General features: G+C 59.6%; 51 protein-coding genes and 1 other RNA gene (2 of these 52 running past the window's edge). 31 read left to right on the forward strand and 21 right to left on the reverse strand.

The annotated features are described in order from the left end of the window. The 6 genes from H5T64_03950 to H5T64_03975 all read left to right on the forward strand — a co-directional run. Positions 1–761: the 3' portion of a sugar ABC transporter ATP-binding protein gene (locus H5T64_03950; protein ID MBC7263495.1), read on the forward strand. The gene continues 742 nt to the left of window position 1, outside the view; only the last 761 of its 1,503 coding nucleotides appear in the window; the start codon falls outside the window, past its left edge; the stop codon is at positions 759–761. A gap of 70 nt (positions 762–831) precedes the next feature. Beyond that, positions 832–2,076 carry an SIS domain-containing protein gene (locus tag H5T64_03955; GenBank protein MBC7263496.1) on the forward strand — a complete coding sequence of 415 codons (1,245 nt, stop codon included), beginning with the start codon at positions 832–834 and terminating at the stop codon, positions 2,074–2,076. Positions 2,077–2,126: 50 nt separating this feature from the next. Beyond that, positions 2,127–3,098, forward strand: coding sequence for a sugar kinase (locus H5T64_03960; protein MBC7263497.1), 972 nt, complete (start codon positions 2,127–2,129; stop codon positions 3,096–3,098). A gap of 135 nt (positions 3,099–3,233) precedes the next feature. Beyond that, positions 3,234–5,810, forward strand: a complete 2,577-nt coding sequence (gene mutS / locus H5T64_03965) for a DNA mismatch repair protein MutS (GenBank protein ID MBC7263498.1) — start codon at positions 3,234–3,236, stop codon at positions 5,808–5,810. Between the two features lie 77 nt (positions 5,811–5,887). Further along, positions 5,888–6,397: a molybdopterin-guanine dinucleotide biosynthesis protein B gene (mobB, locus tag H5T64_03970; protein ID MBC7263499.1), complete on the forward strand. Its 510-nt coding sequence runs from the start codon at positions 5,888–5,890 to the stop codon at positions 6,395–6,397. 30 nt (positions 6,398–6,427) lie between these two features. Next, positions 6,428–6,649 (forward strand): hypothetical protein, encoded by a 222-nt coding sequence (locus H5T64_03975; protein ID MBC7263500.1) that lies wholly within the window; start codon positions 6,428–6,430, stop codon positions 6,647–6,649. A gap of 216 nt (positions 6,650–6,865) precedes the next feature. Here H5T64_03975 and mtnP read toward each other — a convergent pair whose 3' ends face one another. The 5 genes from mtnP to H5T64_04000 form a co-directional block, all read right to left on the reverse strand. Further along, entirely contained in the window at positions 6,866–7,729 is an 864-nt protein-coding gene (mtnP, locus tag H5T64_03980; protein MBC7263501.1) for an S-methyl-5'-thioadenosine phosphorylase, read from the reverse strand. Positions 7,730–7,846: 117 nt separating this feature from the next. After that, positions 7,847–8,263, reverse strand: a transfer-messenger RNA (tmRNA) gene (gene ssrA / locus H5T64_03985). 240 nt (positions 8,264–8,503) lie between these two features. Next, positions 8,504–8,974, reverse strand: coding sequence for an SsrA-binding protein SmpB (gene smpB, locus H5T64_03990; GenBank protein ID MBC7263502.1), 471 nt, complete (start codon positions 8,972–8,974; stop codon positions 8,504–8,506). A 2-nt stretch (positions 8,975–8,976) separates the two neighbouring features. Continuing rightward, complete coding sequence (locus tag H5T64_03995; GenBank protein ID MBC7263503.1) at positions 8,977–10,176, reverse strand: S41 family peptidase; 1,200 nt, start codon at positions 10,174–10,176, stop codon at positions 8,977–8,979. After that, positions 10,169–11,455: a S41 family peptidase gene (locus H5T64_04000; protein ID MBC7263504.1), complete on the reverse strand. Its 1,287-nt coding sequence runs from the start codon at positions 11,453–11,455 to the stop codon at positions 10,169–10,171. The genes H5T64_03995 and H5T64_04000 overlap by 8 nt, the downstream gene beginning before the upstream one ends. A gap of 420 nt (positions 11,456–11,875) precedes the next feature. Here H5T64_04000 and H5T64_04005 point away from each other — a divergent pair, with 420 nt between their 5' ends. The 13 genes from H5T64_04005 (at position 11,876) to H5T64_04065 (ending at position 27,636) form a co-directional block, all read left to right on the forward strand. Next, on the forward strand, positions 11,876–15,880 hold the full coding sequence (locus H5T64_04005; protein ID MBC7263505.1) for a 5'-nucleotidase C-terminal domain-containing protein: 4,005 nt from the start codon (positions 11,876–11,878) through the stop codon (positions 15,878–15,880). 142 nt (positions 15,881–16,022) lie between these two features. After that, a complete protein-coding gene (gene gnd / locus H5T64_04010) occupies positions 16,023–16,919 on the forward strand; it encodes a decarboxylating 6-phosphogluconate dehydrogenase (GenBank protein MBC7263506.1) in 897 nt (298 codons plus the stop codon). Positions 16,920–16,935: 16 nt separating this feature from the next. Then, positions 16,936–17,919 carry a glucokinase gene (gene glk / locus H5T64_04015; GenBank protein ID MBC7263507.1) on the forward strand — a complete coding sequence of 328 codons (984 nt, stop codon included), beginning with the start codon at positions 16,936–16,938 and terminating at the stop codon, positions 17,917–17,919. Positions 17,920–17,928: 9 nt separating this feature from the next. Beyond that, on the forward strand, positions 17,929–19,950 hold the full coding sequence (gene tkt / locus H5T64_04020) for a transketolase (protein ID MBC7263508.1): 2,022 nt from the start codon (positions 17,929–17,931) through the stop codon (positions 19,948–19,950). A gap of 380 nt (positions 19,951–20,330) precedes the next feature. Then, positions 20,331–21,719: a PTS sugar transporter subunit IIC gene (locus H5T64_04025; GenBank protein MBC7263509.1), complete on the forward strand. Its 1,389-nt coding sequence runs from the start codon at positions 20,331–20,333 to the stop codon at positions 21,717–21,719. Positions 21,720–21,905: 186 nt separating this feature from the next. Then, a complete protein-coding gene (locus H5T64_04030; GenBank protein MBC7263510.1) occupies positions 21,906–22,340 on the forward strand; it encodes a hypothetical protein in 435 nt (144 codons plus the stop codon). Further along, entirely contained in the window at positions 22,321–22,806 is a 486-nt protein-coding gene (locus tag H5T64_04035) for a PTS sugar transporter subunit IIA (GenBank protein MBC7263511.1), read from the forward strand. Before H5T64_04030 ends, H5T64_04035 begins: the two co-directional genes overlap by 20 nt. 16 nt (positions 22,807–22,822) lie before the next feature. Beyond that, complete coding sequence (locus tag H5T64_04040) at positions 22,823–23,122, forward strand: PTS sugar transporter subunit IIB (protein ID MBC7263512.1); 300 nt, start codon at positions 22,823–22,825, stop codon at positions 23,120–23,122. An 84-nt stretch (positions 23,123–23,206) separates the two neighbouring features. Continuing rightward, positions 23,207–24,169, forward strand: coding sequence for a sugar-binding transcriptional regulator (locus H5T64_04045; protein ID MBC7263513.1), 963 nt, complete (start codon positions 23,207–23,209; stop codon positions 24,167–24,169). A 14-nt stretch (positions 24,170–24,183) separates the two neighbouring features. Next, entirely contained in the window at positions 24,184–25,149 is a 966-nt protein-coding gene (gene pdhA, locus H5T64_04050; GenBank protein MBC7263514.1) for a pyruvate dehydrogenase (acetyl-transferring) E1 component subunit alpha, read from the forward strand. Next, a complete protein-coding gene (locus tag H5T64_04055) occupies positions 25,146–26,129 on the forward strand; it encodes an alpha-ketoacid dehydrogenase subunit beta (GenBank protein ID MBC7263515.1) in 984 nt (327 codons plus the stop codon). Before pdhA ends, H5T64_04055 begins: the two co-directional genes overlap by 4 nt. 11 nt (positions 26,130–26,140) lie before the next feature. Next, positions 26,141–27,298, forward strand: a complete 1,158-nt coding sequence (locus H5T64_04060; protein MBC7263516.1) for a 2-oxo acid dehydrogenase subunit E2 — start codon at positions 26,141–26,143, stop codon at positions 27,296–27,298. Between the two features lie 68 nt (positions 27,299–27,366). Continuing rightward, positions 27,367–27,636, forward strand: coding sequence for an HPr family phosphocarrier protein (locus H5T64_04065; protein MBC7263517.1), 270 nt, complete (start codon positions 27,367–27,369; stop codon positions 27,634–27,636). A 20-nt stretch (positions 27,637–27,656) separates the two neighbouring features. On the opposite strand, the gene H5T64_04070 is transcribed toward H5T64_04065, so the two are convergent. Further along, the gene (locus H5T64_04070) at positions 27,657–30,047 is read right to left on the reverse strand and encodes a tetratricopeptide repeat protein (protein MBC7263518.1); all 2,391 of its coding nucleotides are present in this window, start codon (positions 30,045–30,047) and stop codon (positions 27,657–27,659) included. A 329-nt stretch (positions 30,048–30,376) separates the two neighbouring features. On the opposite strand from H5T64_04070, the gene truD reads away from it, so the two are divergent. Beyond that, entirely contained in the window at positions 30,377–31,591 is a 1,215-nt protein-coding gene (gene truD / locus H5T64_04075) for a tRNA pseudouridine(13) synthase TruD (GenBank protein ID MBC7263519.1), read from the forward strand. Positions 31,592–31,627: 36 nt separating this feature from the next. Next, a complete protein-coding gene (locus tag H5T64_04080) occupies positions 31,628–32,857 on the forward strand; it encodes a metallophosphoesterase family protein (GenBank protein ID MBC7263520.1) in 1,230 nt (409 codons plus the stop codon). 42 nt (positions 32,858–32,899) lie between these two features. Here the strand turns inward: H5T64_04080 and H5T64_04085 are convergent, their stop codons facing one another. Next, the gene (locus H5T64_04085; protein MBC7263521.1) at positions 32,900–33,610 is read right to left on the reverse strand and encodes a CoA pyrophosphatase; all 711 of its coding nucleotides are present in this window, start codon (positions 33,608–33,610) and stop codon (positions 32,900–32,902) included. 348 nt (positions 33,611–33,958) lie between these two features. Between H5T64_04085 and H5T64_04090 the strand changes: the two genes are divergently transcribed. Together H5T64_04090 and H5T64_04095 are read left to right on the forward strand one after the other, a co-directional pair. Then, positions 33,959–34,363 carry a hypothetical protein gene (locus H5T64_04090; GenBank protein ID MBC7263522.1) on the forward strand — a complete coding sequence of 135 codons (405 nt, stop codon included), beginning with the start codon at positions 33,959–33,961 and terminating at the stop codon, positions 34,361–34,363. 8 nt (positions 34,364–34,371) lie between these two features. Then, positions 34,372–34,812, forward strand: a complete 441-nt coding sequence (locus tag H5T64_04095; GenBank protein ID MBC7263523.1) for a hypothetical protein — start codon at positions 34,372–34,374, stop codon at positions 34,810–34,812. 50 nt (positions 34,813–34,862) lie between these two features. Here H5T64_04095 and H5T64_04100 read toward each other — a convergent pair whose 3' ends face one another. The 7 genes from H5T64_04100 to H5T64_04130 form a co-directional block, all read right to left on the reverse strand. Next, complete coding sequence (locus tag H5T64_04100; protein ID MBC7263524.1) at positions 34,863–35,198, reverse strand: TraR/DksA C4-type zinc finger protein; 336 nt, start codon at positions 35,196–35,198, stop codon at positions 34,863–34,865. A gap of 114 nt (positions 35,199–35,312) precedes the next feature. Beyond that, positions 35,313–36,836, reverse strand: coding sequence for a S1 RNA-binding domain-containing protein (locus H5T64_04105; GenBank protein MBC7263525.1), 1,524 nt, complete (start codon positions 36,834–36,836; stop codon positions 35,313–35,315). Between the two features lie 371 nt (positions 36,837–37,207). Further along, positions 37,208–38,251, reverse strand: a complete 1,044-nt coding sequence (locus H5T64_04110) for a substrate-binding domain-containing protein (protein ID MBC7263526.1) — start codon at positions 38,249–38,251, stop codon at positions 37,208–37,210. A 51-nt stretch (positions 38,252–38,302) separates the two neighbouring features. Next, entirely contained in the window at positions 38,303–39,685 is a 1,383-nt protein-coding gene (locus H5T64_04115; GenBank protein MBC7263527.1) for a glycoside hydrolase family 13 protein, read from the reverse strand. 80 nt (positions 39,686–39,765) lie between these two features. Continuing rightward, on the reverse strand, positions 39,766–40,608 hold the full coding sequence (locus H5T64_04120; protein ID MBC7263528.1) for a carbohydrate ABC transporter permease: 843 nt from the start codon (positions 40,606–40,608) through the stop codon (positions 39,766–39,768). Between the two features lie 2 nt (positions 40,609–40,610). After that, entirely contained in the window at positions 40,611–41,513 is a 903-nt protein-coding gene (locus tag H5T64_04125; GenBank protein MBC7263529.1) for a sugar ABC transporter permease, read from the reverse strand. A 216-nt stretch (positions 41,514–41,729) separates the two neighbouring features. After that, the gene (locus tag H5T64_04130) at positions 41,730–43,022 is read right to left on the reverse strand and encodes an extracellular solute-binding protein (protein ID MBC7263530.1); all 1,293 of its coding nucleotides are present in this window, start codon (positions 43,020–43,022) and stop codon (positions 41,730–41,732) included. A gap of 495 nt (positions 43,023–43,517) precedes the next feature. Here H5T64_04130 and H5T64_04135 point away from each other — a divergent pair, with 495 nt between their 5' ends. After that, a complete protein-coding gene (locus tag H5T64_04135; protein MBC7263531.1) occupies positions 43,518–44,327 on the forward strand; it encodes an N-acyl homoserine lactonase family protein in 810 nt (269 codons plus the stop codon). On the opposite strand, the gene H5T64_04140 is transcribed toward H5T64_04135, so the two are convergent. Both H5T64_04140 and H5T64_04145 read right to left on the reverse strand, forming a co-directional pair. Then, entirely contained in the window at positions 44,324–44,902 is a 579-nt protein-coding gene (locus tag H5T64_04140; GenBank protein MBC7263532.1) for a hypothetical protein, read from the reverse strand. The genes H5T64_04135 and H5T64_04140 overlap by 4 nt on opposite strands. Positions 44,903–44,910: 8 nt before the next feature. After that, the gene (locus H5T64_04145) at positions 44,911–45,735 is read right to left on the reverse strand and encodes a DUF559 domain-containing protein (GenBank protein ID MBC7263533.1); all 825 of its coding nucleotides are present in this window, start codon (positions 45,733–45,735) and stop codon (positions 44,911–44,913) included. A 162-nt stretch (positions 45,736–45,897) separates the two neighbouring features. Between H5T64_04145 and H5T64_04150 the strand changes: the two genes are divergently transcribed. The 4 genes from H5T64_04150 to cysK all read left to right on the forward strand — a co-directional run bounded on the left by H5T64_04150 (position 45,898) and on the right by cysK (position 48,709). After that, complete coding sequence (locus H5T64_04150; GenBank protein ID MBC7263534.1) at positions 45,898–46,896, forward strand: restriction endonuclease; 999 nt, start codon at positions 45,898–45,900, stop codon at positions 46,894–46,896. A gap of 73 nt (positions 46,897–46,969) precedes the next feature. Further along, entirely contained in the window at positions 46,970–47,113 is a 144-nt protein-coding gene (locus H5T64_04155; GenBank protein MBC7263535.1) for a hypothetical protein, read from the forward strand. After that, positions 47,110–47,712 (forward strand): hypothetical protein, encoded by a 603-nt coding sequence (locus H5T64_04160; GenBank protein ID MBC7263536.1) that lies wholly within the window; start codon positions 47,110–47,112, stop codon positions 47,710–47,712. Before H5T64_04155 ends, H5T64_04160 begins: the two co-directional genes overlap by 4 nt. Before the next feature lie 70 nt (positions 47,713–47,782). Continuing rightward, entirely contained in the window at positions 47,783–48,709 is a 927-nt protein-coding gene (cysK, locus tag H5T64_04165; protein ID MBC7263537.1) for a cysteine synthase A, read from the forward strand. A 77-nt stretch (positions 48,710–48,786) separates the two neighbouring features. Here cysK and H5T64_04170 read toward each other — a convergent pair whose 3' ends face one another. The 5 genes from H5T64_04170 to ygfK form a co-directional block, all read right to left on the reverse strand. Beyond that, positions 48,787–49,344: an HD domain-containing protein gene (locus H5T64_04170; protein ID MBC7263538.1), complete on the reverse strand. Its 558-nt coding sequence runs from the start codon at positions 49,342–49,344 to the stop codon at positions 48,787–48,789. A gap of 74 nt (positions 49,345–49,418) precedes the next feature. Continuing rightward, complete coding sequence (locus tag H5T64_04175; protein MBC7263539.1) at positions 49,419–50,108, reverse strand: TIGR01906 family membrane protein; 690 nt, start codon at positions 50,106–50,108, stop codon at positions 49,419–49,421. A gap of 1 nt (position 50,109) precedes the next feature. After that, positions 50,110–50,895, reverse strand: coding sequence for a PIG-L family deacetylase (locus tag H5T64_04180; GenBank protein ID MBC7263540.1), 786 nt, complete (start codon positions 50,893–50,895; stop codon positions 50,110–50,112). Between the two features lie 17 nt (positions 50,896–50,912). Then, positions 50,913–52,256, reverse strand: coding sequence for a putative aminohydrolase SsnA (gene ssnA, locus H5T64_04185; GenBank protein ID MBC7263541.1), 1,344 nt, complete (start codon positions 52,254–52,256; stop codon positions 50,913–50,915). A gap of 20 nt (positions 52,257–52,276) precedes the next feature. After that, positions 52,277–55,543 carry a putative selenate reductase subunit YgfK gene (gene ygfK / locus H5T64_04190; GenBank protein ID MBC7263542.1) on the reverse strand — a complete coding sequence of 1,089 codons (3,267 nt, stop codon included), beginning with the start codon at positions 55,541–55,543 and terminating at the stop codon, positions 52,277–52,279. A gap of 179 nt (positions 55,544–55,722) precedes the next feature. Between ygfK and H5T64_04195 the strand changes: the two genes are divergently transcribed. The 3 genes in view from H5T64_04195 to H5T64_04205 are tightly spaced (at most 32 nt apart) and all read left to right on the forward strand, a layout consistent with a single transcriptional unit that may run on beyond the window. Further along, positions 55,723–55,977 carry a hypothetical protein gene (locus H5T64_04195; GenBank protein MBC7263543.1) on the forward strand — a complete coding sequence of 85 codons (255 nt, stop codon included), beginning with the start codon at positions 55,723–55,725 and terminating at the stop codon, positions 55,975–55,977. Between the two features lie 32 nt (positions 55,978–56,009). After that, positions 56,010–57,371, forward strand: coding sequence for a putative selenium-dependent hydroxylase accessory protein YqeC (gene yqeC, locus H5T64_04200; protein MBC7263544.1), 1,362 nt, complete (start codon positions 56,010–56,012; stop codon positions 57,369–57,371). Continuing rightward, positions 57,368–57,671, forward strand: partial view of an HAD family hydrolase gene (locus H5T64_04205; GenBank protein ID MBC7263545.1) — the 5' end (the start) only. Its footprint extends 500 nt past the window's final position; the window shows 304 of its 804 coding nt (coding positions 1–304); the start codon lies at positions 57,368–57,370; its stop codon lies beyond the right edge, outside the window. The genes yqeC and H5T64_04205 overlap by 4 nt, the downstream gene beginning before the upstream one ends.

Below are 57,671 nucleotides of genomic sequence, written 5' to 3' on the forward strand. Positions count from 1 at the left end.
CACCTCGCAATGCCGATCTGGGCCCGGTTCTGATGGAGGTGCGCCGGCTGAGCGCCAAGAGCATCTTCCGCAACGTCTCCTTCACGCTGCGAGCTGGTGAGGTGTTGGGTATCACTGGGTTGGCTGGGTCCGGGAAGGAGGAACTGGGGCGCGCGCTCTTCGGGGCCTATCCAGTGGATGCGGGTGAAATCCTGGTAAAAGGGGAGGTGTTCAGCCCTTCGCCAGCAGAGGCCGTTCGTCATGGCGTTGCTTATATCCCGGACGACCGCAAGGTGGAGGGTATTATCTTGCCGCTCTCGGTCAGCCGGAACATTTCCTTGCCCGTCTTGGAGCGACTGTCCACGTGGACGGGACACATCCGTCAGCGGCAGGAGGTAGAGTTAGCCCAGACCTGGGTGGATCGGCTGGAGATCAAGACCCCCAGCCTGCAGCAGATCTGCCAAAACTTGAGCGGTGGCAATCAGCAAAAGGTGGCTCTCGCGAAATGGCTGGCTTCCGAAGCCCGGGTCCTGATCTTCGCTGAGCCAACCCAAGGCATTGATGTGGGGGTCAAATTCGAGTTATACCGGCTCGTCGCGGAACTATCCAGGCAGGGCGCGGGGATCATCTTGATCTCATCCGAATTGCCGGAAATCCTGGGTCTGAGCCGCACAGTTTTGGTGATGCGGGATGGTGAGGTTGTCGCTTGTCTCGCAGGAGAGAAAACTGATGGCGAGACCATCCTGCGCTATGCCCTGGGGCAGGAAGTCCAGACAGCATAGGCCAAACGGAGGTGCGACTTTTGGCTGCCCGTGCCGATTGAATCCATTACCCATAAGGAGGGAGAGAACGATGAAAGAAAAGCGCGAAAAGGAAACGATGGAACCTCGCAAGGAGTGGGATTGGCTGGACGAGCGCGGTGAGCGAGCCATTGAGGGCACTGGCGAACTCCCTGTGATGTACATCGCCCTGGGCTCTGAGCCCAAAACATCCCATCCTTTCAACCTATACCATGACATTATGAGCATTCCCAAGGCGTTGCGGGACACCCTCAACGCCATTCCGGACTCGGTAGCCACTGTGGCCGACGAGATCTTGCGGCGCAAACTGACCCGGGTTATTGGCGTTGGCATGGGGACCTCGCAATTCGTGGCTTTGGGCGGGGCGGCGGCTCTTTGGAATTTCGCGGGCTGGGACGCCGACCAAGCAGATTCCGGAGAATTCTTGACCAGCCTTCGCAACTGGGATTTGCCCCATGCCGCCTTTTTGGTCTTTTCGGGAAGCGGGCGGACGGTGGACTCCAATCGCGCGGCCGAAAAGGCCCGTGCAGGTGGCGCTTACACCGTGGCGGTAACCTCTGTCCCACATAGCCCCCTCACTCGTATCACGGATGCCGCGATCGTCTGCCAGGGCGGTTTCGATACCGGTGGGTCCGATACCTTCCACTACGCAACCCGGTTGGCCGCGGCCATCCTATTGGCCATTGAATTGGGGGAGCGGACTGACCCCAAGCGATGCGACTTCGCGGCGCTGCGAGAGCAACTATATAGCATCCCTGACTGGCTGGAGGGGCACATCCAGGAGTTGGATGGCCGTTGCCGCAGCATCGCCCGCCAGTACAAGGATGCGCGCAGCATCCTGACGGTGGGCGGGGGCCCGAACCTGGCCACTGCCGAAGAGGCTGCTCTGAAATTTGACGAGATGGCCCATATCCCGAGCAAGGCGATGTGTCCCGATCGTCACATTCATGGGGCCCTGGGCCTGACCGATGAGCGTATCGTCACCCTTATCATTGCCCCGCCGGGACCTTCCTATCCGTGGTTGCGCCAGGTGGCCCAGGCTACAGTGGGGTTGAAGAGCCCCTCTATCGGCTTTGTAACCGAGGACGACAATGACATCGCACCGCTGATGGATTATGTGGTGCGGTTGCCTGCGGTGGATGAGGCCATCTTCACCGTGCCGGCCACTCTGCCCGCCCAACTTCTGCCCTATTATTGTGCGGTGGAGCAGGGGAACATCAACCCTGATTGCCAGCGCTCCAACATCCCCAAGTACGCGCGGGTCTGGATGCAACTTTTCCCGCCGGGCACGCATTAGGCGTGATGCGTGATACGTGATACGTGATGCGTGAGCGGTGAGGGGGAGAGATGGAAAAGACGTTAGATGTTGTGGCGGTGGGCACTCTCAACGTGGATCTCATCATTATCGGTGAGGCTCCTAGGGATATCGAAGCCCTGACCCAGTGGGTGAGCCCTGCTACCGTGGAACTGACTGCGGCTGGCTCGGTGGGCTACTGTGTCGTGGATCTGGCACGACTGGGGTTGCGAGTGAGCCTGCTCTCCTCGGTGGCCGACGACATCTTCGGCGAATGGATCCTCCGCCAACTCCAGGCTGAGGGGGTGGGTACCCAGGCTATCACCGTGGAGAAAGACGCTCGTTCGGGCATTGGCATCTATATGCTCCTGTTCGGGAGCCGCAAACGGCCGTTGACAGGGCGCCTGGCGACCCATGCCCCTTGGCCTGCCGAACTCTCGCCGATGCAGGAAGAACACCTGCGCACGGCCAGGTTGTTGCATTGCGGCGGATACTTGCACTATCCTCAACGCTGGGGCGAGCCAACCGAGAAGTTATATCGAAAGGCGAAGGAATACGGTCTGATCACTTCTGTGGACACTCAGTTCCCCCTGGTGCCAGTGGACGGAACCTGGATGCACCTTCTGGAGGGCTTGCTGCCCTATGTGGACATCGTTTTCTGTGATGAATCGGAGGCACAGGCCATCACCGGGATTTCATCCCTGGAGGAAGCAGCCGGGAGAATTGGCGTGGCTGGCCCTGGCCTGGTGGTGATCAAGAAAGGGGCAGAGGGAGCGCTGCTGGTGACGAAGGAGCAGGTCGTGCATCAGCCAGCCTTCCCTATGGAGGAGGTTACGGATTCCATTGGTGCAGGCGATGCCTTCGACGCCGGGGTACTGTACAGCGTCCTGGCCGGCTGGGACATCCAGCGCACGGCGCGGTTCGCCGCGGCCACGGCCGCGCTCACCCTCAAGGGGGTGGGCGGCACCCAAACTGCACCTACTCTGGCGGAGGTGGAGGCGTTTCTGGCCGCGCGGGGCCATTGAGCAAGCGCTAGGGATGCGAGGCCACTGGTGAAACCGGTGGCCTCGATTGTTTATTACCACTGGTTAAGTCTGAAGCGTGGTTTGACACTCCTGACCCCATGCGGCTATACTTCCCATAAGATAGGAGTTACACCCATGACCACGCCGATGCGGCGGCAGTATCTCCAGATCAAGAAGCAGTTCCCCGATACGATCGTTCTATTCCGCCTGGGCGATTTCTACGAGACCTTTGACGAAGATGCGAAAATCGTCTCCCAGGTGTGCGACATTGTGTTGACCTCGCGGCCGGTGGGGAAGGGCCAGCGCGTGCCATTGGCGGGGGTGCCTCACCACGCCGTGGAGGGCTACATCGCCCGCCTGGTGAACGCCGGACACCGGGTGGCTTTGGTGGAGCAGGTGGCCGACGAGGCAACTCGGGGGTTGATGTCGCGCGAGGTGGTGCGGGTGATCACCCCGGGGACGGTGGTGGAGCCGGCGCTGCTGGATGCCAAGCGCAATAACTATCTGGCCGCTGCTGTGGTAGATGGCGACCGGGCGGGCGTGGCTTACATTGACATAACGACGGGAGAATTTCGCACCACCCAGTTGAATGGAGAGGTGCTCACCCAGGTGCGGCAGGAACTGGAGCGCCTGAGCCCGGCGGAATGCCTGGTGATGGAAGATAGCCCGCTGGTTGCCTTTTTGGGCGACACTATGCACATCAGCGAATACGAGGGCTGGCATTTCGAGGAGGGGAACGCCCGCCGCGCGTTGCTGGAGCATTTCGGGGTGGCTTCATTGGCTGGATACGGCTGTGAAGGGTTACCGCTGGCGGTACGGGCGGCAGGCGCAATTATCCACTACCTCAAGGAGATGCAGAAGGGCGCGCTGGCCCAAGTTACTGGACTCTCCACGTATTCCACCGCGAGTTTCATGAACTTGGATGCAGCCACGCGGCGCAATCTGGAACTGACCGCCACCATCCGTACCGGCGCAGTGAAGGGCTCGCTCTTGGGCGTGCTGGACGATACGGTAACGCCTATGGGTGGGCGACTGCTGCGCCAATGGGTGAACCAGCCCCTGCTCGATCTCCAGGCCTTGGAAAAACGCCTCTCGGCGGTGGATGCTTTCTACCAGGACACTCCGCGGCGCCTCCAAGTCATCGCCGTTCTCAAACGCATCGGTGACCTGGAGCGGCTCATCAACCGTGTGCTGGGGAATATCGCTGGGCCACGTGACCTGATTGCCCTCAAATCCTCGCTGGAAGCAGTGCCGGAACTACTCTCCGCCCTGCGGGAGATGGATCGCGAGGTGATCCCGCTGGGTGAACTGGATCCTTGCCCCGACGTGGTGGCTCTGATTTCTCAGGCCATCGTCCCTGAGCCCCCGGCCACCATCGCTGCCGGCGGTGTGATCGCGCCCGGTTTCTCCGCTGAACTGGATGGTATTGCGGCCGCCGCCCGCGACGCCAAAGTATGGGTGGCCAGCCTCGAGGCGACGGAACGCCGGCGAACGGGTATTAAATCCCTCAAAGTGGGCTACAACAAGGTCTTCGGCTATTACATCGAGGTGACCAAGAGCAATCTGGCGCAAGTCCCCGCTGATTACGTGCGCAAACAGACCTTGGTCAACGCAGAACGCTTCATCACCCCCGAACTGAAGGAGAAGGAAGCACTCATCCTCAACGCCGAGGAACGCATGGCCGAACTGGAAGCGCAGATTTTCCGCCAGGTGTGCGAGCAGGTGGGGGCCGCGGGGAGCCGAATCCTGCAGACGGCGCGGAATATCGCCCTGGTGGATGTCTATAGTGCTTTGGCGGAGGTGGCCCGACGCAATAACTACACCCGACCCGTCCTCACAGACGGTGACAGCATCGAGATCATCGCCGGGCGGCACCCGGTGGTGGAACTGACGATGCGCGAGGAACCGTTTGTGCCCAATGACACGCGTTTGTCGCCCGATGAAGAGATCCTGGTGATTACGGGGCCCAATATGAGCGGGAAGTCCACCTACCTGCGCCAGGTGGCGTTGATCGTGCTGATGGCCCAGATCGGCTCCTTCGTCCCTGCTGATGCCGCCACTATCGGCCTGGTGGATCGCATCTTCACCCGTGTGGGGGCCCAAGATGAGATCAGCGCTGGCCAGAGCACATTCATGGTGGAGATGATCGAGACGGCGAATATCTTGCACCATGCCACTAACAAGAGCCTGCTCATTTTGGACGAGATCGGGCGTGGGACCAGCACGTATGATGGTATTTCCATCGCCTGGGCAGTGGTGGAGTACATTCACAATCACCCTCGCCTGCGAGCCAAGACCTTGTTTGCTACCCATTACCACGAACTGACCGAATTGGCAGATATCTTGCCTCGGGTGCGCAATTATAATGTAGCAGTGGCCGAGGAAGGCGACCGAGTGATATTCCTGCGCAAGATCGTCCCGGGTGGCGCGGACCGCAGTTACGGCATCCACGTGGCTCAATTGGCGGGCCTGCCTCGAACAGTGGTGCATCGGGCGGAGGAGATATTGGCTCAGTTGGAGCGCGAAGCAGAGCGGGTGCCCATCCGCAGACTTCCGCCGCGTCCGGCAGGACAAGCGCAGCAATTGCCCCTTTTCGCTGCCGATCACCCGGTTCTGGAGGAACTGCGGCGGCTGGATGTGATGAGTTTGTCGCCGCTGGAGGCACTGAACAAACTGTACGAATTGCAGAAAAAACTCCAGTCGGAAAAATAACCCCTTGGGGGTATTGTGTTGTTTGCATCTTTCTGCTATATTGAGAGCAGAGAAATCGCATCTCACTGAGGGTACTAATGAAGCCGGTGGTCTCCGTAGTAGGCAAATCGGGTGTCGGCAAGACCGCTTTTCTGGAGAAACTGATTGCGGAGTTGAAGCGCCGCGGCTATACAGTGGCTACAGTGAAGCACGACCGCCATGACTTCGAGATAGATCATCCTGGCAAAGACACTTGGCGGCACGCCATGGCCGGGGCTGACGTAGTGGCCATCTCCTCGCCCCAACGCATGGCCATGATACGACGGGTGAGGGCAGAACTGAGCCTGGACGAGGTGGTGGGCCTGCTCCCGGATGTGGACATCGTGCTGACGGAGGGATATAAGCAGGGCGACAAGCCGAAAATTGAGGTGTCGCGACGGGAGAAGGGGCGGGAACTCCTGTGCGAGGAGGGGGAATTGTTCGCCCTGGTGACGGATCAACCGTTTTCACTGAATGTGCCGCAGTTTGACCTCGATGATGCGGCGGGAGTGGCAGATTTGTTGGAGGAACGGTTTCTGCGGCGCGGTCTGACATCTGAGGAGGCATAGAGCCCGATGTAGACGGACGGGAGGTAGGCGATGACGGTGGTTCGGTGTTGGCAGGGGGACTGCAAATACTGGCGGGATGGGTTTTGCCGTGCCCGCCAAATCGAATACGACCCCGACCTGGGCTGTATGACGATGGAGGAGCGCGCCCTGTTTGGATTGGAGGAGGGCGAGGAGATAGAGGATTGGGAAGAGGAAGGCGGATTAGGGGACGAGGTGGAATGGCCGGAAGAAGGGGGTGAGGTTGAGGAGTGAGGCCTATTTCGCATAGTCACATTGCCCAAAACAGGCCTCTTTCCTCTCTTATTTCTTGAAATAGCCCTTCGCTATGCGAAATAAGATTTCTGAGTCACCGCTCCTGATCCATCTGCCTTTCACCGAAGAATAAAGAGAAATTGAAACGAGAGTCTTACGACCGAAGGCTCTCGTTTCATTTTCGTTGTGGGGGGAAGTTCACAAAGGGGGAGGGGGCTACTTCAGGTATTTCCCCACCAGCAAATCCAATTTCCGCCGGGTCTCCGCGGGGATCACATCCCGCTGGGTGATGATGGCAGTGGCCAGGGCGTTGCCACACTCGCATGACCGCTCCTCTGGCAGGGAGGCGACCAGATACTCGATGGCCTGCTTGGTCACTGCCGCGTTGGCCAGCAAATTCTCGATCAACATGGCCACCGTCACCGATTCCTCCGTCTCGTGCCACACGTCGTAGTCCGTCACGTGGGCCATAGTGGCATAGCAGATCTCCGCCTCACGGGCCAGTTTGGCCTCCGGCAAAGCAGTCATGCCGATGATGTCCACGCCCCATTGCCGGTAGATGCGGGATTCCGCCTTGGTGGAGAACTGCGGCCCCTCGATGGTGATGAAAGTGCCACCCCTATGAACGGTCGCCCCGGTCTTCACCGCCGCCTGGTAAACCAGTTCGCTCAACTGCGGGCAGAAGGGGTCCGCGAAACTGATGTGTACCACCAGCCCCTCGCCAAAAAAGGTCGCCGGACGACCCTTGGTGCGGTCGAAGATCTGATCGGGGATCACGATGTCCCGAGGGTGATAATCCTCGCGCATGCTGCCGCAGGCGGAAATGGAGACGATGCGCTCCACACCCAGCGACTTGAGAGCATAGATATTGGCCCGGGAGTTGACTTCGGTCGGCAAGATACGGTGCCCGCGCCCGTGACGGGGGAGAAAAGCGACCCGCTGTCCCGAAAGCGTGCCGACCACGATCGCGTCACTGGGGTCCCCGAAGGGGGTCTTGACCTTGACCTCCTGCACATCGCGCAGTTTCTCCATATCGTACACGCCGCTCCCGCCAATGATGCCCAGTTTGACTGGCTCCATAGTTTTGCCTCCTCGATGGATTCTATAGCGCCATATTATAACGCAGACCGTCCCAAACGCAAGCCGAATCAGACAAAGAAAAAGCCTGTATGGCTTTACCACACAGGCCCTCTCATTTGGTGGAGATGGCGGGAATCGAACCCGCGTCCAGATAGTTCGACCGCAGAAATGCTACAGGCTTAGTCGGTTCCCTTCTTTCTCGCCCGACCATCCCTCAACCGACTGAGCGACAGTCGGGCCAGTCAGTAGGGGTTGACCCTCTTTGGCTGCCCTCACTGACATCGGGGCAGCCGCACTCCGTCTGTTATGACGCCCGCTCCCGGCCCGGCGGAGGAAAGCCGGGGCAAGCGAGGTCGTGCTCAGACGACCGTGGCGCTTACGTGATCGCTACGACTGCTTTACGCAGCCATGGCGTACGCATACGCCGGAGTTCGTGCGGTTTTGCCGCTTCTTGTTTTGCCCCTGATTCACGAGGTGGGGGCGCCTCGGCCTGCATTCTACAGCCAGCCCTACCTGTCGAAACCTGTCATCCCCAGGCGATATTATTATAGCGCATCCGCCGAAATACGTCAAACCGCGCTTACTTGTCTTGCTCCCCAGCGCGGCTTGTTTAGCGGCAGTTGCCCTGCCCATCGTTCAGCGGCAGTTGCCCTGCCCATCGTTCAGCGGCAGTTGTACTGCCGCGTACGTTGCCAAAGCGACCCGCAGTGCAACTGCTGGGGAACGACTGCTGGGGAACGACTGCTGGGGAACGTAAGAAAGTCAACTACACCCTTACTCGTCCTGTTCCCCAGCGCGGCGCGCCTTCAATGCCCGGTGGATGGCGCGGTCGGCCTCGCGCTCTGCCTTCGCCGCCCGCTTGTCATAAAGTTTCTTGCCCTTGGCCAGCCCAATCTCCACCTTGGCCCGGTTGTCCTTCAGGTACAGGCGCAAGGGCACGATGGTCAGTCCCTTCTCCTGTACTCGGCTCGCCAGGCGGGCGATCTCCCGTTGGTGCAAGAGGAGTTTTCGATCCCGGCGCGGGTTGGGGTTCTCGCGACTGCCCTGGGCATAAGGGGAAATATGAACGTTCACCATCCAGGCCTCGCCATCCCGGATGATGACATAACTATCGCGCAGGTTCACCCGGCCCTGGCGGATAGACTTGATCTCCGTGCCAGTCAGGACAATCCCCGCCTCCTGGGTCTCCTGGATGGCATAATCGTGATACGCTTTTCGGTTGACGGCGATGGTCTTAATGGCCACATTCACTTCCCAGATAACAGGTAAGAGACCGCGCGGTCGAGTTGGGGATCGCGGCCCGCCTCCAGGTCCTCGTCGGTCAGTTTCACTTCGATGTCGGGCGTTAGACCCTGTCCCTCAATCTGGCGGCCTTTGGGCGTATACCAGTGGGTTACCGTCACCCGGAGCGAGGAACTATCGCTGAGCATAAACGCCTTCTGCACCGAGCCTTTGCCAAAAGTCCGCTCGCCGATGAGCACCGCGCGGCCGTAGTCCTGCAGCGCACCGGCCACAATTTCCGATGCGCTGGCCGTGCCCCTATCCACCAATACCACCAAGGGCACCGAGACGGCCAGCCCTCCTTTCTTCACCGGATGTTGGGTCTCGTGACCATCGCGGTCTCGCTCGATCAGGACGATGCCATCGCTCAAGAACTGGCTGGCCAGCCGCTGAGCGACGTGCAGGAAGCCACCGGGATTGCCACGCAAGTCGAGGATCAGGCCCTTCGGCTTTTGGCTCATCAGATTGCGCAAAGCAGCCTCTATGCGCTCGCTGGCCGCATCGTTGAATTCGTAAAGGCGCAAGTAGGCGATCCCATCCGGGCGTATCTCGCTCTCCACCGTCGCCATCTCGATGGTTTCACGGCGGATGGACACTTCGAATGGCTCCGGCTCGCCCTCCCGCAGGATGAGCAGGCGCACCACCGTACCCCGTGGCCCGCGGATCAGGGCGATCACATGGATCAGTTCCAGGCCCTCCACCGAGACACCATCCACCTGGAGCACCTCATCGTTGGGGCGCAAGCCCGCGCGCTCGGCGGGAGAGTTGGGCAGGGGGCGCACGATCACGAAGTGCCCATCTCTCTCGTCAATTTCCGCGCCGATGCCCTCAAAAGTGCCTTGCACGTCCTCACTGAAAATCCGGGACTCGGTCGGCGTCAAAAAGGTGGTATGGCTATCGCCAAGGGAGCGAACCAACCCCTTGGTCGCACCATAGATCATCTCCTGGTAATCCAGCGGCTCGGTGTGATAGAATTCATTTTCGAGGATGCGCCAGGCCTCCCAGAACACGCGGAAACGGGCCTGTTGCTCCGCCGGGAGATCATTCGCCACGTACCCCAATGCTGGCGAGGAGTAGCGGCCCACACCAAAACCGGCGGCAAAGATCATGACAGCCGCCAGTGTGACGAAGAAACTAACCGTGATCCACTTTCTCATTCTATCCATACGAACCCACCATCACAGGAATAAACTCTGCCCAATCGGAGAAAGGCCGGCTGCTTGAGGAAACGCCTTGAGTGCGCAGGAGAGAAATTGCCTCTTCCAATTGTAGGTCTCGACCCGCCGCCAGGTCCTCCGCCTTGGTTTCGACCACCACATCCGGGGTCAGACCCTGGCCATTGATCTCATGCCCGTTTGGGGTGAGCCAACGGGCGATGGTAACGTGCACACTGGAACCATCACTCAGTTCGTGGATGCTTTGCACTGAACCTTTGCCGAAGGTCCTCTGCCCAACCAGCAGGGCGCGATGATAATCCTGGATGGCCCCGGCAACGATCTCGGCAGCGCTGGCAGTCCCACCGTCCACCAGTACCACCAGGGGCCAGTCCACTGCCTTCCCATCCAGAGGGGCTGAATACCGCGTCTCCTCGTCCGAGGAAGTCCGCTCCCGCAGCACCAGCCCGCCGCGCAGGAATTCTCCCGTTACCGCCACAGCAGAGTTGACCAGCCCGCCGGGGTTGCCGCGCAAGTCCAGGACAACGGACGACGCATCTTCGCCCTGGAGACTCTCCAGCGCACGCCGTAACTCCCGTGGCGTGGCATCGCTGAACATCGTGATCTGGATATAGCCGATGCCGTCTTCGAGCACGCGCCAGTTGACAGTGGGCAGGTCTATTTCCTGGCGCACGATTTCGAACACCAGGGGTTCTGGCTCGCCAGGCCGCTCGATACGCAGGCGCACGGTTGTCCCCACAGGGCCACGGACGAGGATCACCGCTTCCTCTATGGAGTAGCCAGCAATATCCGTATCATCCACAGCCAACACCACATCTCCGGCCCTCAGCCCCGCCCGCTCCGCCGGCGCGCCCTCCAGCAACGAGGAGATGATGATCCGGCCATCTTCGTCGGTGCCCATGAGCGCGCCAATGCCACCGAATTTGCCCTGGTAGGCATCCTGCTCCAGCCGGTGTTGTGTCGGCTCCACGAAGGTGGTGAACGGGTCGCCGAGGGATTTCAACATCCCCTCGATGGCCCCGTAGGTCATATTCTTGTAGTCCAAGGACTCGCGGGCGTAGAAATCGCTTTCTACGATATGCCAGGCTTCCCAGAATACGCGGAAGTTGTCTTGTTGCTCCACCGGAGTGTTGCCGACAGGGTAGCGCGTGCCTGGGGAGAGAATCTGCCCCAGTGCAAACCCTGCTCCGAAGATCACCGCAGAGCACACCGCGAAGGCAATCAATAGCCATATCCACTGTCGCCAAACACCGCGCTCCGACTCTATCATCGCCCATCCTTCTGCTCGCTAATCTATGGAAATTGTAGCACAACAAATAGCGGCGACCAAACGGCGCCACTTGACGTCAATCCCCACACAGGCGTGAGGACGGTCAAGAGTGCGGGGAGAGCCAAGAAAATCTGAAGACCAGCGACATAATTTTACATAATAGTTCTTTTGCAATTTTAACCAAAAACATTATTGACAGGATGAGAGAAGTGTGATAAAATAAAATTGCTTCAACGCCACACCGGATAGGCAAAGTACTTCTCGTCTTACGCTCCCGAACAACTATACTCCGTGCTCGAAACTTCAACTGCGTGGCAAATTCCACAATATCCGCCCAGAAGGAGGTGAGATTCGGTCACACAAATCGGTTCAAGGGAACAAATCTGAGTGGATGAGAGACGAAATTCCGAAGGAGGGAAGATGTCGAGTTCCACGAAAAGAATATTGGTTACTTCGCTTATCTTCGCCACGTTGGCGGTCTTCTTTGTCCTCGCACTGACCGCGCACGGCGAGGCCAGCCTCCAGAAACAAGTCACTATTCTCCACACCAATGACTTCCACGGCTATCTGGAAACCGACTATAGGGGTCGAGGCGGCTCCGCCTACATGGCGGGCAAGATCAACGAGATCCGCACCGAAGTCGGCGCGGCCAACGTGGCCCTATTGGACGCCGGCGACATCTATTTGGGCGCAGCGCCCATCTCCCAGTTGCTATTGGGCGAAAGCGCCATTGACATCTACAATATGATCGGCTACGATGTCGCCGCCTACGGCAACCACGAGTTCGACAAGGGACAGGATGTGCTCATGCAGCGCACCGCGCAGTCCACCTTCCCTTGGGTGAGCGCCAACATCGTCCTCGAGGGCACCGAATGGGACCACCCCACCTGGACCCAGCCGTACGTCATCCTGACCCTGGGCGAACCAGGCAACGAGGTGCGCCTGGGTGTCATCGGCCTGACCACCGACGAGACCCCGCTGGTCACCCTCAAAGGCACGACGGAGGGGTTGGTGTTCAAAGACCTGACCGAGACCGTTCTCCACTACTACGACGAGGTCAAGGCCCAGTCCGACGCCTTGATCGTCCTGGCCCACATGGGCACAGAGGATAGCGGCCCCTACAAGGGCCTCAAGACCGTGGCCCAGGAACTGATCGACGCTGGCAAGCCCGTGGATCTGATGATTGGCGGGCACCAACATCAGGCCCTCTCGACTCCGACAATGGTCGGCAACACGGCCATCGTGTGCGCCGGATACTACGGCCGCTGGCTGGGGCGGGTCAACGCGACTGTCGATCCCGCGACCAAGAAACTAACTGTTGACAGTTACGAGTTAATCACCATCAACAACACCCTCACCCCCGACCCGGCAGTGGCGGATCGAGTAGCCTACTGGGCCAGCGTGGTGGCTCCCGTCCTCCAGCAACCGGTGGGCTACACCAACGTCAGCTTGGTGCGGAACTACAACGGCGAGTCGAACATTGGCGACCTGGTGGCCGATAGCATGCGGTGGAAGGCGGATCAGTACGATGATGGCGAAGTCAACGGCTCGGTGGACATTGCCTTCACCAACCCCGGTGGCCTGCGTGCGGACATCGTCATCCCCGAGGGTGCTACGCTGCCTTACACCATCACCTGGGGCGATACCTTCAACGTCCTGCCCTTCGCTAACACCCTCTACCTGATGGATCTGACCGGTTGGCAGATCCAGGCCCTGCTGGATCAGGCTGCCACTTTGTATAAGGGCATCCTCCAGTCCTCGGGCGTCACCTGGTACTGGTACAATAATTGCAGCTGCGCTTCGCCCACCGCCTGGGGCGCTTACGGGGTGATGGTGAACGGCGAGCCGCTGGACTACAAGAAGACCTACCGCGTTGTTACCAACAACTTCCTGGCCCCTGGTGGGGACGGCTGGGTCACCTTTATCGAAGGCACCAACCGCTGGGATACCTACTACGATATGCAGGAAGGGCTCAACGAGTACATCCATTGGTACAATGAGAACGTCGGTCCCATTGACTACCAAGTGGAGGATCGCATCGTCCAACTGGACAAGGTGGTAACCATCCTGCACACCAACGACGAGCACGGGCGTGCTTACACCGATACCTACCGCGGCAACCCCATTGGTTTGCCCTACATTGCCTCGTTGGTCAAGCACGAGCGGGCCAAGAACCCCAACGCTCTTCTGATGAGTGCCAGCGATACTATCCAGGGCAATGCCTTCGCCTTCTACTTCCGGAATGCACCCGGTCCCACGCCCGGTGGGGAGACCACTCTGGCTAACCCCATGATGGCAGCCATGAACTTGATGGGCTATGATGTCTCCACCATTGGCAACCATGAGTACAACTTCGGGCGCGAGACCTTCGCCAAGGCACTTGGGCAGGCGAACTTCCCGTTTGTAGCCGCCAACGTTAGCGATGACGGCCGCTATGGCTTCATCGAGGACAACGTGCAGGATTACGTCACCTTCGACGTGGAAGGCCTCAAGGTCGCTGTCTACGGCCTGACCAACCCGCGGGTGCCCTCCTACGAACTACCCAGCAACATCGAGGGCTTGACCTTCGTGGGCGGGTTCGAGACATCGCAAACCCTAGTGCCCCAGATACTGGCGGATGAGAATCCCGACCTGATGGTGGCACTGACCCACCTGGGCTACGCTCCCTACGAGGGATCCAGGCCCGAGGACACCGATGTCTTTATAGCCGAAAACATGGCCGGCATTGACGTCATCATCGGCGGCCACAGCCATACGAAACTCGACCCGGCGGTGCTGGTCACCTCCGACATCAACCCCGAGGGCACGCTGATCGCCCAGGCCGAGCGCCATGCTTACTACCTGGGCAAGGTCACTGTGGGCTTCAAGGAGACCGGCCACAGTTATGAGATCGTCCTCCGCGAGGGTCGGCTGCTGCCGGCTGGCCTGCTACCGCCTGATCCCGAGTTGGAGGCGCTGATGGAGCCATACGTGGCCGAACTGAATGCCTACACCAGCACGGTGATCGGCGAGAGCCTGGTGGACCTGGATGCCCGGACGGCGTTCTACGAGGAGACTGCCGCCGCCAACCTGCAGGCCGATGCCTCCAAGTGGGTCCTGGAGCAGGCTGGCATCCCGGTGGACTTCCACCTGTCCGGCGCGATGACCAACCAGTATGTCCCGGCTGGGACTCTAACCGTGGGCAATATGTTCACCCTGATGCCCTACGAGAACTCTCTGGTGGTCATGCGCATGAATGGCCCGCAACTCAAGCGCGTCCTGGAGCGCAGTTTCTACAACTACGATCTGTGGCGCCAGGGCCGAGCCCGCTACACCACTTGCTTCCTGGACATCTCTTCCGGTGGGCAGATCAACTACGATCCTGAAACGCCTGAGTCTGGGGACAACGTAGTGTGGCTGCGCGTCAACGGGGTGCCGGTGGACTTCAACGATGCGGACACCTACTACAACGTCTCCACCGTCAACTATCTGGCGGCGGGTGCCTGTTCCTACAGCGATGAGGGCGTTTCCATCTGGCCGCTGGACCAGATCATCTACGACACCCAGTACTACGTGCGCGATGCGGTCATTGACTACATCAAGGCGCACACGCCCATCTCGCCGCAGGTAGAGGGCCGCATCCTGTTCGCCGGGCCGCCGTGCAATGCCAGCCCCACGGTCCACACCTATTCCGGGCCTGTCGGTGCCTTCTTCGACCAGAGTGATATGACCAAGGTGTACTTCGGCGCCCGCTTCGAGCGCCCCTCGACGACCGGGGCACCTTGCGGGCTCTGCACCGACTTCGTAGAACTCTACGTCGGCGGGACCGAAGTGCCCATGATCGGCGAGCCCAAGCACGAGTTCTCGAAGAAGTGGGCAGGCCCACCCGGCTATGACTTCTGGACCTACGTCTTCGGCCCGTACACCGTGGACACGGTCGGCAAGCCATTGGCTATCACCCTGGTGTCCAACGGCGTCCCTGTCTGGTCTGGCAATCTGCGACCCAATGCTGTGCTGAACCTCAACGAACTCTATGTCTTCAGCGGGCTGTACCAGGATACTGGTAACAACCCGTCCCCAGGCAGAATGCGCCTCTATGCCTACAGGCCGTGGCAAGAGGGCGATCCTGAGGTGGAGACGGCGGGCTGGGTGTCCGGCAAAGACTACGACATCTGGCAAGAGGTGTCCGCGAATGTGGCCATCCCCAGCACGGGCTACTGGGCGTTGTCATACCGGAACGAACTGGCCGACCTGGTGGACCAGATCAAACTCGGCTACATGGTTTGGTTCACTCCGCCATGTCCGGAGGCTAGCAACATCGGTCCGTCCGTGTTGAACCGCTTCGGCATCCCGTCGCCGAACAACCCGAACGGCATCGAGTTCCACTACGTCTGGCCGGCCCTGTACGGTGGCAACATCATGCAACATAGCGGATGCGGGGAGTAGGGTAAAGGCGGAATGTAGACCGCCACACACTTCTTAGCCCGCCCATCCCAGGCCGATGGGGCTTCGCGCCCCATCGGCCTTTTTGTGGGCATTTTTCGGCCTTCCAGGATAATGGGCTATAATGCTGCCAGGAGGGCAACCGATGGAACTAGGAATCGTAGGGCTGGGGCGAATGGGGAGCAGTATCGCGCGCCGCCTCCTCCGGGGTGGGCACCGGGTGGTCGTCTACAATCGCACGCCGGACAGGACCCGCGAATTGGAAGGGGAGGGGGCCGAGGGCGTGTACTCACTGTCAGAACTGGCTGCAAAACTGGCCCCGCCGCGGGCTATCTGGCTCATGCTGCCAGCAGGCAATCCGGTGGGCGAGGCCATCGAAGCGCTTCTTCCCGCCCTTTCTGAAGGCGACATCCTGATGGACGGCGGCAACTCTTATTACAAGGATTCGGTTCACCGTGCTGCGATGCTCCAGGAGCGGGGGATTCACTTCCTCGATGTGGGCACAAGCGGAGGTATCTGGGGGCTGAAGGTTGGCTATTGCCTGATGGTCGGTGGGGAAGAAGAGGTGTTCAGACACCTGGAGCCCATTTTCAAGAGCCTGGCTTCCGAGGGAGGCTACGCCTATGTAGGCCCCAGCGGGGCCGGGCACTTCGTCAAGATGGTGCACAACGGCATCGAGTACGGTCTGTTGGAGGCCTATGCCGAGGGCTTCGAGATCCTCAGAGCGTCGCCGTACAACTTGGACCTGGCAGCGGTAGCGCGCCTGTGGAACCACGGCAGTGTGGTGCGGTCCTGGCTGCTCGAATTGGCAGAGAGCGCCTTTGAGAAGGAGCCAGACTTGGCTTCCATCCGCGGCTACGTGGAAGATTCGGGCGAGGGGCGCTGGACAATGCTGGAATCCATGGACTTGAATGTGCCAGCACCCGTGATCGCCCTGGCGCTCCTGATGCGTTTCCGCTCGCGGCAAGACGAATCTTTTGCCGCCAAGGTCATCGCCGCGTTGCGCCGAGAATTCGGTGGACACCCCGTGAAGATGACATAACGAAGGAGGATTTACTATGATACTCGCTGGGGATGTGGGTGCAACGAAAACCCATCTGGCGCTTTACAAATCAGAGGGAGGTCAATTGGTCCAGGTGGCGTTGCGCACGTTCGAGAGCCAGAGGCACCCGAGTCTGGCCGCCGTGGTGCGCGCATTCTTGGCCCAGGAGAGAGTTATCATCCAGGGCGCCTGCTTCGGGGTGGCGGGCCCTGTGGTGGGCGGCGAGTCCAGCATCACGAACCTGTCTTGGGCACTCAACGAGCGAGGCCTGGAGCGGGACTGCGGCATCGCCAAGGTGAAGTTGCTGAATGACCTCGAGGCGACGGCCAACGCCGTGCCCATCCTTCAACCTAAGGATCTGTTTGTCCTCAACCAGGGAATACGGCAGGAGGGTGGAAACATGGCCGTCATCGCCCCGGGCACGGGACTGGGCGAGGCCATCCTGTTCTGGGATGGCGAGAGGTACCGTCCCTCCGCCTCTGAGGGCGGGCACACGGATTTCGGACCCGCCAACGAAATGCAGATCAGACTCTTGGAGTATCTCCGCGAACGCAAAGGGTTTGACCACGTGAGTTACGAGCGGGTGGCCTCCGGCTTGGGCCTGATGAATATCTACAATTTCCTGAAGGATTCGGGTTACGCCGAGGAGCCGCAGTGGCTGGCCGAACGCTTGGCAGCAAGCAAGGACCCCAATGCGGTGATCTCCCGGGCTGCATTGGCCAAAGAGTGCGAGTTGTGCGTGATGACGCTGCACATTATGGTGGAAATCTTGGGCGCGGAAGCAGGGAACTTAGCCCTCAAGGCCCTGGCAACGGGCGGCGTGTACGTAGGCGGCGGTATCCCGCCCAAGATACTCGATAAACTCAGCGATGGCACTTTCATGAATGCCTTCGTCAACAAAGGGCGATTCAAGCCCTTTATGCCGCGCATCCCAGTGTACGTCATCTTGAACGAGCAAGCAGCGCTTCTGGGCGCAGCGCGCTGGGCTTCTGAGATGTAGGGGGTAGATATGACTACCCAATCCATTTCCCCGGAACTGGCCCGGCTGGCCGCCAACACCATCCGCATGTTGAGCGTGGACGCTGTCGAACAGGCCAAATCAGGACACCCGGGCATGCCGATGGGCGCTGCCGATTATGCCTTTGTTCTCTGGAGCCGCTACTTGCGCTTTCATCCCGAAGATCCCGCCTGGCCCAATCGCGACCGCTTCGTTCTCTCCGCCGGACACGGCGCGACGTTGCTCTACGCGCTTTTGCATCTTGCTGGCTTCGATTTGCCACTGGAAGAACTGAAGCGCTTCCGCCAGTGGGAGAGTATGACGCCGGGCCACCCCGAATATCGCTGTGCTCCGGGCGTGGAGACCACCACCGGCCCACTGGGCCAGGGCTCCGGCAACGGCATAGGGATGGCCATCGCCGCCAAAATGATGGCGGCGCGATTCAACACCCCCGACTTCGCCGTCGTGAACCACCGGGTTTATGGTATCGTCAGCGATGGCGATCTGATGGAGGGGATTGCCTCCGAGGCAGCCTCGCTGGCCGGACATCTGGGCCTGGGCAATCTCATCTATATCTACGACTGCAATCGCATTACCATTGATGGATCAACAGACCTGACCTTCACCGAGGACGTCGGCCGACGCTTCGAGGCCTACGGATGGCACGTGATCCACATAGATGGACATGACTATGCTGCCATCGCCGCTGCTATCGAGGAGGCGCAGGCAGAGACAACCCGCCCAACGCTCATCGTGGCCCACACGCACATCGCCTGGGGCAGCCCTCACAAGCAGGATTCCGCCGAGGCCCACGGCGCACCACTCGGCCCGGAGGAGACCGCCGCCACAAAGATGAACCTCGGCTGGCCGCTGGAGCCGAGTTTCTATATCCCAGAAGAGGTGCGACGGCTGTTTGCCGATAGGGTAGCCGAACTGAAAGCCGAGTATGAGGCATGGCAGCGCGGCTTCGCCTCCTGGCGACAAGCGCACCCCGACTTGGCAGCGCAGTGGGACCGCCAGATGACCAAAGCGCTGCCCGACGACCTGGAGACCCAACTGCTGGCTGCCATTTCCCCCAATCCAGCGGCGACACGGGCGCACTCCGGCGCGGTGATCCAGCGGGCAGCGAGGCTCGTGCCCGGCCTGGTGGGCGGCTCGGCGGATCTGACGCCATCGAATCTCACCGCCATCCAAGGCGCTAGGGTCATCCGCCGCGATGATTTCTCAGGGCGGAACTTCCACTTCGGCGTGCGTGAGCACAGTATGGGGGCGATCCTCAATGGCCTGGCCCTCTACGGCGGGCTGATCCCCTACGGCGGCACTTTCCTCGTCTTCTCCGACTATATGCGACCTGCCATTCGCCTGGCAGCGATGATGGGTCTGCAGGTGATCTACATTTTCACCCATGATAGTTTCCTCCTCGGTGAGGATGGGCCCACCCACCAACCCATCGAACAGGCGGCGGCACTGCGGGCGATACCCAACCTCACCGTGTTCCGCCCGGCCGATGGGGTGGAGGTGGCCATGGCTTGGGCTTGGGCGTTGCGACACACCAGTGGCCCAACTGCCCTCCTGCTAACCCGGCAGACGGTGCCGGTGCTGGCGCGAGAGATGGATTTCGACCCCAAATCGGTGTGGCGCGGCGGATACATCCTCTCCGATGTGGGGGGTGGGCAGCCCCACCTCATCCTCCTGGCCAGCGGGTCAGAAGTGGCGCTGGCCCTGGGGGCGAAGGCGATCCTGGCAGAGAAAGGCCTTGCGGTGCGTGTCGTGTCCATGCCCTCCATCGAACTGTTCGAGCAGCAGCCGACATCCTATCGCCGTCAGGTCCTGCCCGTGCCACCGGAACGGATCGTGGCCATCGAGGCGGGACGGCCTGAGAGTTGGCACCGCTTCACCGGGCCGGAGGGGCTGGTGATTGGGATGGAGCATTTCGGGGCCTCGGCGCCGTATAAGGTGCTGGCCGAGAAATTCGGCTTCACCGCAGAGCAAGTGGCGGGACGGATATTGGCCTGGCTCCAACCCAGATATTGACATAATAACACGGGAAGAAAACGCCACTTTGCCCGTGCAGCGGGCAGGGGAGAGAGTAACCTCTGGCATCTGCCAGAGGTTACTCATTCGGAGACAGAATTCTACCATTCAAATGGGCTAAAATTGAGGAAATTTTAAGGAAAAACCTATTGACAAAATGGGCCAATGGTGATATACTATTCACAGATGTGATATTCTATCACATTTGTGCAAAGCCGGACCTTCTTTGTTGTGTCGCCATTGTAGCAAGGGCAGGGGGAAGAGTTTTTGAGTTGGTCGGCGTAAAAGGAGGTGATGCTTAGCGCTAACAGCATCGGCTTACGAAGAGCGGTCGTGTTGAGTGGTTATGTGTTGCCAATGCCTGAAAAAGGAGGATTGAAATGGCACAGTTTTTTGCCGCCTTGCAGGGTATTCTCTCTGCTCTCGGGGCAACGGTCGTTCTACCCATCATCATCTTCATTCTGGGCCTGATTCTCGGGGCCCAACCTGGACGCGCTTTCCGCTCTGGTGTCACCATCGGTGTAGCCTTCGTCGGCATCAACCTGGTGATCGGTCTGATGTGGACCGCCCTGAGCAATGCAGCCCAGGCCATTGTACAGCGCACAGGCGTTAGCCTGACGGTAGTGGACGTTGGTTGGCCGTCCGCCGCAGCCATCGCTTTCGCCTCCACTGTTGGAACTTACATCATCCCTGTCGCCATCATCGTCAATCTCGTGATGCTGGCACTCAACGCCACCAAGACGCTGAACGTCGATGTCTGGAACTTCTGGCACTTCGCCTTCACCGGCGCTATGGTCGTGGCGGCCACGGGCAATTTGCCCTTGGGTCTGGCTGCAGCAGCGGTCAACGCCGCCATCGTCCTGTTCCTCGCCGACTGGACTGCGCGCGGCATTCAAAGCTTCTTCGGCATGCCTGGCCTCTCCATCCCGCACGGGTTCTCTGCCGCCTACGTGCCAGTAGCCATCCCCCTCAACTGGGTCGTGAGCAAGATCCCCGGCCTCAAGGACCTCGAGGCCGATCCGGAGGCCATCCAGAAGCGCTTAGGTGTCATCGGTGAGCCCGTCATCCTGGGATTGGTGATCGGCCTTATCCTTGGCCTGATCGCCTTCTTCGACCCTGCGAATCTCAAGGACTCCCTGGTAAAGACGTTGCAAACGGGCATCAACCTGAGCGCAGTCATGCTCCTGTTGCCTCGTATGGTGGGGGTCTTGATGGAGGGCCTGCTGCCACTGTCCGACGCCGCCCGTGAGTTCATGCAGAAGCGCTACGCTGGCCGTGAGATCTACGTCGGCCTCGACTCGGCCATCCTCATCGGTCACCCGGCCGCCATTGCCGCTTCTCTGGTGCTGGTACCCATCACCATCCTGCTGGCCGTCATCCTGCCCGGCAACAAGGTGCTGCCGTTCGCCGACCTGGCGGTCATCCCGTTCCTGGTCTGCATGACCGCCCCGATCACCCGTGGCAACGTAGTGCGCATCATTATCATTGGTGCCATCGTGATCGCCATCGGCTTCTACATCGGCACAGCAGGCTCTGCTCTCTTCACCAGGGCAGCCATTGATGCCAAGTTCAGCATGCCAGCCGGTGCAACGGAGATCTCCAGCATTTGCGACGGGTTCAACTTCTTAACCTTCGTGCTGTTGACCGCCGCCCGCACCCTCAGCTACGTCGGGCTGGTGATCATCCTGGCCATCTTGGTCGCGGTGATGATGGTATATCGGCGCAATACGAAGGCTTGGGAGGTCGCTGCAGGCGGGCCCAGCGAGTAAGGCAGGATTGGACAGCCTAGAGAAGGGGTTTGGACAAGGGGCTTAAGCCCCTTGTCTCGGTCCTGTCCGGGTCCTGGGTCTTAAGCCCCCTGTCCTGGAACTCTCTGCACAACGAGAAGATAAACCGGCTGCAAGGGGGTGGGCGACTTTTCCCACCCCCTTGAATATGCAAGGGGAGGCCACACAATGATAGAGGTAATGATCCGCAGTATGCTCGGAGCGAGCGGGGGCGCAGCCCTCGACTGGCTGAGAGGCCACCCGGAAGTCACAACAGTGATATTTGCGCTGTTAGTGATAGTATATCTCCTGGGCCGGTTACAGTTGTACCGCATCGAGCAGCGCACCGCCCAACTCGTCTTGGAAATGAGCCAGGAATGGCTGGTCAAAAAACCGAATATCACCGCTAGTGGCCTATACAAACGCATCTACCCTCGCTGGAGCAAGTCGGTAGGCCAGTGGGGATTGTTCATACCACATCGGCTGGAAATCTGGCCGGTGCCGGTGCGACCTGAGACCGTGCAGCGCAAATTAGGTTTCTCTCCACAGTGGATCGCTGCTCTGCTCACGAAGCACGGAGTGACACTGAAAGAGAAGGAGGACGATGCCCAGCATGAATCCTGACCACACGCAATGGTTCTATGAAGACCTGGTCCTCAAACCCATGAGCGCGGAAAGCGCGGTGGACGCCATCACCCAACTGGGCACACTTCTGCAGAAGGGCGGGTTCGTCAAAGAAACTTTCATCCCCGCGGTGATACAGCGTGAGCAAGAGTTCTCCACAGGATTGCCCACAGCGGAAGTCGGCGTGGCCATACCGCACACCGATGTGGAACACGTGCTCCGAGAGGCCATCGCCGTGGGCGTGCTCGACAAGCCGGTGGATTTTGGCGAAATGGGCAACCCGGGCAATAACGTCCCTGTTCAAATCATCTGCCTTTTGGCAGTTGCCAAATCCGAAATGATGGTTAAAATATTACAATCGTTGGTCGAGATGTTCCAAACCCCCGGCGTGCTAAAACAGATTATCCAAGCCAAAGATGCGTTCGAAATCGTCGATATCTTCCGCCAGCATTGTCAAACGGAATGAAGGAGGTGCAGAATCCATGGTGAGCGAGAAACGCGTGTTGGTTGCCTGTGGGACCGCCATTGCCACGGCGACAGTGGTAGCAGAGAAAGTGAAGGAAATCGCCAAAGAAGCGGGCATCCCGGTGAGCGTGATCCAGTGCAAATCGGCTGAGACCCGCGGCCGGGCGATGGTGTTCAAACCACACGTGATTGTGGCTACTACGACAGTACCCCAGGACCTGGGCGTGCCAGTGATCAACGGCGTGCCTTTCCTTTCTGGCATCGGCATAGATGCCGTCAAGGCCCAGATCCTCGAGGTGCTGCGGAAGGAAGAATAGGCCCGGCCATCGGCAACTGGCTCTATTGACCGCAGGCCTTTCCAAAGTCGGCCAATGAATAGCAGAGATTTTGAGGAAGCCTGAGTGTCAGAACTCAATGAAGAACGGGCTCGTCTGTTAGTCCGTGTAGCAAGTTTATATTACGAACAGGGCCTTACGCAAAAGGAAGTAGCCCAGAGGATTGGTCTCTCGCGTTCCAACGTTTCCCGTCTGCTCACCGAGGCCCACCGCCAGGGCATCGTTGAGATCCGCATCAATCATCCCTGGGCCACTTCCAGCGAACTGGCCGCAACTCTGATTCGTCGCTTCGGCCTGCAAGATGCCTTGGTGCTGGCGTCTGGCTCGCCAGACAGAAATGAGGTGCTACGCGGCATGGGAGTGTTGGCGGCCAGGTATTTGGAGCGCATCCTCAAGCCCAACTCCATCCTGGGCATCGGCTGGGGCACGGCGCTCTACGAGGTAGTCCACGAACTGCGACACACCCGCATACCGGGCATCGAAGTAGTGCAAATCATCGGGGGCACAGGGTCGCTGAACCCACAAATTGACGGCACCGAACTGGCTCGCCAACTGGCCCGGGCCTTGGGAGCACGTTACAGATACTTACATGCCCCCTTGATCGTCGAGACGGCGGAACTGTGTCGCGCCTTGATGCAAGATCGCAATATCCACGAGTCGCTGGAGGTGGGGCGCAAAGCCGATGTGGCACTGGTGGGCATCGGTGCGGTGGTGCGAGAGATCTCCAGCCTCACCCGATCGGGCCACCTGCGAGAGAATGAACTGTCGTGGCTCCAGGCCATCGGTGCCGTGGGTGACATCTGTGCCCAACACTTCGACATCCATGGCCGAATATGCGCCCCCGAACTCAACAGCCGTGTTGTAGGTCTGCGGCTCGACGAATTACAAAGGATCCCCTGCGTAATTGGTGTGGCTGGCTGGCGAGAAAAGGCTCCGGCCATCCTGGGCGCATTGCGGGGCAAATACGTGGATGTGCTGGTCACAGATGATGCCGCTGCCCAAGAAGTGCTGCGCCTGGCAGGGGAATAGTCGGGGAAATCACGATGGTGGATATCAGTCGAGAGAAACTCTTGGACATGTTGGAAAAGATGTATACCATCCGCTACTTCGAACAGAAGGCAGATGAATTGTTCGGACGCGGGAAGATCCATGGCACGATGCACCTTTCTGTTGGCCAGGAAGCCACTGCAGTTGGCTCCATCGCCCCCTTGCGACCGAACGACTACATCGCCAGCACTCACCGCGGTCACGGCCATTGCATCGCCAAGGGTGCGGACGTGCGCCGGATGATGGCCGAGTTCCTCGGCAAAGAGACGGGCTACTGCCGTGGCCGGGGTGGTTCCATGCACATCGCCGATGTGGAGGCTGGCAACCTGGGCGCCACCGGCGTAGTGGGCGGAGGCATACCCACCGCCGTCGGCGCGGCCTTGGCGAGTAAACTCGCCGGCGATGACAAGGTAACCATTTGCTTTTTCGGCGATGGGGCAGCCAACTTGGGCATTTTCCACGAAGGTCTCAACCTGGCCGCCATTTGGCAACTACCCGTGGTCTTCGTTTGCGAGAACAACCAGTATGGCATGTCTATGCCGGTGCAGAAATCCATGCCGGTGAAGGATGTGGCGGAGCGAGCCGCCTCCTACGCTATGCCAGGCGTGGTAGTGGACGGCAACGATGTGCTACAAGTCTACGAGGCGGTTTCAGAAGCAGTCCAGCGGGCCAGGGAAGGCAAGGGGCCCAGTCTGATCGAATGCAAAACCTACCGCTGGAAGGGGCATTCCAAGAGCGACCAGGAGCGCTATCGCACCCGCGAAGAAGTCGAGGCGTGGAAGAAAAAGGATCCCATAGCACGCTTTCAGAAGTGGCTGCTCGAAAAGGGGATAGCCACAGAAGAAGAGATAGAGGCCATCTCCGCGCGAGCCCGGCAGATAATTGAGGATGCGGTAGCCTTCGCCGAAACGAGCCCGGAGCCCTCACCGGATACCATTATGGAGGGGGTCTACGCCGAATGAGAGAGATCACTTACGCAGAAGCCATTCGAGAGGCCCTCCGGCAAGAAATGCAACGCGACCCACGGGTCTTTTTGATGGGCGAGGACATCGGAGTCTACGGAGGCGCGTTTGGAGTAACCCTGGGGCTACTGGAGGAATTCGGCAGCGAGCGCGTCCGCGACACCCCCATCTCCGAAGGCGTGATCGCCGGCGCGGCGGCCGGGGCAGCACTGGCAGGCATGCGCCCAGTGGCCGAGATCATGTTCATGGACTTCACCACCCTGGCCATGGAGCAGATCGTCAACCAGGCCGCCAAGACGCGGTTCATGTTCGGTGGGAAAGCACAAGTGCCTATGGTCTTGCGCACTCCCGCTGGTTCGGGCACGGGTGCCGCGGCGCAACATTCGCAGAGCCTGGAAGCGTGGTTCGTCCATGCCCCCGGCCTGAAGGTAGTGATGCCCAGCACCCCATACGACGCCAAAGGGCTGCTCATCTCATCCATCCGCGACAACAACCCGGTGATTTTCGTCGAACACAAGTTGCTCTACCGCACCACCGGGCCCGTCCCTGAAGAGCCCTATACCATCCCACTGGGTGTGGCTGATGTGAAGAGGGAAGGAGTTGACATAACAATTATCGCCACTTCGATTATGGTTACCCGCGCCCTGGCCGCCGCCGAGACGTTGGCCAAAGAGGGCATCGAAGTAGAGGTTGTGGATCCACGCACCTTGAAGCCTTACGACGACGAAACCGTGAACCGTTCTGTGAAGAAGACGGGGCGGGTGCTCATCGTGCACGAGGCCTACAAGACCAACGGTTTCGGAGCAGAGATAGCCGCCCGCATCACCGAGGGCGAGACGTTCTTCCATCTCGTTGCCCCGGTGAAGCGTCTGGCCGGACTGGACATCCCGATCCCATATAACCGCACCCTGGAAAGGCACGCCGTCCCCCAGGAGGAAGACATCGTGCGCGCTGCCCGCGAACTCATGGCCTATAAATGAGGAGTCTTGAATTGGCCACCGAAGTGATAATGCCCAAGATGGGCATGGCTCAAGAAACAGGAACGCTCCTGCAGTGGCTGAAGAAAGAAGGGGAGTGGGTAAACGAGGGTGAACCCCTCTTCGAGGTCATGACCGATAAGGTCAACATGCAGGTGGAAGCGCCCGCCTCCGGCTACCTCAAAGGCATCCGCGCCCATCCAAACGATGTGGTGCCCGTAACGGAGGTCATCGCCTACATCGTCGCGGAGGGTGAGGAGGTGGAGGCAGCGCCCCGCCCGGCAGAGGTGGCCGCGCCTTCGGAAGAGGCAGCGAGAGCAGAGGCGCCCTCACGCGTGACCGCGCCAGCCCCAACGATCGAGGCCAGAGGGCCGGTCCGGGCTACACCCGTGGCCCGCAAGATGGCGCAAGAGTTCGGCCTAGACCTAAGCCGCATCCGAGGTACGGGACCAGGAGGGATCATCGTGCAGGCCGATGTGCTGGCAGCCCGTGCCGCCCCACAGCCAGCCGGGAGACCAGGACGCCGGGTACCTTTGGTAGGCAGGCGGCGCATCATCGCCGAGCGGATGCTGCGCAGCGCCCAACAGGCACCGCACATCGCCCTGACCATCGAGGTGGATATGTCCCACGCCGAGCGCACGCGTGGCGAGGCCTCTTTCACCGCCGTGCTGGTGGCCAAGGTAGCGCCACTCTTAGTCAAGCACCCGTTTATGAACGCTACATTAGAGGGCGAGGAGATCGTCCTCTTGGACGAGGTGAACGTAGGCGTGGCTGTGGCGGCGGAGGAGGGGCTGATTGTGCCGGTGGTGAAAGCGGCGCACCGCAAGTCGTTGGCGCAGATTGACGCCGAGATCCGCGACCTGGCTCGCCGAGCGCGAGAGGGCAAACTGACGCTGGACGATGTCACTGGGGGCACCTTCACCATCTCAAATCTCGGGATGTTCGGCATCGAGGAATTCCGAGCCATCATCAACCCGCCCGAGAGCGCCATCCTGGCGGTGGGCGCTATCATTCGCAAGCCAGTGGTCATCGGCGATGGCATCGCCATCCGTCCTATGATGAAGATCACCGCCTCCGCTGACCATCGGATCGTGGATGGGGCAGTGGTGGCGGAGTTCCTGCGCGATCTCAAGGCCGACCTGGAGGGCCAGCCAAGCAATGCAGGAACTTGATTTTGCATCAGGATTGATGACGCATTACAATTATGCGCAAATTTCGGTAGGAGAATTGGAGAGTCAACTTGGAAGAGGTCAATCTCATCGTCCGCCACAAAGTAGGTCTGCATGCCAGACCTGCGGCCATTTTCGTGAAGACCGCATCGGGTTTCAAATCCGACATCCATGTGATTGCCGGGGAGCGGAACGGCAACGCAAAAAGCATCCTTTCTGTATTGACCCTGGGCGTCTCCCAGGGCACGCCCATTACTATCCGGGCCAGTGGCCCGGACGAATCAGAGGCTATCCAGGCCCTCAAACAATTGATCGAGAGCAACTTCGGTGAGCCTGAGTAGGGCTTATGGCTGTATGCCCCTCATCCCCCGGGGCCATATAATAGCCGATATGCGGCGTACTGCCTGTAAATCTCTCGCACGAAAGCCTGCGCTTGTTCGGCAGGCAATTCCTCGTAGAACAAGTCCCGATCAAACGGTGTGAACGCCTCGCTCCAACGCCTGGCGTTGCTCAGACCCGCATTGTAGGCTACCAGGGCCCGGAAAGGATCATCCTCAAATGCCTGCAGCGCCGTCACCAGATAGTACATGCCATAACTCACGCTGATGACGGGGCGATAGAGATCGCGAGTGGTGAAGCCTTTTTCTCCTAATTGCCGCGCAATCCATTCGCCAGTGGCAGGCATGACTTGGGTCAGGCCAATAGCGCCAGAAGACGATTTCGCCTCTGGATCAAAACGGCTTTCCTGGCGCATCAGCGCGTAGAAGAGCAGGGGGTCCACCCCAGCCGCTGCTGTCTTAGGCAGCACCAGATCCGCGAAAGGCGTTGGATACGCCAGTTCGAGCAGGAAACGCGGCGGGGTTTGATCTCGCGGGGTCAGTTGGAGTAACCGTTCTGCGGCCGACGTGGAGAGGCGGTAGAGTTCTCGCTCGTCGAAGTAAAGGGCCAGGGAGTAGAGGGTTCGTGGCTGCGACCAGGCACTGGCAAGCACCGTCCGGTACTCCTCAATCGCCTCATCGCGCAAGCCGACCCTCAGCAATGCCTCGGCGCGGCGGAAGGCTGGTGTGGCCACGACGTCTGACGGCAGATCGCCCCATTTCTCTTCCCCGACACCCAGCCAGGACGCAAGCCATGCCTCGGCCTCGTCGCGTTGCCCACGTCGCTGGTATGCAGAGGGGGCGGAAGATGGCTCGAGCGGTGTTCCCACCCACACAGATCCCTGGAGTTCATCCTTCGCCCGCCGGCCATAGTGCCCCTCCGAGTCAGCAGCCACCGCCTCCATCCAATATGCCTCCGCGTCCTCGCGCTCTCCCGCTCCCAATGCTGCCTTGCCCAACCAGAAGAGCAAGCGCGCTTTCTCGGAGTCTGTCGGAGCGTGGGACAGGGCCTGCTGCCATATACTCATCGCCTGGGGCCAGTCGCTGGCAGTATAGGCGCACATCCCATCGCGGAACCAAGCCTCGGCTACGTGCGCTCCTTCGGGGTAAGCGCGGATGAGATCGCGATAGGCTTCCTGCGCGCCCACACAATCGCTCGCCAATGCCGCCGCCCGCCACAAGGCATCCTCGGCTTGTGGATGGGCAGGATAGAGGGCAGCAAAGTGACGGTAGGCCCGCACTGCGTCTTCGGTCCGGCCCATAGTGGCCAGTGTTCGTGCCTTTTCCAGCCATCCCTGGGGGACCAATTCGTTGCGCGGGTGGGTCTCGATAAGGTAGTCGAATTCTCGCAACGCCTTTTCATACTCCCCGCGACGGAAGAACGAGAGGCCGGCGTAGTAATGCGCGTCGCCCAGGTGCCCAGCTAGGTCCGCCCAAATGTAGCGGCGCAGTGCCGCTATCGCCTCGTCGTATTGGCCAGCGTGGTAATAGACGATCCCCTGGGTGAGGTCACCGGGCAGTCGGGCGTTTCTGGCGACGAGTTCCTGTAGCGAGGTGTAGGCCGCCCAGGTATCGGGATAATTCTCCATGATATCCAACCACCGTTTGAAGGCGCTATCGGTCTGGCCTGACTCATACTCCGCCAGGCCGATCTTGTAACTGATAGAGGCCCGATAAGGGACCCTGCGCGCCTCCGCGAGGATAGCGTTGTAAGCAGCGATAGCGTCACTGTATCGTTCCAGCCGCCGCAGGGCATCGCCCATATTCTCCAGGACTAAGACGCGAAGAGATAGAGGGGCATCGGCTTTTGCAGCCAAGGCGTAAGCATCCATGGCAGCGGCATCGTCGCCGCCTTTGATCAGGGCATCACCGAGGCGGGAGTACAGGTAGGCAGCGATGTCTGGCTCTAAGGGCAAGGCACTAGTCCAGGCCCCTGCCGCCTCCAGCCACTGACCAAGGCTCTCATAAGTACGAGCGAGCGTCACCAGTGCGCGGGACAGCGAGGTACTGGACGGATAGTGTGCCACAAAGCCCTGTAAAGTCTCCACAGCCCGCGGGTAGTCTCCGGCCCTGAAGAAAGCGAGGCCCAAGTGGAGCCATGCCCGTTCCTGCACGACATCAGAAGCGGTGGTCAGCAGAGTCTGGTACTGCGCAATAGCCTCGGCGTATTCTCCATTTGTTAGCAGGCGGTCAGCGGCGGCCAAGCGCTCACCAGGCGTTGGCGTTATGGTGGGGGTGGGGGTTGGCGCTAACTCAGTGGGGTAGGGGGCTATAGTGGGATGGGTAGAAGGCGACAGATTAGGGGTCGCCGCACAACTCTCGCCAAGCGCTATTGCCAAGGCCAGTAGTAAGACAAGTCGCCATTTCGAATACACCAGCACCTCAAGACTCCCAGCATCTTTTCTTTTATGACGTCAGTAGGGGAGTGGAGTTCCGTCTGAATTCGAGGGGAATTTGCCCCTGAAAAGGCCCTAAATAAACTTCGCACTATATATCTTATGTTAATATATGGCCGTTCAGTTGACATAACCAAGAATAGGGGTTTTTCTCTTGCAGGCCGGTGCCATGTCTGTATTTGCGGGTATTGCGCGTTCCTCTCCGGGTCTGCGCTGGCGAAATGTATTGCCGCAGCGCACATTCTAGCCCCAATCCGTCCTGCATCTGAGAGTGTATCGCTCGCAGCCTTAGGATTCGGCTTTTCGTTATGTCAATTACGAGCGGGCCTTGTGTTTTCATCTGGAACCATTATAATGTAATTATGCGCTACAAAGTCATCCCTGAAGATTTCGTCGTGGAGTCGCTGCTACAGCGGTCTCCTCTGTCACAGGGGCGCTACTCCGTGTATCGGGTGCAGAAGCGAGGCGTCACCACCCTGCACGCACAGCGCCACATGGCGGCGCGTTTGGGCATCCGCCACTCGGCGGTGGTCTTCCCTGCCCTCAAAGACAAGGACGCTGTCGCCATCCAGTATGCCTGTGTCCGCGGTTCTGGCCCTGCCCGACTGGACGGGCCTGGCTACACCGCTACCCTCGTCGGATACTCTGACGAGCGGCTACAGCCTCGCCACCTAAGGGGTAATCGTTTCACGGTGGTCTTGCGCGATCTCTCGTCATCAGAGGCGGCACATATCCAGCGCCGCGCCGCCGAGATATCCCAGTGCGGCCTGCCCAACTATTATGATGAACAGCGTTTCGGCTCCTACGCGCCCGAGTTCGGCTTCATCGGCAAACTCATCTTGCAGCGCGACGCCGAGAGCGCTCTTCGCGCCTACCTGAGCCAACCCTTCACCGGCGACCCGCCGCGCGATGCGGCCTTCAAAGCCCTCGTCCAGACGCGCTGGGGTGACTGGTCAGCGCTCTTCGAGGCAGCGCCAAAGCCCTCCAATGCCCGCAGCATACTCACCTACCTAACAGATCATCCTCAGGACATCCGTCACGCGCTCAACCTGATCCCAGCCCGCCTGCTTTCGCTGTACCTGGTGGCCTACCAGAGTTATCTCTGGAACCGGGTGGCCGGCCGCTATCTCGGTGGGCTCCTGCCCACGACACGCGCTCTCGCGGTGCTGGGAGAGCATTTGCCCCTCTACGAGACGCTGCCAGAGGACTTGGCCACACAACTCCGGGACGTTCAGATACCCCTCTTGCATCATCGCGCTGTTTTCTCCGAGGCCCGAGTGGCAGCCTTGGTGAGCGCGGTCCTGTCCGAGGAGGGACTGACCCTGCGCGATTTCAAGGCGCGGATTCTCCAGAAAGCGTATCTACCTGCCGGCTCCCGTGCACTGCTGGTCTTCCCTGCCCAACTCTCCGTGACTGAGGCGCAGCCCGATGACCTATTTTCAGGCAGGAGCAAGATGACGGTGAGTTTCTCTTTGCCGCGTGGAAGTTACGCCACACTGCTGATACAGGCCCTGGGAGCCTGAAAATCCGCTATGACAAGCCCCCAAAATGGATTTGTTATGTCGAATTACCCCCCTACCCCGCCCAATCGAGACGTACGAAGGTATATTTCAGACGCTACAGACCCGCTGGATCGCGGCTTCGCGAACCCGATGCACGAGCCATTGGTTTTCACCGACCGTCTGGCCCGGCTGCCCGCTTGGGTGAGCCTGGCGCTGCTATTGATCCTCTTGGCGGCCTTGGGAGCGCTGGGACGGCGCATAGGAGATGGCAGGGCGACCATCCTCGTGCTGGCCTACGTCACCTTCGCCTTGGCCGATTGGCTCCTACTGGCCGCACTGCCCCGCCTTGGGCTCTCCTTCGGTCCTCCAGTGCCCACGCTGTGGGCGCTCTGGGCCTTGCGCCTGCTCATAGCGCTGATCCCTCTACTGATTGCACCAGCCAGCGCTCTGACCATCGGCATTTCCCTGCTCTGCCAGGCGGTCCTGTTCGCGCTCTCCATCTACGCCCTGGCGGTGGAACCCTCTCGGGTGACGGTAACCCACCTGGCCCTGACCAACCCGCACGCGGCGGCCAACGCCCGGCCCTTGCGCATCGCCCACATCACCGACATCCACATGGAGCGCCTCACCCGCCGCGAGCGCCAGGTGGTGCGTCTGGTGAACGATTGGCAGCCCGACCTCATCCTGATGACGGGCGATTTCCTCAACCTATCCAACGTCGGTGACGAGCGGGCCATCGCCGACGTGCGGGAGATGCTCGGATGTATGCGCTCTGTCTGCGGCACGATCTACGCGGTGCGCGGCACTTCGCCCGTGGACCCAGAATGGGTAATGCCTCCCATAGTCGAGGGGATGGCGCTGCGAGTGTTAGAGAGGGAGGTAGCCGACATCGAGTTGGGCGGACATCGCCTCTGCCTCCTCGGCCTGCCCTGCCTGCGCAACCTGCCCGTGGATGGCCAGAGACTGCGGGACCTGATGGAGCACGTGTCCCGGGGGGCGTTCACTATCCTATTATACCACATGCCCGATCTGATGCCCCTCGCCGCCCGCCTGGGGGTTGACCTCTACTTGGCCGGACACACCCATGGCGGCCAGGTGCGTCTACCGATCATCGGCGCGCTGGCCACCAGTTCCCAGTATGGCAGGCGCTACCAGATGGGCCTGTACCGCGAGGGAGGGACGACGCTGTACGTCTCCCGAGGCCTGGGGATGGAGGGCATGGGCGCGCCACGCATCCGCTTCCTGGCCCCGCCGGAGATCCTCTTCATCACCCTCCATCCGGGTTGATTTACCACCAAGACCCAAAGACACAAAGAACACAAGGTCTCTCTATTTTACCCTTCGTGACTTCGTGTCTTCGTGGTTAAGGTCGTCCAGCACCGCTTGTAACAGGGCCCCGAATTCAGCCAAGATCATGGCCGTGGCCCCCCAGACCCTGTGCCCGCTGACGTGGTAGTACGGGATGGTCAGCGATATGCCCTCGATCACCCGTGTCTCGACGGCGCGGGCAGAACGGTCCAGGAGCAACGACAGGGGCATCTCGATGACCTCGGCCACCTCGATGGGGTCGGGGCGGAAGGTTGGCCGCCGGGGGATGTGGCCCACGTAGGGGTAGATGCAGAAGCGGCTGACGGGCACGTAGAGCGGGGTCAGAGAGCCCAGGATCTCCACTCGGCGAGCCAATATCCCCAGTTCCTCCGTCGTCTCCCGCCGGGCCGTCTCCTCGAATGAGGCATCGCCTGGCTCGCGTGCGCCGCCGGGCAGCGAGATCTGTCCTTTGTGGGCGAAGACGTTCTCCGTGCGCCGCGTGAGGGGGAAGCACAGTTCGCCGCCCTGAGGATATAGCAGGATCAGGACTGCCGCCTCGTTGGGACAGGGGTTCGGCAACTCCGCACGGTCGCCGGGACGTGGCTGGACGGCCATTTCGACCTGGGCGGCGCGTCCGGGGAGCGGCAAGGAGAGCGCTCGGCGCACCAGGTCGAGGGTGAGTGGGGATGCACTGCCCTGCTTGGGATGAGGTCGGCGAATATGGGTGTTCATTATGTCAATTTACGCCCCGACCATGTGAAGTCTCACAGCCCTCTAATAGGACGCGCTTGGCATCGCTCAATTCGGTCATCCTGAGACCCCCTTCTCGTTGCCCGGGCTTCCCAATTTTCGCTTATTATACCATCCCACACCACAAAGACACAAAGCCCACCCCGCCCTATCAGCGGATGACCTCCGGCATAGCGGATTAGCGGATACGCCGCCCCCATCCATCCGCTAATCCGCTACCTATCCGCTGACAGGCCTATCATCGCCGTCTGGAGACGGCTCCCACGGGTCATTCTCACTTGCCAATCTGCCGCCTTCGCGTTACAATCTCATTGCACAGGGAGGGCAGAGATGTTGCGACCAAAAGCCCGCATCAGGCGTTTCGATGTCTTCGCCGAGTACAATCGGCTGAAAGCGCTGGAAGACGGCATGGCCGAAGACGAAGCCAAGGGCTATGCCCTGTGGCTGGCCAAGATCGTTGCCGCGCGGCGCTTCTCCTCCGCCCTGACCGAAACCCGCAGGCCCCGCGAACTGCGAGAGGCAGTGCCGGTGGAAAGGGGCGAGGAGCCCAAGCGCAAGTTCCGCTCTCTCAGCGGGATCGAGCAGACCGACGCCCTATTCGAAAAGGAGATCGTGCAGCGCATGGGCCCGGATTTCTACGAGAACGTGTTCGCCCCCGCCATTCGCGAAGCCTTCGCCCACCGCCGCAGTTACGTCAGCATCCGCGACAGCATTCGCAAGGATTGGGTGCCCTGAGGAGGGAGATGGGTAAGAGAACGGCCAGCGAAACGAGAGAACGTTGGGTGGCCGCCCTCCTGTGGGGCGGAGTGGGCATCATCGCCCAGTACACGGCGCTCTTCCTGACCATCGTCCAGCGCATCCAGGTCGAGTTCGAGAACCAGGCCCCGGTCATATCCGTAACACCGTCGGGCCCCATTGCGCTGACTTGGGGGGCAGCGCTGGCCGCAGTGTGGGCTGGCACGTTCGCCTTCGGGATGCTGGTGGTGGCGGCTTACGTGGCGGAGCGACGACCGTCAAGGGTACAATGGCTGGCAGGGGCAATGGCCGCACTGGCCATGGCGGTGATCGCCGCCCTGGCCGAACCGACCTGGGGGTTGGTGATCCTGGCCGACGCCCTGGTCTTGGCCTGGGTTCTCCGTGGGAAGGGCGCCCCAGGTGTGAAGGGAAGCCCCGCGGAGAAATAAAGAAGCGGCCGTTGTGGTCGGCCGCTTCGCACAGGGCAACGTCATCCGACTCAGCGCATAGAGCGCCCCCGCGCACAGGCCACGCACAGTGTTGTATCAGGCAAGATCTCCAGGCGTTCTGGTTCAATGGGCTGGCCGCAACGTTCGCAAATGCCGTAGCGATCCCGCTCCAGTTTCTGCAAAGCCTCACGGATGGACTCGATCCTTTGGCGCGCCCGTTCCCGCAAGGCCAGATTGAATTCCCAATCGTATATGGCCGGATCGCCCAAGCCCGGTCCGTAATCCGCCTTATGCTCCAGTCGCTTTTCGATTATCTCCAGTTCAGCCAGTGCTTCCTGGAGTTCTTTTTCCAGTTTCGCTCTGATCTCAGCACTCATCTCGATCATCACCGCTCCCAAGGGACGAACAACTCGGTGGGAAGATGAAATCCGATCTCACAACACACTTGCCGCTGAGGATACGGGATGCACAGAGGCATAGGATTGCGGTTTCGGCGTCCCCTATGGTTTAATCAGCCCTCGTTCCTCATCGGCAGCCAGGCTTTTCCACAGGCTCTCGTTTTCATCAGGCGGGGTTACGGGTATCTCCTCCGTCGCCTCGGCGGGCGCGTTGGCGGCAGGTTGGACTTCCTCGGAGGACGATACCAGAACGGTCTCGACGCCCGTTTCCTTCGGCTCGGCTTCCCCTGTGCTTCCCGACGCAACGATAGCGCTGGCGGGTGCACTCGCCTCCTCCTCTTCTTGCCGAGCCAGCCATTCTTCCCGCTCTTCATCGGTCACGCGTCTCAGGCTCAGACCAATGCGCCGGCGGCGGGCATCCACCTTGATCACACGGAACAGGTGTCGCTCCCCCTCGGCGATGACCCGGCGCGGATCGGCTGGGGGCTTGTTGGCTAGTTCGGAGACGTGGACCAGGCCCTCAATGCCCTCCTCCAACTCCACAAAGGCCCCGAAATCCACCACCCTGCTGACGGTGCCCTCCACCAACTGGTCCACCCAGTAGTTGTCTTCCGCGAACAGCCAGGGATCTGGGCGCAGGCGCTTCAGGCTCAGGGCGATGCGGTTGTGCTCTCGGTCCACCCGCAGCACATGGGCCTCCAATTCATCGCCGACCTTGACCAGTTTCCGCGGGTTCTGGACCTGGCCCCAAGAGAGTTCGGAGATGTGGATCAGGCCATCCGCCCCGCCAAGGTCCACAAAGACCCCGAAATCGGCGATGCTGCTCACCCGGCCCCGCACCGTGCTGCCCTCCTGAAGGCTGTTCAATAATTGCTCCCGCCGGATGGCACGCCACTCTCGCATTGCCAGGCGCACCGAGAAGACCAAGCGCCTGTGTTCGCGGTCCACCTCAATGACTTTCAGGGGCAGTTTCTGGCCCACCAGTTTTGCCATGCGCTCCTCGCGCTGGGCAGGGCTCAGACTACGCGGCATATTCGCGAGATGAGAGGCGGGGACAAAGCCGCGTATCCTCCCGAAGGGCACGATAAGCCCACCACGGTTGTACCCTGTCACCTGGCCCTCCCAAATCCCCCGGGACGAGGCCAGCTCTTCGGCTCGGATCCAGTCCTGCTCCATCCACCCGCGATGCAAAGAGACGATGAGGTTGCCTTCGTGATCTCGCGGTCGGAGCACATACACCGGCACCACATCACCTGGGTGAATGCCGGCCAAAACCTTTTTGTCCACCCTCTGTAGGTCGTTGGCAGGTACCAGGCCCTCGCGCTTGAGCCCCAAATCCACGATCATGCCATCGGGATTCATAGCCAACACCGTCCCGCGCCGGAGTTCCCCTCGCCGTGGACCCTGATAGTCGTACTCTCCGGCCAGCGCTTGCTCCATGCTATGGCTGTTCTCTTTTGCGACCTCCTGCTCCGAGGACTGTTCTGGCACTGAGATTGGGACACTCTCTTCTGCGCTTAGCGAGACTCGTCCGACGTGTTCAGCACCTCCTGTTATCGCAGGCGCCTCTGGCGCTTGCTCCTGCGGCTGCGTTTCGGGCGCAGCGCTTCCGGCTACATATTCCATAAAGCCTCCACTATAGCGGGATGAATCCCACCCATATCGGTGGTGATGAGTGCGACCTTTTCACAACACAAAACTCGGTGCCCTGCCCGGCACAAAAGCCGATGGGAACCGAGTCTCACCATTCGAACTGATGCAACGGATAAGCGCAAAAAGTGCAGCCCGTGTCCCAGCCGTTCTTGGACGGTAAGCGGCAGGACGTACTATGCCCCACAACGCGGCCCTGACCTCAAGACTATAAGGTCGGCCCCGAGATATGAGATTACCCTGTGATTATTCTACACCAATCCAGGGGAATTGTCAACAAAGTTGTGCGGAGTGCGGACATTTACGTTCAGGGCCGAGCATGAGGTTGGGCTCTCCTGCAAAGGGGTCTAATGGGACTCGCTGCGGGGCGCAGCAACGGATGCGCGAATGACCAATTCTGTGGGCAAGGTGCGGCGCTCGCTGGTCAGTTCGCCCCACAGGACTTTGACCAGCAATTCGGCCGCCTGTTCGCCCTTGTCCACAATAGGTTGGCGCACCGTGGTCAACGGAGGGGTAGCGCACCCGGCTTCTGGAATGTCATCGTAGCCGATCACGGAGAGGTCCCTTGGCACTTCCAGACCGTACTGCTGAGCAGCGCCCATCACTCCCAAGGCAATGATGTCGCTCATGGCGATGATGACAGTGGGTGGCGACGGCGCTTGCCATAGGCGATGGAAAACTTCTGCCCCGCCCTCGATGCTGTTTTCACACTCCACTATTTGGACCTCCGAGTGGTCGAGGGACAAACCAACAGTTGCCAGCGCCTCTGAGTAGCCCGCTAAGCGCCAGCGAAGTGTACCAGTGTACTCGTGCCATCCCCCTTCTTTGCCTGACTCAAATGCGGCAATGGCAATGCGCCGATGCCCACAGTGAAGGGCATACATCATAGCCGCCCGCGCACCCTGGTAGTCCTCGATATTGATGCCGGGTACCCCATCCAGCGGCTCGCTATCCACCATCACAAAGGGCACGTGCCGCTGGCGAAGGATGTTCACGACCGGGTCTTGAGGTTCCAGGCCCAGGACCACGAACCCATCCGCAATGGCGTGATCCACCGCCTTGAGCATCGAACCCTCGACTGGGGGAATCAGCATCAGCGACAAGGCTTCCTGATCACAAGTCCGCCCAATTCCACGTATGAACTGGATGAAGAAAGGGTTTTCCAGAATCGTGGGAATATCTTGGGGCAGAAGTAACCCCAATACTCCAGCCCGCCCGATGTTCAGGCTGCGCGCGATCGGGTGGGGAGCGTATCCTAATTCCTTCGCCACTGCTAAGATCTTCTGAACCGTAGCCTCCGAAAGGCGCGAAGGGTCATTGAAGGCGAAGGAGACGGCAGTCTTCGAAACACCGGCTCGTTCGGCAACATCTTTGATCGTCACTCGGGCCATTTATCTCTCCTGAGAACAACCGTAAACATACGCGCGGTCGACGGTCGTATTTTACTCCGTTTCGCCCACTAAGACCAGGGCAGAGCGCCCCCCGATCTCAATAGGCTCTGTGCTCTGATAAACCCTGCCGGACAGTTCATCACGCCACACGGGCTTGGCACACCAATACTCCTCCGGCAGCCGAAAAGCCTGGGCCATGGCTCCCCGGTTGACACACACAACAACCCGATCAGTCTCCAACCCCCGTTCAAAGGCGTATACGTCATCTGAGGCATACACGGTGCGGATAGTTCCCCGACGCAGAGCGGGGTGCGCCTTGCGGATGCGGATCAGGTGGCGATGCCACCCCAGTAGTTCCCCATCCTGCGCCGCAGGGTCCCATACCATTGGGCGACGGCAGTCAGGATCGTTCTCCCCGGTCATCCCCACCTCGTCCCCGTAGTAGATCATCGGGACGCCAATGTAGGTGAAGAGGAAGGTGGTCGCCGCCCTGAAGCGCTCCTTATCACCCTGACATAAGGTGAGGAAGCGGGGCGTATCGTGACTCCCCAGCAGGTTCAGCATCGTATAGGCTGTCTCTCCCGGATGCTCCGCCCGCAGAGCGGCCAGTTCGCGGTCGAAAGCCGGGCCATCCAACTTCCCACGCAGGAAGAAATCCAGGATGAGGTCGCGCAGGCGATAGTTCATCGCCCCATCACACTCATCTCCCTGGAGCCAATCCGTCGCCTGCTGCCAGATCTCGGCCACAATGTACAATTCTGGGTTGATCTCTTTCACCGCCCGACGAAACCCCTTCCAGAAGCGGTGGTTCATCAAGAACGGGACATCTAATCGCCAACCATCAATCCCTTCGCGGGTCCAGTGTCGTGCCACGTCATATAAATAGTGACGGACCTCCGGATTATGGACATTCAGTTTCACCAGGTAATCGGCGTTTTCGAAGGTGGCGTAGTTTGGCGTTGGCTTCTTGGTAACCGGGAGGTCCTCGATGTAGAACCAGTTCACATACGGTGATGCTTCGCCCCGCTCGACCACGTCCCGAAAGGCCCAGAATCCCTCCCCCACATGGTTGAAGACTGCGTCCAACACGATCCGAATGCTCCGCCGGTGGGCCTCTCGGAGGAGTCGCCGGAAGGTCTCCAGGTCTCCAAAATGGGGGTCAATGCGATAGTAGTCCACCGTGTCGTATTTGTGGTTCGTATTGGCAGCGAAGATGGGTGTCAGATAGAGGGCATTGATGCCCAACGTTTCCAGGTACTCCAATCCATTGATGATCCCCTGCAAATCGCCGCCGAAGAAATTCGTCCGGGTCGGGATTCCGCCCCACGGTTCGACACCGGGCGGGTCGTTGCTGGGGTCACCGTTGGCGAAGCGCTCGGGGAAGATCTCGTAGAAAACAGCGTCTTTGACCCAGTCTGGGATTGGATATGTCATGGTTCACCTGAACACCTATTATGATGATATGTTACCCTGCCAATAGCAAAACGCAAGGGCGATTCTCTACATTCCCCTCGTTAACCTTTCATGCCACCCAAAGTCATCCCGGCCTCCATCTGCTGATGAGATAGCACAAACAACAGGATCATCGGCAGGCTGTATATGAGGGACATCGCTGCAAAGCGGTTCCATGGCGTTTCCCACCGGACTTGGAGGGTAACAAGGCCTACGGGTAGAGTGAAATGCTCTGGTCCCAAAAGCGTCCCTGCGATAACCCATTCACTCCAGGTGAAGATGGAGATGAAAATGATGGCAACGAGAATTCCAGGTCTTGCTATCGGTACGATGACATAACGCAAGTTCTGGATGAATGAGGCCCCATCGAGAAATGCTGCTTCATCAAAATCCCGCGGCAAGGAGTCGAAGTATGTTTTCAGGTACCAGGTGACGAAGGGCACATTGCTGGCCGCGTAAATCAAGCCCACAACCGCTAACGAGTCTATCAATCCGAGACGAACTAATAATAGATAAAGTCCTATCAAGCCCACTACACTCATGCCACTCATGAACTGCGCCAGAACAAAGTAGGAGTAAAGAAGACTTTCCTTTCCATAAAACTTGAATCTCGAAAAACCATAAGCCGCTGGGACCGTTACTACCAGTGAAGAGACAAGCGTTATGGCATAAACGATCAGGCTGTTTTTCGCGTAAAGCCAGAATTTGGACTCCAGGAAAACCCATCGAAACGCATCTAATGTTGCCTGAGCAGGGATGATCCTGGTCTCGGTTGTGTACAAAGTCGAATAAGGTCTGACTGAGGACGAGATTATCCAAACGAGTGGGTAGAGTAATACGAATAAAATCAGAATCGCGATCGCTGTGAAGCCCGCGCTGAGCACTTTGCGCCTGATTCCACCCATTTTCACGCCTCTTCGGTCAGCCTGGATGTCTTGGAAAAGAGGACCACCAATATGATCAAAATGCCGAAAACGAGCACCATAAAGGCTGCCGCATAGCCGTAGCGTCCCAAGTCAAATGCTCGCTTATATCCGTGAACCAAGAGGAATTCATTGCTCCCCGCTGGACCCCCTTTGTTCATCAGGAATGGAACTCCAAAAATCATATAGGAAGCAATGGTTGTCATTAGCGTTGCCCATAGAAAAGGTCTCTTGATCAGCGGCAGGGTAATATACCGGAATGTATCCCATGAACTGGCTCCGTCCACGATAGCCGACTCATAAAGGTCAGGGGGGATGCTTTGTATCGCGGCTAACGTGACCGTCATCATGAATGGGTAAGCCAGGTAGGTTTCTACCACGTTGTAGGCGAAAAAGGCGTTCCGCGCATCATTCAGCCAATTCACCGCTGGTAAACTCATGGACCGGAGCACCTGATTGATCACCCCGAAATCCTGATTAAACATGCCCCTCCAGATCAGGACCAGGAAAAACCAAGGCACAGCCCATGGGGTGAGGAAAAAAGGACGGAGTACCCGCTGCAACTTCAGGTAAGGAGAGCTAAGCAAGCTGGCAAAAAAGAGGCCTGCAAGAACCTTTAGAGAGACGCTCGTGAGCATGAAGAGAAAAGTTCTCAATAAAGGAGAGAAGAACTTGCCTTCAACAAGCAACTTCCGGTAATTGTCCAAACCTATTGATTCATACCCGCTCACAAAGTTGAAGAAGTTTGCGTTTGTGGTGGACAATCGTATCGAATAAGCAATCGGGTACAGGAAGAAAAACAGGAAGAACGCCAGACCGGGCAGAACGAGCAAATAGGCTGTTCTCGTGCGCCAGATTGGCGATCCCCCACGCTTCTGAAAGGACATTTTTCCCTTCCATCCTATTTACTCAGGATAGATAACCAATTGTGCCAAACTCTGACGAAATCTGCAAAACTACGGTAACCGACGAACGGTTTGCTCAGACCCTTCCGTTGCCCTAAAGCCGCCCAAGGCTGAACATGTGTTCAGCCTTGGGCGCTGAAAGTCACGGCGATAATGTTGAGTGCACCTTATTTGCCCTCGGTCGCTGCGCAACACAGGCTATTGTATTTCCTTTATCGCTTCTAAGATCTCCGCTTGCGCATCGTCCAAGGCTTTGTCTACTGGCTTGGCCCCCGTGAATATCGCTCGGAGAGCCTCGTCGAACGGCCCCCACACAGCCACCATCTCTGGGCTTGATGACATGGGCCTACCGAGCGCTACCTGCTGCGCAAACCCGCTGATGATCGGGTCCTCCTGTATTTCGGGGAGCACCAGTGCCTCCTTGAGAACCGGGATGTAACCCAGTTGGGTAGCCCTTTGCAGAATGCGCTCCCTGCTTGTCGTCGCCCAGACCATGAAGGTAAACGCTGCTTCTTTGTCTCTGACACCCTTGGTCATGTAGATGCTTTTTACCCCCATATATGGTTCTGGCTTTCTGCCGATCTCGGAGATCTCTGGCAGCGGGGCGATCCCGAAGTCAATGCCCGCATCTCTCCACGAACCAGTCATCCATGGGCCATTGACGGCGAAGGGCGCTTTTTTCTCCGTGAACAACACCACTTGCGGGTCCCAAGACGGGTCATCCGACATATAGGGCTTAAACGTCTTCAGCATCCACTCCATTGCCATCTTCGTCCCGGGGCTATTGACACCCAGGGTTTTTGTTGCATCGTCCCAGAGCCAACCCCCGTATGCGTGTATGAATCCGGAGGCTAGGAATGGCACCATGGGGAAACTGATCCCATAATATCCTTGTGCTTTGAACTCCGCCATGAGGGCCACCAATTCGTCCGTCGTCTTAGGCACCGGTCGCGAACCCAGTAGATCCTTGTTCCAGGCAAAAGCGCCTGCCTCTGCGGATATTGGTAGAGTGTAGAGTCTCCCCTCGTATTGGCCTGCTTTGAACGCTGATTCGACGAACTGCTCTTCGAGTTTTACAGTTACGAGGTCATCGATCGGTTCGAGGAGCCCCGCTTTTACGAAGGTTCCTATCCAGTCATGGTTCCATTCAAAAAGGTCAGGCCCTGTTCCGGCAGGAATTGCCACCAGGAGCTTCTCCTTGAATGGCTCCGGAGCCAACTCGTATTTGACCTCGATGTCCGGATACAGTTTGTTGAACTCTGTTTGAATGAGGTTTTCGGTAATTCTCGCCACAGGCTCTGCATCCCCATGCCAAACCACTACGACTCGCTTTGCTGGTGTGGGGGTTGGCGGCGGTACGGTGGGTGGTGGTACGGTTGGGGGCAGCACAGTCGGTGGTGGCGGTGCCGGCGTGGGCGTGGCCGCAGGCGCACATCCTGCCAGAACTAGCGCGAACAGCACGCTTATCACCATCAGTTTTCTGACTTTCATCGCTTCTCCTCCCCACTTGGATTCATTCGTGATACTCTTTCCCCTGCCCTCATAAGGGCATTCCCAACTGAAAGCCATTGGCATTATGTAAAATCTCGCGACCACCCCCTCTCATCCCTTAACAGCAGACTCCGGATACTAGACAAAATCCGCATCGCGTGGTTGCCCAGCCTGACGCAGAACCCAAGGCTCAAGACGATTGTTGAACCGATTTACTAAATCGGTTTAATTATACCACGTTTCGGCTTATTTGTCAAGACCCTTGGGCCAAATTTCCCCAGGGGACGAAAACGCGATGGCATGCATCTTGGGTGTGGTTCAGAATCTCCACCGCTGAGCACGTCGAGAGCGCAGAGAATTTTGTTTTTTGGCTGCCTTTCTTAGGAAAAAGACTATCCCGGCATATTGTCAAAATCGCCCCAAGCCTTTATAATGGGTGGCTACGGAGAGAGTGTCTGAGGGAACGATCCGTCATCCCGCTGAGGAGGGCGCGATATGCTAAGGCTGCACGTGTTCGATACCGGCTGGGTGACCGTAAAGGAGAAATACCTTTTCGTAGGCGGGGGAGAAAAGGAACGCAGGTTGCCGGTGTTAGCCTTTGTCATCGAACACCCCGCCGGCCTGGTGGTCTTCGATACCGGCCTCAGTAGCCAGGTCGCCCACAACCCGGCCTCCTACCTGGGCCCTCTCTACAACCGCCTCCTCCCCTTCCGTTCCCTGCCGGACATGGACCTGCCCAGCCAGATGCGACAGCGTGGCCTCGCCCCCGAGAATGTCCGCACCGTCATCCTCTCCCACTTGCATTTCGATCACACCGGTGGGTTGCGGGCTTTCCAGAACGCGGAGGTGAAAGTTTCGGAAGTGGAGTGGACAGCCGCCCAGGGCCGGCTGACCTTCGTCAGGGGTTACAAGAAGCAAGAGTACGCCGGCTTGCCCATCCAGCCCATCGTTTACGGCGGAAGCCCCGACGCGGACAGCCGCTCGTCCTACGATGTGATGGGCGATGGCCAGATCGTGCTGGTGCCCACCTACGGCCACACCCGCGGCCATCAATCCCTTTTGCTGGACTTGGATTCTGGCCTGGTTTTACTGGCTGGCGACGCGGTCTATTGCGCGGAGAATTACACCAAACCCGCCGCCCAGCCCATGGCCGACCACGGCACCGCCGGCTGGCAGAGCGTGGTCAACATCCGGGGGCTCTGGCGCGCCCACCCCGACATACTCATCCTGCCCGCCCACGATGCCTTGAGCCTGCAGAATCCCAGGCCGGATATCCTCGTCGGCCCACAATGGCAATGGGCCTAAGCCCCCAGCCGAGGCTTGCACAGGATTTCCATCACCCTCAGGTCGAAGAAACTCTGGGCGTTGGCAGGCTGGAGCACCAGCGCCGTATCGGCCCCTCGTCCGGTCCCGGCGATGGCGATGCACGGCTCGCCCGTGCGCACCAAACCCGCATCGGCTGCCATCAGGGCGATCTCCACGCACACTTTCGTGCCCTCGCCGAAGATGCGCAACGTGTTGGCCACGATCTCCTCGAGTTCGTAGGTGCCCCACTTCTTGCGCACCGCTCGCCCCACACCCCCGAAGGCGTGCTGACAGGTGAGGATCTTCGCCCCCAGGGCCTCGATGCGCGCCCGGTTCTCCGGCGTCAGTTCCTGGGCGTTGGGCGCAGCAAAGCCCGTGGAGTGTGTAACTACCACCAGATCATATCCGGTGAATAGTTCTGCCGCCGCCACCCCGGTATCCCCGAAAGTGGAAGCAACCAGGATGGAGCGGATGCCCAGTTCGTCGGCGCGGCGTTTGGCGATTTGCAAGACGGCGTCGGTATTGCCGCGCCCTGGTTTCGCAAAGTAGGTGCCTGGCACTGTAATGTCGCTCATCGCTCTCCTCAGAATAGTTCTAATTGGATGGGTTCTCCGGTATCGTGATGGCGGAAGAGCCTGGAGATGGTTCCCTTCCGGCTCATCCCTCCCAAGCCATTGATGGTCTCCTTCACGGCGTGAACGCAGGCCGGCAACTCCCTCTCTATCTGCGCCGACCCGAAGCGCAGCACGGCCCAGCCCTTGCTCGTCAGGTAGTTGTTGCGGGCGTTGTCCTGCGGGATGCGCTCGGGGTCCGCGTGCCAGGTGTCGCCGTCGCATTCCACGTCAATCCGGCCCCGCTCACAGAAGACGGCGAAATCCAGGCAGTAGGCTTCTTGTCCCTCGCCGATGTAGTACTGCCGCTCGGCTTCGATCTCCGCCTGCTTGAGCGCGTACCAGAGGGTATCTTCGAGAGGGCTCTCGTCGAAGAGGTCGTTGATTTCCTCGGCGCGCAGCAATTTGGGGAGCGTGGTGGGGATGAAGGTGATGCGTCGCCAGCGCTTGCTGACGATGGGGCGCGGCAGGCGCATCAGTGGGCCGATATCCACCCGGTAGTACCAATCATCGGCGCGGGGGTGGTCCCTCTCCTCGGGCAAAAGGTCGGCGCGGCGGACGGTGGCGTAGCGTCGGACCCGGGCGTAGTAGTTCACCGCCCATTTCTCGGGCCCGAAGACCTTGGTCTGGTAGAAGGCGAGGTAAGCAGCGCGCAGGCGTTTGGGAGCCGAACGCAAAGGGATGCGATACCAATGTTGGTCTCGGGCGATTTCGAAATCGCGCCGGCTGTTCATGACCGCGACAAGCACCTGGGGCGCTGAGGAGTCTTTGCCTGTAACCTTGGTCCTTGGCGACATGATCATTCCCCGAGCAGGATTTTAACTGCAAGGGGCGATTTTGGCAAAACTCGCCTTGATTGACGCAGAGTGGGTTTCGTGATATGATAACATGGAAAGTTGGAGCCCGTAGGACACATTGAGCCTGGATGAGGCCCAGGAGCAACAAGAGGAGGTGTTATTGTGACCAAACCAAAACGCGCCTGGATGGTACGTGCTGGGAGCGAGAACGAACTCGCAGATCTAGTTGAGGTGAACAGCGCTGTAGCCATCGGTTGGGCCAAAATGGGGGACGTTTCAGGCCTTAGGGGACGCGAGCAATTCAAGCAACGCTTCCAAGAAGTCTATCCAGATGTGTCCCCAGCGCGCATTAGTGTTAACGCTGGCCAAATGTATCGCTTCGCACAGGAGATGCACGAGGATGACTATGTCCTCACTTATATCAAGGCGAGCCGAGAAGTGCTGATTGGACTGGTGGAGGGGCCATACGAATACCGCAAAGATGTGTTCCCCGACCGTTACCCTCATATGCGCCGGGTCCAGTGGCTAAGAAAGGTATCACGGGATGACTTTAGTGCCCCAGCACGCAATTCTATGGGTGGTCTCGCGACTGTTTTCCAACTAGACGAGCATCTGGAAGAAATTCACAGAATCGCCACTGCTACAGAAGAGGCGCCTGCTACCCCAGGTGAAGGCGAGGAACTCCCCTTCTTTTTTGAAGAAGTGAAGGCAAGGGCCGATGAACTGATCGCCGATATCATCAGCCGCCTAGATCCTTACGACTTTCAAGATTTGGTGGCGGCAGTGTTGCGAGCCATGGGCTTCCGGGCCGTGAGTACTTCGCCTGGATCAGATCGTGGAGTAGATATCATAGCCCATTCAGACCCATTTGGTTTTGAGCAACCCCGGATCAAAGTGCAGGTCAAGCATCGGAAAGGAACAGTAGGCGGACCAGAAATGCGTGCATTTCTGGGATCACTGCGCACCGGCGACAGTGGTTTGTACGTGTCTACTGGTGGATTTTCCGATGACGCAAAGCGAGAGACAGAACGCTCCCGCGAACCGGTAGCCTTGCTTGACCGGGATGGCTTCATCCAACTGCTACTAGAACATTACGAAGCGCTGGACCCCGAGTACAAGGCCCGAGTTCCGTTGCGTAAGCTGTGGGTGCCGGCAGGATAGAAGGCAACGTGTATGTCCATCTCATAGAGTGAGGGAGACAACTAGAGTTACACCACTGTCTGGGAGGAACTATATGCTGACCATTCGTGATTTCATTTATCTTGATGTCGAAAGGCACAAATCGATACTTTCTCAAATAGACCGTGGCTTGCTGGAAAGTACGGCACAGGCTACTCTGAGCAAAGAGGAAATCAAGATCAGCGAGGAAACAGCATGACACACGACCCGGAAAAACACCACCGCCGTTCAATCAGGTTGCAGGATTACGATTATTCCCAGCCTGGCGCCTATTTCCTGACCATCTGCACCCAGGATCAGCAGTGCCTTTTCGGAGAAATCGTTGACGGAGAAATGCAGTTGAACGACGCCGGGCGAATGATTGCGCGATGGTGGGAAGAATTACCAAACAAATTCCCATCGGCCGAAACGGACGAATACGTCGTTATGCCCAATCATTTTCACGGCATCGTCATAATCGTAGGGGCGGACCTGTGTGTCCGCCCCGATCCGGGCACACACGTCGGTGTGCCCCTACCGGAAATGGTGCAATGGTTCAAAACTATGACGACCAATGAATATATTCGCGGGGTCAAGCAACACGGCTGGCACCCATTCCCCGGCAAATTGTGGCAACGAAATTACTACGAACATGTCATCCGTAACGAACAATCGTTGCACAGAATCCGTGAATACATTGCGACTAATCCCCAGCGTTGGTCACTCGACAAGGAGAATCCCCAGCGCCGGGGTGCAGATGATTTCGATCTCTGGTTAGAGTCGTTCAGGACGCGCCCGGCCTCAGGGCGCGAAACATGAACTACCACGTTTGTAGTAGGGGCAGACCTGCGTGTCTGGCCCCTGCGTGTCTGACCCTGGAGGGAACGACATGAAAATCGCCAATAGCATCACCGAACTGGTCGGCAATACCCCTCTGGTGCGGCTCAATCGGCTGACCGCTGGCGCCGTCGCCGAGGTAGTGGCCAAGTTGGAATATTTCAACCCCGCAGGGAGCGTAAAGGACCGCATCGGCGTCTCCATGATCGAGGCGGCCGAGAAGGCCGGCCTCATCGGGCCCGACACGGTCATCATCGAGCCCACCAGTGGCAACACCGGCATCGCGCTGGCCTTCGTCGCTGCGGCCAAAGGCTACCGGCTAATCCTGACCATGCCCGAGACCATGAGTGCGGAGCGCCGTCGCCTGCTCCAAGCCTATGGCGCAAAACTGGTCCTCACCCCCGGCACAGAAGGCATGCGCGGCGCCATCCGCAAGGCCGAAGAACTGGTGGCCCAGATGCCCAACGCCTTCATGCCCCAGCAATTCAAGAACCCCGCCAACCCCGAAATCCACCGCCGCACCACGGCCGAGGAAATCTGGCGCGACACTGACGGCCGGGTAGACATCCTGGTGGCCGGCGTGGGCACCGGTGGCACCATCACCGGCGTGAGCGAGGTCATCAAGGCCCGCAAGCCGGACTTTAAGGCCATCGCCGTGGAACCTGCCGCCTCGCCGGTGCTGTCGGGCGGCAAGCCAGGGCCACACAAGATCCAGGGCATCGGGGCAGGCTTCATTCCCGATGTGCTGAACACGGCGGTCGTTGACGAAGTCATCCAGGTGACGGACGAGGATGCCTTCGACACAGCTCGGCGGATGGCGAAAGAGGAAGGGCTGCTAGTAGGTATCTCATCGGGCGCGGCCACGTGGGCGGCGCTTCAGGTGGCGCGGCGGCCGGAAAATAAAGACAAGTTGATCGTGGTCATTATTCCCAGTTGCGGGGAGCGCTACCTGAGCACGCTCCTCTTCGCCGAGGCTTAGGCTAACCACAAAGCCACGAGGATGCTAAGCGGCAATTTTTATGTAACCTTCGTGCCCTCGAGCCTTCGTGGCAGAGACTAGATCTCCCCCCTCACCTCTCGATCCAGGCGCTCGAAGAAGGCGGCCATATAAGCGTGGCGCTCCTCGGCTAGGCGACGCGCCGTCGGGGTATAGAGCATATCCTTCAGGTGCGAGAGTTTGTAGACGTACTCGTGGCAGGGCGTGTGGCATGGCGCGGCATTCTCCTCCAGAGAAGACACAGGGCGCTCAACGTAGTCTGGCGGGACCTCCGCCCAGAGGCGCTGCCCCTCGCGTCCAGCCACGGCGTAGGCCCGGGCCACACCAATGGCCCCGATAGCGTCCAGTTTGTCGGCGTCGTAGAGCACCTGCGCCTCCAGTGTGCGCGGGGCCCGACGCTCTCGAAAACGATGCGAGGCAATGGCCTCCGCCACTGCCTCCACCCGTTCCGGTGGATGCCCGGCCAGGATCACCCGTGCCCGTGCTGCTCCCGCCGCCGCGTGGGGTGGCCCGCCACGGGCCTCATCGGCGCGAGCCACATCGTGTAGCAATGCTGCCGCCCGCACGATCTCCACATCTGCGCCCTCGGCCAGGGCGATGCGCTCAGCCAGCCGCATCACCCGCAGGACGTGGTCGAAATCATGCGCCGCCTCTGCCCCCTGGTAGTAAGCGCGCGCCTCTTCCACCGTGATCACACCCCCATCCCTCCTGCTGTCCGGCGTCCCAGCCACAGGGCAGCCAAGCCCAATAGTGCCGCCTCGGTGAGAGCCAAGACCGCCAACACCAACGTTCCATCCATCCAGAACTCCAGCGGGAAAAGTTGGATGAGCGTATCGCTGTAGGCGAAAAGCCACGTCTCGCCCTCAAAGAACATGCGGTGGAAGAGGACGAAGAAGGCGTCGAAGTTCAGAAATGCCACCAGGCCGACGCCCAGGATGAAGGCTATCAGCAAGATACATCCGCGCACCACGTAGGAGGCCGCCACCGGGCGGGTCTCTGGGTCGAGGAGCAAGAGCGCCAGCCCGGCGAGCATCACCACGCCGCAGATGAACTGCGCCGCCATCATCCCACCCACCACCGCCTTCACGTCCACCATATGGCGGATCTCCCGCTCGTTGTAGGCGGGGCCCTGCCGCGTGGACATACTCCGCAGATAACCTTCATCCTCGTTGGACCGCAGGTAGTGGACGGTCTGTAGCGCCAGCCCCAGCCGCTCGTTGGCAGTGTAGCGCTCAGATGGCGGAAAGCCGGGGCGGCTGTATTCCCAAGCGATGTAGGCTGGCGTCAGCAGGAAATAGAGGTTGGAAAGCAATAGGAAGCCGGGGACTGCCAGCACGACCAGTGTTTTTGTCAGGGTCCTTACCACAGGTGGTAATCGCATCTCACTCCCCCATCCAGAAACGTTCCGCGTACCCTTGGCCCCCCGCTACCGAGGCGCAATATGCCCGCACGCGCTGAGCCATGGCTTCCGCGCTGCCGAAAAGCATGCCTATTTGTGAGACGTAATGCCGGATGGCGGCGATACGTGCTGCCACATCCTCTTCTGCCAGCGGACGCACGAGGGGCCGTACAGGAAGCGTGTGGGCCGAAAGGGCCATCTCCAGTCCGGTGGGATTCTCCACGTACGGGAAGTCCTCGTAGAAGACGATTCGCGGCGACACGGTCACAACATATCGCGCCACCCGGCTGACCACCTGGTGGTCTACGTGACGACCTGCTCCCAACGGCAGATACACGCTCGTGAGCCCTGGCTTGATGTGAGGCCGCACCGCCCCCGCGATGTCGGCGCTCAGATTCTCCTCGCCGGGGTGCACCTCGCCGAGGATGGCATCCTCGGAAGCGTACAGGAACGTCCCGTCCGTCGGATGGCGGCGGTAGATACAATCGAGGAAATCGAGGTGCAGGTAATCGGCGCCCAGGAAGCGCAGGGCAATACTATCCTCCGCCCGTCGCACCCTCACCGGGTCTGGTGGACTCCCCCAGCGGCGGTGCTGTTCCAGGGCGAAAGGTGACAGGTTCTCGTAGTCCGGGATACCCGCACAGCAGGTGATGACGAGCACGCCCTCGCCATGGGATGTCTGCTGGTAGATAGTTCCCCCGCAGGACAGTACTGCGTCGTCCGGGTGCGGCGACAGATACACATGTTGATACGAGCGGTCTGGAGGCATGTGTGCCTCAGTGTTGTTTATTCCAGCTCCTTATATCGCTGCCACACCGCTGCCGACAGTTCCCGCGCTCTGGCCGCAATCGTGGCCTCATCCAGCGTCAGCAGTACCCGATCGCGCATCAGCCACCTGCCAGCAACCATAGTGGAGGTAATGGCACTGGCCTCGAAGCCAAACAGGATGTGCCAGGGCAGGTTGCCCGCTGTCAACTCGGTGAAGGGGTGATAGTCCACCAGAATCAGATCCGCATAGGCACCAGGTGAAATCTCCCCCACCGCTGCCTCAGGCCAGAATATCCGCGCCAGGGCTGCGTTGTTGGTAACTGCCATCCGTATGATGTCATACCCGTTCGCCCGTCGCGGGTCACCGTGCCAGAGTTTGTGCACCAGATAGGCCGCCTTCCACTCGGCCCACATGTTGTTGCTGAAACCATCGTTCCCCATCGCCACCTTGATTCCGCCGCGCAGCATCGTCTCCACTGGGGCGACGCCAACGGCGTTGTTCATGTTAGAGCGGGGTTGGTGCGTGACCCAGGTGCCTGTATCGCGCAGGATCTCCATCTCCCAGGCGTCCACGTGCACGCAGTGTGCCAGGATGCTCTTGGGGCCGAGGATGCCGGCGTCGTGGAGGCGCTCGATGACCCGCTTCCCGCTGCGGCGCAGACTGTCTTCCTGGTCCGCCACCCCCTCGGCCGCGTGGATGTGAAAGCCAGTGTCCAGCCCTTTCGCCGCCGCCACGCAGTCCGCCAACGTCTCGTCCGAGAGAGTGAGGGAGGCGTGCAGGCCGAAGGATGCCCCCAGCAACGGATTGTCCATTCCCCGAACGGCCTTCAGGAAGCGGACGTTCTCCTCGATGCCAGCCAAAGCCTGGCCTCGGCCGTTGCGATCGGTTACCTCGTAGCACAGGCTGGCCCGCAGGCCGGCCCCAGTCACTGCGTCGGCGATCTGATCCAGGCTGCCACCAATGGCGGACGGACTGGCATGATGGTCTATCAGCGTGGTGGTCCCGTGTTTGATGGCATCCACCAGGCACACCAGCGCACTGTACTTGACGTCTTCATCCAACAGTGCGCGGTCCAATCGCCACCACAGTTTTCCCAGGATCTCGGGGAAGTCGCGCGGTGGGTCGCCGGGGATGGCCATGCCCCGGGCAAACGCGCCGTAGAAGTGGGTGTGGGCGCAGATATTCCCCGGCATAATCAATTGTCCCCGCGCATCCACGATTTCGTCGTTTGGGTAAGCCTTCTTCAGGCTGGGGGTCGCGCCCACATCTGTGATCAGCGCTCCTTCCACGCGAACAGCGCCGTTCTCGATAATCTTGTTCGCCTCGCCAAAGGTAATCACACGACCATTTGTGATGAGCATAATCTTTCCTCCTCGTTTGGCTACACCAACAAGAAAGGCAAAGATGCAGTAACGCCCTTGAGGATCAGCGCCATCTCGGCCGCTTCCCTCAGGGAGAGAATGCCCGCGAACGCCTCTTTCAATGCTATCTCCTTGACCTGAAAATCGGGCGAGAATCGCACTTTTACCCGTGCGTTCTCGAATTCGACTCCATCATCCATCATCGTGAGTCGCGACTCCTGGCCCCCTTCCCGCCACCGGATGGTGCTCCCCCGGATAACAAACGCGTTATCGCTCTCTTTGGCGAAGTCGCTTTCCTGCAAGAAAAGCCGGGGCTTTTCCTGATAAGGCTTGCCGGCGTGGACGCAGAACGTGGCGCAGTTGCCGCACTCGTTGCAGAAATCGTCCACGTGGATGATCTGCCGCACCTGCTTCACCTGGAATGGCTCCGTCCCGGCTACTGTTAGTTTGCCATCACGGCATGAGAGTTGGGGGATCATCAGGCTCACTGGCGAGACCAGGTAAGTGTAGTTGGCCCGGTTGGGGCAGACTTCGACGCACTTATCGCAGAGGGTGGAGCATTGCAGGCAGCGAGCAGCCTCGCTGCGCGCTACGCTTTCCGTCAGCGTGTGCTCGACGAGATCAAAGCCACCACGCTGGGTCACCGGGAGCATCTCCGGCTGATGTTGCAACTCTTTTCTGGCCCGGATGCGCTTCACTTTCCAGATATCTTCCCCGGAGAGCAGCGCCGGATGGGAGGGCAAGGGTTCAAACGCGATGCCCAGTTGCGCGCAAATTGCTTCGGCTGCCCGGCGACCATCGGCGCAGGCCTCGATGACGGTAGCCGGCCCACGCACGATATCCCCACCCGCATACACCCGCGGTGTGCCCGCCTGCCCGGTCTTAGGATCCACCAGGATCGTCCCATCCTTGCCCAGGGAGACGCCACTGCCATGCAGGAAGGCGACATCCGGCGCTTGCCCGATGGCTACGATAATGGAATCGGCCTCTAACTTGAACTCGCTTCCTGGGATGGGAACCGGCTTCCGGCGACCATCCGCCTCGGGCTCGCCCAATCTATTGCGGATGCATTCCAACGCTGCCACGTGCCCGTTCTCTCGGATCACCCGGAGGGGAGAAACGAGTTCTTCCAAGATATTGCCCTCTTCCAACAGAGCCTCTATTTCTTCCTCTGCGGCCGGCATCTCCGCCCGTGTGCGGCGGTAGAGGACGGTTGCTGGCCGACCGGAGAGCCTTTGTGCCGTTCGGGCGGCATCCATCGCCGTGTTGCCGCCGCCGATCACCAACACCCTGGAACCCAGATGCAGTCTTTCCCCCCGAGCCACCCGACCCAGAAAATCGAGGGCGCCAAAGACGCCTTCTCCCTCGATCCCTTCTATGCGGAGTGGAGCATCCTTTTGAAAGCCACAAGCGACATACACCGCATCGAAACCCTGCTGCAAGAGGCTTTCTGGCGGCGTGGTGATGGGGTGATGGAGTCGGATAGCGACGCCCATCGCGGCGATGCGGTCAATATCCCCCTGGACGATACTTGGAGGCAAGCGGAAGTGTGGTGCAATTGCCAACATTCCGCCGGCCACGTCCTTGGCCTCGAAGATAGTGACCTGGACGCCCTTCAGCGCCAGGAAGTAGGCAGCCGCCAGCCCGGAAGGACCGCTGCCGATGATAGCCACCTTGTGGTCGGTTTTCTTGGTCGGCGACACGGGAACGCTCCCGCTTTCAGCGGCAAACCGCTTCAGCGTCCGGATGGCCACTGGCTCGTCGTAGTTGTTCCGCGTGCAGCGGGTCTGGCAGAGATGGGTGCAGACGTAGCCAGTCACGCCCGGCAGTGGGTTGCGGGCCAGGATGACCTCCAGCGCCCGGTCGTATTCGCCCTGAGCGATCCACCAGGTATATTCGGGCACATCCTGGCATACCGCGCACTGCTCCACACAGGGAGCAGCCACGCAGTCGAATAATTCCAGCCCCGATTCGACCTTGGGCAGGCCGTAGGGATGGTATTGTTTTTTGTAACGCCGGGCACGCAGGGCGTCGGCAGCCGCGTGCTCCAAATTCGCCAATTTGTCCCGCGCCAGTTCATCCAGGCTGGCCACACCTCGCTCGCGCATATCGGCTTCCAGGCGTTCCAAGTATTGGAGCAGCCTGGAATAACCACCGGGCTTGAGCAGGTCTGTGACCGCCGTGACTGGCTTAGCGCCAGCAGCCAGGATGGTGGTAACATTGAATGCATCGGCCCCGGCCGAATACGAGACGTTCAGATCGCCATTGAACTCCCGAGACAGTTTGTAGAACAGGTTCATGGTGATAGGATAGAGGGCGCGCCCCGACATGTACATCTCATTGCCGGGGAGATACCCCTTGTGATTCGTCATCGCTAGGGTATTGCTCAGTTTGATGCCGAAGGTCAGGTTGTGCGCGGCAGCCACCTGCTGGAGCGCGCGAATCAATGTCACTGCCCGATCGTATTGCAGATCGTGCTCGAACACGGCGTCGGGGATCTGGATCTCGCCATATCCCAGGTCCTCGTGGAGGATGCGCATCACCATTTCTTTGCCCAGTAGGGTGGGATTCAGCTTGACGATGGTGTGCAGGCCCCTCTCCACCAAGAGGTAGCGGGCGATCCGCTCGATCTCGTCGGGAGGGCAGCCGTGCATCGTGGACAGAGTAACATTATTGGTCAAACGGGATGGGATTTCCACGTCGGCGAACTGGGGGAACCGCTCGCGCAGAACGCCCCGGATCTCGGCGATCTCCTCCGACGCATCCACCAGCCGGTCCATGAAACGGGTCATAGGCGGACTCTGAATCCCCTCCAGATTGTAGCCCACGCTCATATTGAAGATAGTGCCCAGGGGGAAGTCCTCAAAACCGAGAAGTCGGCGCAAGATGTGGATCAGCGCCCAGGCCTTGATGTATTCGTAAGCGGACTGGTCAAGTTTGAGTTCCTGCGACCATTCTACGTTATATCCCTCATCCTCCATGTCAATGCAAGGCCGGGGGATCTGCAGTTCGTCCATAATTTGCACGGTCTTCAGTTCGATGAAACGCCCGCCGGAGAGCCAGGCACAGAGGATGTTCTGCGCCAACTGGGTGTGCGGTCCCGCGCCCGGACCGATAGGAGTAGCCAAGTATTGCCCGAACATGTTTGCAATGGCGTAGGGGCTCTCGTTCCTGGGGGTGTAGAAGAGAGAGCGGTGAATCCCGAAGATGGATTCGTGCTGCTGGTATTCAGTCAGGATGCGGCTGAGAAGGATGTCAAAGGGTTGCACTCTCATCTTGTCGGACATGTGTTTCCTCCTCACCAAATGTGCCTGCCGAGTCAACTGTATTATGCCATAGATCAGCCGATTTGTCCAGCATTGCCATCGAATAGCCCAGGAGCAAGGACTCCCGCTGGCCTTGCCATTTGTGAACTGCGTCCAGTATAATTATTTGCTAAGCAGAGAGCGTGGTAGAGGAGGATATTATGTCAACAGAAAAGGCGAAGCCTACACTGTGGCAACGCATCAGTGGGCCGGTCAAAGTGGGGCTTTTCTTCGCCCTGGTCGCCATCATCCTCTCGCTGATCGGCCTGATCCGCGATTCCAACCTGTCGCTGCAGAATTTCGTCTTGGTGGTGCTGATTTCCGGCGGGTCGTGGGGCCTGGTCAGTTGGGCCATCGCCCAGGCTGTGGTGGACGTGGACCGCGACGTAGCCGAGCGAAAGCCCGACGATGACTGAGAACCCTTCTGGCCCATCCCACGGAGGACCCATTGAGAATCGCGCGGGCGCTCGGTGAAGTCCGTCCGGGTACATTCTGCGTCTCTTTCGTCGGTGCGGGAGGAAAGACCAGCGCCATGTTTGCCCTGGCCCAGGAACTGGCAGCAGCAAATCGGCGTGTGGTCGTTACCACAACCACCCACATCCGCCCTCCCACACCTGAGCAAGCAGGTGCTCTTTGTCTCAGCGAGGATGCAGATGCACTGCGGCACGATATCGGCGCGGCTTTCGAAAAGACCCCCATCGTCTGCGCTGCGGCCGGACACACGCCCGAAAACAAGTTGCGCGGACTTGAGCCCGATGTCGTTTGCTTGCTGATGGGCGTGGCCGATGCCATTCTCGTAGAGGCCGATGGAGCGCGAGGGCTCTCTATCAAAGCGCCGGCTGAGTACGAGCCGGTCATCCCACCGTGCACCCACATCGTCATCCCTGTGGTGGGGATGGACGCCTTAGGTGCTCCTCTGGACTCCCGCATCGCCCACCGCCCCGACCGGATAGCAACGCTGACGGACACCCCACCGGGAACACCCATCACCGAGGACACCATCACCCGCTTGCTCACCCACCCCGACGGCGCCCTTAAAGGCGTTCCGCCAGGGGCAAAGGTGATGCCCCTGCTGAACAAAGTGGAAGATGAATCCACGCTGGTCGCAGCCCGTGCCATCGCCCGGCATCTCAAAAATCACCATGCGATCTCGCGGGTCCTGCTCGGTTCGGTTTCCAGTCCAGATCCCATAACCGAGGTATGGCGCAAAGTGGGGGCGGTGATCCTCGCCGCGGGCGGATCGCGCCGCTTCGGGCGACCCAAACAGCTCCTCCTCTACCGAGGCACGACGCTATTGCAGCACGCAATTCGCGTTGTCTGCGATGCTCCATTGGATCAAGTCGTCCTGGTTCTGGGCTATGGGGCTATGCGAATCCGGGAGGCCCTTGACTTGAGCGCACTGCCCTACCCCGTGGACGTAGTGGTCAACAAGCGCTGGGCAGAAGGCATCTCTACATCCATTCGGGTTGGGCTCGGCGTGCTACGCCCGGAAATAGACGCTGCCCTCTTCATCCTGGCGGATTATCCGGGCATTTCAACTCGCCTGATGGAGGAACTACTGCTCGCCTATTATGGTTGCGAGTATCCCATCGTAGCGCCCACCTACCGGGGGCAACGGGGCAACCCCGTTCTCTTCGACCGCCTACTCTTCGACGAATTAGCGAGTTTGCAGGGCGACATAGGTGGTCGCACGCTCATAGCCCGTTATCAGGACCGCACGCATTTGGTAGAAGTGGAGGATGATGCCATTCTGTACGATGTGGATACTCTGGCCGATTACCAGCAGGTTATGGAAAGGTGGGGAAAGTGACTGAACTCCGCGATATCGAGTGCTTCCTGATAGACTTGGATGGTGTACTGTACCGTGGCTCCCAGCCCACCCCCGGCGCGGACTCCTTCCTGGCGCTCCTGCGGCGAGCGGGGCGGAAGTTCCTCCTGCTCACCAACAATTCCACCCGCACGCCGGAGCAAAACGTGGATCATTTGGCCAGTATGGGCATCCATATATCGCCTGCAGAATTACTCACTTCGGCCCAGGCAACGGCAGCCTACCTGGCTACAATGGTCCCCGCTGGCACGGGTGTATATTTCATCGGCGAGGATGGTGTGC

Source organism: Chloroflexota bacterium (assembly GCA_014360825.1).
Lineage (GTDB): Bacteria > Chloroflexota > Anaerolineae > UBA2200 > JACIWT01 > JACIWT01.

Excerpts from the sequence above, each read along its gene's own strand:
- H5T64_04055 (MBC7263515.1), top strand. The coding sequence starts at position 25,146 with ATGAGAGAGATCACTTACGCAGAAGCCATTCGAGAGGCCCTCCGGCAA.
- H5T64_04175 (MBC7263539.1), bottom strand. The coding sequence starts at position 50,108 with ATGCGATTACCACCTGTGGTAAGGACCCTGACAAAAACACTGGTCGTG.
- cysK (MBC7263537.1), top strand. The coding sequence starts at position 47,783 with ATGAAAATCGCCAATAGCATCACCGAACTGGTCGGCAATACCCCTCTG.
- H5T64_04125 (MBC7263529.1), bottom strand. The coding sequence starts at position 41,513 with ATGTCCTTTCAGAAGCGTGGGGGATCGCCAATCTGGCGCACGAGAACA.
- H5T64_04035 (MBC7263511.1), top strand. The coding sequence starts at position 22,321 with ATGCCCAGCATGAATCCTGACCACACGCAATGGTTCTATGAAGACCTG.
- mobB (MBC7263499.1), top strand. The coding sequence starts at position 5,888 with ATGAAGCCGGTGGTCTCCGTAGTAGGCAAATCGGGTGTCGGCAAGACC.
- H5T64_04160 (MBC7263536.1), top strand. The coding sequence starts at position 47,110 with ATGACACACGACCCGGAAAAACACCACCGCCGTTCAATCAGGTTGCAG.
- H5T64_04080 (MBC7263520.1), top strand. The coding sequence starts at position 31,628 with ATGTCGAATTACCCCCCTACCCCGCCCAATCGAGACGTACGAAGGTAT.
- H5T64_04195 (MBC7263543.1), top strand. The coding sequence starts at position 55,723 with ATGTCAACAGAAAAGGCGAAGCCTACACTGTGGCAACGCATCAGTGGG.
- H5T64_04025 (MBC7263509.1), top strand. The coding sequence starts at position 20,331 with ATGGCACAGTTTTTTGCCGCCTTGCAGGGTATTCTCTCTGCTCTCGGG.
- H5T64_04120 (MBC7263528.1), bottom strand. The coding sequence starts at position 40,608 with ATGGGTGGAATCAGGCGCAAAGTGCTCAGCGCGGGCTTCACAGCGATC.
- truD (MBC7263519.1), top strand. The coding sequence starts at position 30,377 with ATGTCAATTACGAGCGGGCCTTGTGTTTTCATCTGGAACCATTATAAT.
- H5T64_04135 (MBC7263531.1), top strand. The coding sequence starts at position 43,518 with ATGCTAAGGCTGCACGTGTTCGATACCGGCTGGGTGACCGTAAAGGAG.
- H5T64_04170 (MBC7263538.1), bottom strand. The coding sequence starts at position 49,344 with ATGCGGCTGGCTGAGCGCATCGCCCTGGCCGAGGGCGCAGATGTGGAG.
- H5T64_04095 (MBC7263523.1), top strand. The coding sequence starts at position 34,372 with ATGGGTAAGAGAACGGCCAGCGAAACGAGAGAACGTTGGGTGGCCGCC.
- H5T64_04040 (MBC7263512.1), top strand. The coding sequence starts at position 22,823 with ATGGTGAGCGAGAAACGCGTGTTGGTTGCCTGTGGGACCGCCATTGCC.
- H5T64_04180 (MBC7263540.1), bottom strand. The coding sequence starts at position 50,895 with ATGCCTCCAGACCGCTCGTATCAACATGTGTATCTGTCGCCGCACCCG.
- tkt (MBC7263508.1), top strand. The coding sequence starts at position 17,929 with ATGACTACCCAATCCATTTCCCCGGAACTGGCCCGGCTGGCCGCCAAC.
- H5T64_04030 (MBC7263510.1), top strand. The coding sequence starts at position 21,906 with ATGATAGAGGTAATGATCCGCAGTATGCTCGGAGCGAGCGGGGGCGCA.
- ssnA (MBC7263541.1), bottom strand. The coding sequence starts at position 52,256 with ATGCTCATCACAAATGGTCGTGTGATTACCTTTGGCGAGGCGAACAAG.
- glk (MBC7263507.1), top strand. The coding sequence starts at position 16,936 with ATGATACTCGCTGGGGATGTGGGTGCAACGAAAACCCATCTGGCGCTT.
- H5T64_04085 (MBC7263521.1), bottom strand. The coding sequence starts at position 33,610 with ATGAACACCCATATTCGCCGACCTCATCCCAAGCAGGGCAGTGCATCC.
- H5T64_04000 (MBC7263504.1), bottom strand. The coding sequence starts at position 11,455 with ATGATAGAGTCGGAGCGCGGTGTTTGGCGACAGTGGATATGGCTATTG.
- H5T64_04130 (MBC7263530.1), bottom strand. The coding sequence starts at position 43,022 with ATGAAAGTCAGAAAACTGATGGTGATAAGCGTGCTGTTCGCGCTAGTT.
- ygfK (MBC7263542.1), bottom strand. The coding sequence starts at position 55,543 with ATGTCCGACAAGATGAGAGTGCAACCCTTTGACATCCTTCTCAGCCGC.
- H5T64_03955 (MBC7263496.1), top strand. The coding sequence starts at position 832 with ATGAAAGAAAAGCGCGAAAAGGAAACGATGGAACCTCGCAAGGAGTGG.
- H5T64_04105 (MBC7263525.1), bottom strand. The coding sequence starts at position 36,836 with ATGGAATATGTAGCCGGAAGCGCTGCGCCCGAAACGCAGCCGCAGGAG.
- H5T64_04155 (MBC7263535.1), top strand. The coding sequence starts at position 46,970 with ATGCTGACCATTCGTGATTTCATTTATCTTGATGTCGAAAGGCACAAA.
- mtnP (MBC7263501.1), bottom strand. The coding sequence starts at position 7,729 with ATGGAGCCAGTCAAACTGGGCATCATTGGCGGGAGCGGCGTGTACGAT.
- H5T64_03960 (MBC7263497.1), top strand. The coding sequence starts at position 2,127 with ATGGAAAAGACGTTAGATGTTGTGGCGGTGGGCACTCTCAACGTGGAT.
- H5T64_04005 (MBC7263505.1), top strand. The coding sequence starts at position 11,876 with ATGTCGAGTTCCACGAAAAGAATATTGGTTACTTCGCTTATCTTCGCC.
- H5T64_03995 (MBC7263503.1), bottom strand. The coding sequence starts at position 10,176 with ATGGATAGAATGAGAAAGTGGATCACGGTTAGTTTCTTCGTCACACTG.
- H5T64_04100 (MBC7263524.1), bottom strand. The coding sequence starts at position 35,198 with ATGATCGAGATGAGTGCTGAGATCAGAGCGAAACTGGAAAAAGAACTC.
- mutS (MBC7263498.1), top strand. The coding sequence starts at position 3,234 with ATGACCACGCCGATGCGGCGGCAGTATCTCCAGATCAAGAAGCAGTTC.
- H5T64_04115 (MBC7263527.1), bottom strand. The coding sequence starts at position 39,685 with ATGACATATCCAATCCCAGACTGGGTCAAAGACGCTGTTTTCTACGAG.
- H5T64_04140 (MBC7263532.1), bottom strand. The coding sequence starts at position 44,902 with ATGAGCGACATTACAGTGCCAGGCACCTACTTTGCGAAACCAGGGCGC.
- pdhA (MBC7263514.1), top strand. The coding sequence starts at position 24,184 with ATGGTGGATATCAGTCGAGAGAAACTCTTGGACATGTTGGAAAAGATG.
- H5T64_04145 (MBC7263533.1), bottom strand. The coding sequence starts at position 45,735 with ATGTCGCCAAGGACCAAGGTTACAGGCAAAGACTCCTCAGCGCCCCAG.
- gnd (MBC7263506.1), top strand. The coding sequence starts at position 16,023 with ATGGAACTAGGAATCGTAGGGCTGGGGCGAATGGGGAGCAGTATCGCG.
- H5T64_04110 (MBC7263526.1), bottom strand. The coding sequence starts at position 38,251 with ATGGCCCGAGTGACGATCAAAGATGTTGCCGAACGAGCCGGTGTTTCG.
- H5T64_04090 (MBC7263522.1), top strand. The coding sequence starts at position 33,959 with ATGTTGCGACCAAAAGCCCGCATCAGGCGTTTCGATGTCTTCGCCGAG.
- H5T64_03975 (MBC7263500.1), top strand. The coding sequence starts at position 6,428 with ATGACGGTGGTTCGGTGTTGGCAGGGGGACTGCAAATACTGGCGGGAT.